Here is a 57671-nt window from a genome sequence, read left to right on the forward strand (position 1 = left end):
CCAGCGTATTTCATTCATAGAAACAAAAGGCTGTATGAATAACAAGATTGCCAGGCAAGTGGCACCCACTAACATGGCTTTGACTTCACCCCAAGATGACTGAATTTTGGGCACAAAAAAACTGCTGACGGTGATCATGGCAGCGGTCAGGAAAATCGTACAAGTGGCAATCGTTTGTGGCGTGGCATTAAATTCATCAACAAACCACACCGGGTAAAACTCATAAAAAGCATTCAAACCCAAAGTGTATAGAAAATAAAAGCCAAAAACCGGCCAAATCATGCGATTTTTCAATAAACCGAAGGCATTTTGACTTCTGATTAATTGTTTAACCGTGTGTTTTTCTGGCTCTTTCTTCTCATTGGGTTCATCTTTTTGTAAAACCAAAACAAGCAACAACAAAGACAAAAGCATACCCACAGCAGCAATTAAAAATAATTCAGCCACACCGAACACCACCAAAAAACCACCCAAGACCGGGCCAATTAACCAACCAGAATATGTCGCCGAATACATCAGTGACAATCCACGGGCTTTAGAAATCAGTGGCTCTAATTCAACTGCAATGGCACGGGCAATTGAAATATTGCCTTCACAAACACCACTGAGAAATCTGGCCAAAACAAAACCAACAAATGACTCAGACCAAATCGCCCAAGCCGTTAGCACATAGCCCAAAACGGCACCAACCAGTGTAATGGTGAGGATTTTTTTGCGACCAAACAAGTCTGACAAAGCCCCAATGTACATGCTGCCCAACAACAATCCCAAGGGATAAATGGCCAAGCAAATTGACAACAACATTTTGGGGTGAATCCCCATAAACCGGGTCAATTCATTGGCAGGGTAATCCAAAAAGTAAGGTGCCAACACGGGATAAGGCAAAGCAATCCCTGCTGTACCCAGAAAGCCCACTAACATAACCACAAACAGGGTCATGCGTGGCCGTTTACTCATTGAGGCTGAACCTGCTGTTTAAATTGTTTGAACTTAATGAATTCTGTGTATGCCTCATCTGCCCTTTGCCAATATTCATCTATCAATTGGATGGTATCTTTTATCTCTTCTGATTTACCCATTTCAAATAAAATTTCTGCCTTCAAAAAACGGAATTCAACCAACCTGGGAGATTTTTGTATCAATTCATTGATTAAATCTAACGCCTCATGATATTTCTTAGCAGCAAATATTGTTTTGGCTTTCTGATAACGAAACTCTTGAATGATCTGCCTTGATGTCAGTGCCAATACCGATTGACTTGCCTCTGAAATGGCCTTGTCATGCCAAACAATGGCATCTTCAAACTGTCCTTCAGTTCGTTTCAACACTGCTTCATAGTTGTAAATGAATTGTTGATAAACTGACATTTTGAAAGCGGCCATGACTTGCTTGGCCTTTTCCAAGTTTCGCTTAATGCCTTCACCATCATTTATGATGCTGTGGTATGCCAGCCGCATAAATACAATCGTTTGATTGATCGGTGGTTGTGTACTTTGCTCTAACTCATCAAGCATTTGCTTGGCTTTTGCATTCTCTCCTAGAGCAGATACATAAGCCACTTTTTTGCCTTGAAAATTCAATAAGTGAGCGATTGGCGGCAGCGTTGCTGTCGAGTGAGACTCAGAAAGTTCCAATACCTCTAATGCTTTCTTTAACTCTCCGGTTAAAAGATACATCTGTTCCATCTCGCCATATATGGATAAGTATTCACTGCTGTTTTTGGCTTCATCCAATAAATCTTTCAGTAAAGGGATGGCTTGATTTGGTTCACCGCCAACACCTATATTTCTGGCGTATTGAATTGCAGGTTGAAGCGAGTTGTTGGTAACCAACATGGCTTCCTCAAAGTATGACGATGCTTTTTCAAAATTACCTTCAATCTGACTGACTTTACCCAACTCAATCAAAGCGTCCACACTTTGTTTATCGTACTCCAACATTTCATTTAAGGCTTGTTTAGCCAGTACCAACTCACCTTTCAGTGTATAAATTTGACTTAATCTGTGTAAATGTTGACTCCCTTTTTCTAAAACACTGAGCTTTCGGAAAGCTTCAATCGCATCATCCAAGCGATGCCCTTTAACCACCAAATTTTGCCCCAATGAAAACAAGGCTTCAGCACTCTCTGGATACACTTTGACCCAGTTTTCTATGACTTTCAGTGCTTTATCTTCCTGCCCGCTAATACCATATAATAACGCTTTAACAGTAAACACATCCTCGCCATACAGCTTGTAATCTAAATTCAAAGCTTTTTTGGCCGCTTTTTCAGCTTCACCATAGTCACCCATGTTGATGAACAACCTCATTTGTACCACATAGGCTTCCGCTAAGTTTTTATCCAAAGCAACACCTGATAACAAAGCTTCTTTTGCTTTGGCATAATCATTATTAAACTTCATTTCATGCAGACCTTTAACCAACCACTGTATGGCTTTGATGTTGGCAGACACATGTTGATCAATTGATAAATCAGGTATTAAGCCAGCCACAGATTGTTGCGACCCGAGCACCACTGCGGATATTTCTTGAGAGATTACATCTAAAGCAGCCAACCAATTGGTGTGCTGGTGGGTAACTGTTTTAACCAATGCACCTGTCATAACATCATACAACTCTGCTTTAAAAGTGACTTGGTCATTTTCTTTAAAGACCTCTCCTTTGACCATCCATTGAGCAAAGCGTTGCTGTGCAATTTGTAAATCCAATGACAGCGGTTCCCCTGTGGCTTGAGCAAACCCTTTGTTTTGAAGCCCCCTGCGCATTGACTCAGAATCGTAAGGCGTATCTACTGAAATCAAAGGGGAGCGCTTTAAATCCTGGCTCAACAGCCAACTGGCACCTCCCGAAAGCCAATCCAATGATTCATCTTCACTGTTGTTTTCAAAAAAGAACAGGTTGATTTTTTGGTTCATTCCTTTGTTGGCCACTTCGTAACTGATTGACTCACCTGTGGTTTCATCGACCACCACTTTTTTGCTGATCAAATCATTGGCCTTTGCAGCGTTTGAATGCTCAGGCAGTGCTGGTGGCATTACTGGCTGTGAAATATTTGAGTCAACGAAATATAAACTCGCCCAACAGGCCAGTACCAGATTCAGAATCATAGAAACCGCTTGAAACTTGGTCCACTGATCTTTGCCTGGCTTACCGTGACCCCAAGCCAATATGGCAACTGAGGGCAACAAAATCAACATAAACACAAATACATGTGCTGACAACGTTTCAGGGACAGGAAATCGCTCACCCATCCAGTCCGCAATTTCCACACAAAGCCAAAGCGATGCCACATACATACCTAATATTTGTGGAATTCGACGTCTCAGCAGTTCAGAAAATAGGCCCTTTTGTTGATTCATCTATTTGGCTCTTTTATTCAAAGCATGGATTATACTATGCAAACTTTACTAACAGACTCAAACATGTCAGAAAATAGATTCATAGATTTAGAAACGCGAATTGCTTTTTTGGAAGACACTGTAAACACATTGAATGAAATGGTTTATAGACAACAGGAACAGCTGGTTAACTATAAAAGTCACATTCAAAATTTAACCAAGCACATGACACAACTTCAAAGTGATGTTAAGGACAACGCTCCTGCTGATGAATTGCCTCCACATTACTGATTAATGCTCACCATTTACGATAAATCAATGACTTACAGCCATACCTTCGATCTCAAATCTTTAATACGCATTGGTACAATAACACAGCAAACCCATAGTGGTTGCGGGTTTGCGTTTGTTATCCACACAGCCTGTGGATAACTTTGTTAATAACTATTTAATAATTGCTTAAAATGCCCATCAGCTGTAACTATTCGCCACATTGGTTAATTTTTAACCACATGATATATTCCCTTATTATTCAGTAACTTAAAAGATTGTTGTTAGCCGGAGTTGAAAATCTAAGCAATAAATGCTTGATTGTTATGTCTTGGTTACGGCTTGTGAACAACTGAAGCCAAAATCAAGCTTTTTTTACATTTTTTTTTGTGCTATACCATTCTAAGCACATCACCCTTCTTTCTTTGTAATTAAATATAGGTTTCACATAACCACACGCTTTGATTTGGTGACTATTAGGTTGATGTATTTCTTTTGGTGTCAGGCTTTCTAATTCAGGTAAATACGTTTTGATGTATTGACCTTCGGGGTCAAATTTTTTCGACTGAGACATGGGATTAAAAATTCTGAAATACGGTGCAGCATCACAACCTGTAGCTGATGACCACTGCCAGCCCCCATTGTTTGATGCAAAATCGCCATCAATTAAGTGCTGCATAAAAAACCGTTCTCCCAAACGCCAGTCTGCCAAACATAATTTCGTCAAGAATGAAGCCACCAACATACGGACCCGGTTGTGCATCCAACCCGTCGTTAACATTTGTCTGATACCAGCATCGATGATGGGAAAACCAGTTTCGCCTTTCTTCCAGGCCTCAAAAAATACCATGTTGTTTTGCCAGTCATCTACAGCCTGTTCTTTGAAGGTATACCCTTTAACCAATTTCGGATATTGATGACACAGGTTGGCGTAAAAATCTCGCCAAATCAGCTCACTGACCCATTTAGATTCAAATGCTTCAGGACCATAAAACTTCAGCCAATAGGCCAAACATTGTTTGGCACTGATGGCGCCAATGGCTAAATATGGCGACAATTGTGAAGTACCTGCCACATCAGGTCGATCCCTGAACTTTTCATAATCTGCATTTGTGGTAAACCTCTTGAGTTGGTTGAAAGCAGCAACTTCACCCACTTTCCATGAGGCTATGAGTTGCTCTTTTTGTTCAACTTTACCAGTTACTAATGAGAGCCTTGGGTGCATCTCATAGGGTTTGTCGTAACGGTTCAACAGGTGATTAAGAAACTTGTTTTTATACGGTGTAAACACATGATACATGCTGCCGTCATTTTTGCGGATGGTTTCTGGTGGTAACAAATAATTGGCATCATAATGATGTATTTCGACGCCATCCTCTTCAGCCAGCTTTGATACGGCATCATCTCTGTCTGATTCATTCACCAGATAATTGCGGTTGTAAAATAGCTTTTCTATCTTTTTAGATTGCCACAGCGCCTGTAACTGTTTGGGCACCGAAGAAAAATCATCACAATTCAGTACTTTCAATTCAATGCCCCTGCACTTCAGGCGCTCTGATAAGTCAAAGACATGGGCTTGCCTGAATTGCACTTTTAATTCAGATTCATGGTGTTGTTGATGTTGTGATTGACAGTCACAATACACCGCCAATACGGGCTTCCCTGTTTCCAACGCATGCCACAAAGCCGGATTGTCAGCTAACCTCAGGTCATTTCTAAACCAGACTAAGTTCATGAAATGGTGAGGCCAACACCAGGTATGGTTTTGATCAATTGCGTATCAAAAGGCTTATCCACTGCCTTCCTCAACAAATACAAGTGACTCCTTAAAACATCAGATTCTGGCGAGAAATCATCCCATAACAATTCAGTTAATCGCTCTTTACTGATAACCGCTGGCGTTTGATTCATCAATATCTTTAAAATTTGTAAGCCCGTAGGTGATACTTTTAAGGTTTGCCCTTGTCTGGTCACTTGCATGGTATCTAAATCAAGCACCAAATCTTGCACTTTTAATTGCTTGTTATTGAATTCTCCGCGGTACCTTTTAACCATAGAATAGAGCCTGGCCACCAATTCATCAGGGTTAAAAGGTTTCACCAAATAATCATCGGCACCAATATCAAAACCGTTCAACTTGTCGTTGATCTGGTCTCGAGCAGTGAGGAAAATTATGGGGATATCAGACTTGGCCTCCTGTCTGACTTTTTGGCAAATAGCAAAGCCATCCAAGCCTGGCAACATCACATCCAAAATCAAAGCATCATAAGACTCTGTCACTGCGAAGTGTAAGCCAGTGATGCCATCCAATGCATAATCAACTTCGAATCCAGCCTCAGTTAAATGATCACCTATGGTTTCTGATAAAACCGCATTGTCTTCTACTAACAGTACTTTATTTTTCATTTTTGCTTGCCAATATTTTGATGTTATTCATGGTTAAAATCACTTCAGTTCCAACACCTGGTTCGCTTTTAAAATCCAACAACCAGTCACATTGTTTACACAACCAATCAACAATAGACAGCCCCAGACCTACACCACGATGTTCAGAAAACTCGTCAACCCGATAAAAGGGTTGAGTGATTTTTTCTAATTGTTCAGCGTTCATACCAACACCATTGTCTTTTATAGAAATACTTTTATCCTTTATGGCTACGGTGATTACACCACCAGTGTGGCTGTAAGCAAAGGCATTCCTTAATAAATTACTGATCACAATATTAAAAGCTTGCTCTGGGATTCTTGACTCTAACAATTGATTCAATTGCCACTCTATTTTAAGGTCCTTAGATTCAAATGCCAGGATGTTCTGGCTGACCAGCTGCTTTAATGTATCATTGATGAGCATTGGATACTCTGATACCACCAAATTTTGTTCCCTAGATAGAACCAATAAAGCTTCTAGCAACTCGCTCATCTCATCGATGACTGGTTCCATCCTGTTAACTATTTTCAGCCCTTTTTCGTCCAAAGACCTTTTCTTTAAAGAAGCCAGCGACACTTTTAAAACAGTTAAAGGTGTTCTCAGTTCATGGCTGGCATAGCGAGAAAAATTTCTTTCTCTTTCTATCATACTCGCAATTTTTGCAGAAAAATCTTCAAAAGATTTCACCAGAGACAGTACTTCTGCATCACCAGTTAACCCTTCAAAATGTAACTCACTTAAACTGGCTTTGCTGATGTCTATACTTTCAATTTTTTTCACCATTTGGACCAATGGTGAAATCGCTCGTTTTGATAAAATAAAAGAAAAGAACGCAGGAACATAAATCAACAACAACACGAAAACCAAAGGTGCGATACCAAAAAACAAAGCCAACCTACCCACTTGGGCTTCTTCAAAAACCAAGTACAAAGTCCGTCCCATTTTCTCTGTTTTATATACTATGGGCAATTTTTCATTCAAGGCCACACGCTGAAAATTTTCAGTCATGTTATTCAGTTCAACGGGAAAACCCGCGGCCTTTTGATCTGCAAAGTATCCGGTTAAATTCATTGTCTTAGGTAGTGGAAATTCTGTATCTTTACTGTATGCTTCCCAAAAGAATTTAGCCTCTCCTTCAAGTGCTTCCCTGATCAGCACATTTTCAACCACTTTTGCAGCACCAAAAACACCTGCGATGGTTGCCAAGCTGATAAACAGCAATTGAAACATCAGCACTTTAATCAGTCGGCTGTTGATGTCCTTGTTTTTTATTTTTTTACCCATGGATATGAATCGTTTTTTTGCTGTTGACTCTATTGTACTTTAACGAGTGTGTTTTTGTTGTTCGAAAAAAGGTAATGACCCACCAGCCATTCACTGCCCTGGTTGTAGCCAAAAAGTTCGGCACAAGACATGAAAAACATCCGCCACCTTTGAAACCACAACTGAGCATCATCACCGTAACATGACTGGAATAAAGCCAGTATTTCGCTTTTGTTTTTGTCCGTATTCTCTAGCCAATGGTTTGCAGTCTTTTGATAATGCTTACCTGATTCAGCCCACCTTTTTTGTATGCGCAAATCATCTTGAAAATTTAAAAAAGTATCGAATGCAGGCATTTGACCACCACTAAAAAAATACTTCCCCATCCAATTATCATCTCCCTCTTCTTCAAAGGGATACATTAAAAATCGATGACAAAACACATGGATAAAAAGCATGCCTTCATGCTTTAACCAGCTCGAAATATTGGCAAATAATTGTTGGTAGTTTCTGACATGCTCAAACATTTCAACCGAAACCACGCGATCAAATTGCTGGTTTAATTCCAATTGATTGATGTCTTGCGTGATGACTGAGATGTTGTTGAGGCCACGTGATTCAGCTTGAGATAAAATATAAGCTTTTTGAGAAGCTGAGTTTGATACCGCTGTTATGTTTGCACTGGGTAAATGTTTGGCCATGAATAAAGTCAATGACCCCCAGCCGCATCCCAACTCCAATATCTGTTGGCCATCTGATAATTGCGCTCTTTCTAAATACTTTTCAAGCATCCGAGTTTCAGCCCGATCCAAATCATCACCTGTTTGATAATAACATGCTGAATATTTTTTATTCACACCCAACGCCAGATCATAAAAACGTGCATCGACTTCATAATGCTGTTCATTTGCCTTATCTGTTGCTATCGCTAAGGGTGACTTTTTCAACGTCTGCAGAAAAGATTCATAGCGTTCATGGGCTTGATGCGGATTATTCCTACACTCCGCTGTCAACCTGACTTTGAGCAGCTGCCTGATGCCATGACGCACCATCACATCTGGAACCCATCCTTTTTCAATCATATTCAATAAGGTTTTCATTTTTTTCTCCATAAAATAAATGCATTGGTTGATTCCTGGTAAGCACGATATGCCTCACCCCTGGATTTCAATGCCTGCTGTTCTGAAAAGGGAATGCCCGTCAGATTCAATAAAAAATACAGCATAATGAACACAACGATTAACGCCCAACAGAAAGAAAGGGAGGGAAATAAAACCAAAGGGTATACCCACCAATGCAGCCATTCAAAAAAATAATTGGGGTGTCTCGAATAAGCCCACAGCCCTTGATCACACACTTTACCGTTGTTATTTGGATTGGTTTTAAATTGATATAACTGCCAGTCTGCCACTGAAACGCCAATCATACACAGCAAGCCCCACAACAAAGCCACAAGCAACACGACAACAGGAATAGCGGGGGCCGTCAAAACCCAATATGCCGGTAATGAAAACAAAAAGCTTAATACCGCTTGAAATATAAAAAATAGCAGAAATTTGGCTTGCGTATTTTCTGACCAATGGGCCCTTAAATGTTGGTAGCGGTTGTCTTCATGCTTTTTGTCTATTCGGAGCCATAAATGCAAAGTAAGTCGTGCATACCATGCCACTGGAAACACCACAACTAACAGCATATTTGTTATGGCAGCTTGACTGTTTAACAGGTAGTATCCCGCAATGAGGCTGATTGAACCTGCCCAAGTTAAATCCACACTGTCAGCATTTTTATGTTTGAATTGCCACAGCCACGCCAATACTTGACAGCCCATAGCCAATAACAAAGCCATTAACCAATCTGGACTAAACACGTTTTTGTCCTGCTTGATAAGTCATCAAAACCACTGGGTGGTTGATGGTGTATCTGACCAGAAAAAAATAGGCTGACCAACCCATAAAAACTGACACATACATATATAAAAAGCTTTCGATTTTGATGACCCCAAGTTGCGCTGCAGAAAAGTATGTCATGGGTACACATGCCAACCATACAATAAGCCATTTATAGTCCTTCTCGAACAACCAGGCATTTGAATGCCTAAAAGTTAAGCCCAGACCACCCCACAATGCCAAAATCCAATGCGGAGGGAATCCATTGGTTTGTTGCCTGCCATTGAATTCAATTACATTGAATTCAATCCAGCCTAGGTGTGTACCCAACGACTCAAAACAATAACCATAAATCAACGTACTAAAAAACAACACAATATCAACCCATGTTGGCTTATTTGAAATAACCACTGTTACAAACATAGTCACCAAAATCAGCCACATGGGTAGGAATTGATTATTCGCTGCGCCAAAAACAGCCGCAGGCCAAATCAATAAAAACAAAACAAAGTTGATTGACTTATTCATGCTATTCACTGAATGGCTAATATAGGTGCCCGTCGATTCTTTGGACCAGCCATCAAAACATGCACATCACTGATGGCACGTTCTAAAAATCCGCCTTCACAATAAGCAAAATAGAACAGCCACATGCGCTGAAAGTATTCGTCATAACCCAACGCGGTTATTTTTTCTTTTTGATTTTTAAAACGCGCTGACCAGTGGTGCAGCGTGGTGGCATAACTTTCACCAAAATCTTCTAAGTTAACTAATTTTAAATCCGCAGTTTGGGCAAATGAAGAAACGATGGCAGAAACACAAGGAATGAAACTGCCAGGGAATATGTGCTTCTTAATGAAATCAACTGATTTTAAAGCCTGATGGTAACGGCTGTCCTCGATGGTGATGGCTTGAATCAATGCCAAACCATCAGGCTTGAGCAGTGCATTGATCTTCTTGGTATAGCAATCTAAAAATTGGTGTCCAACCGCTTCTATCATTTCTATTGATACCAGCTTATCAAAACGCCCTTCCAGCGCTCTATAATCCTGTTTTAACAAAGTGATTTGAGATGATAAACCCAATTGATCTATACGTGCTTTGACATAAGCATGCTGTTCATCAGAAATCGTTGTCGTGGTCACATGACAACCATAATACTGCGCTGCATATATTGCAAAACCACCCCAGCCGGTGCCTATTTCAATGACCTTGTCAGTTGATTTTAAATCCAATTTTTCGCATATAATTTTTAATTTTCTGACACTGGCTTGCTCTAAACTTTCTTCTTTTGAACAAAACACCGCCGATGAGTACATCATGTTGTTATCTAAAAACAATTTGAATAAATCGTTCCCCAGATCATAGTGATTTGCAATGTTCTTTTTACTGCCTGACAGGCTGTTTTTATTGAAAAAATGACCCAACTTTAAAAATTGATTTTTAAACCAAGCCGCACCGCCTTCCATTCCATCGGTTAAAGCACGGTTAACCACAAACATCCTGATTACATCTGTCAAACTTGAACTGTCCCAACGCCCCAAAGCATAAGACTCTGCGGCACCGACACTGCCATGCATGGCTATATCCAAATAAAAAGCAGGGTCATTGACAACAATTTCTGCCATCAATCCATCACCACCAAACACATGAACTTCATGTCCATCTGTTAACGTGAGTTGTGCACCTGAAATTTTGTGAAATTCGGCCAACACTTTCTTTTTAACCTGCGACATAAACCAACTGGTTTTTACCTTGTTATTAATCATGATTTCTGTGTCATTCATTGTATTTTCTCGGGTGGGTGGTTTCTTCATTGTTTTTAGTGTTCGGGTGATCAAAAACAGGTACCTTCTTGAACCAAAGTTTGGTGGCTTGCCAATAAATGGCAGACCACATTTTAACGGCTTGGCCGATGCCAAAATCAAACCACTTAGGTGAGGTGGCAGTTTGAATTTGAGTGTTTAGACTCACCCGCATCATCAGCACATTTTCTCGATAAAGGCGCATATCTACATCAATCGCATCCTCGTTAACCAGAAAGGTCCAAACATAATCAATATCCATGGGTACAAAAGGAGAAATATGAAACTGCTTTTTAAAGGCAAATGTCAGTTCCTTTGAATCTTTCAACGCCGAAACATCATGACAATAAAGCTGCTTTTCACCCCAAGGTGTGTTGTTAATCTCAGAAACAATGGCAACCAATTCATCTTTGCCTTGTCGATCCTTATAGCAAAAATAAAAGCTCACAGAGTTAAATGAAAAGCCGAAGTATCGAGGGTGCGTCATTAAGACAATGCGGTCATAATTGACTGTGCCTTGGTTAGTTAAATAATGCCTGATTTTTTTATTGATACTTTTCGACGAATCATCAACATAATCTTTGTCATACAAAGAATATACCGACCAGCGATTGTGTCTGTGCTTGTTACTGAGCGTTGACCACTTGGCTATGTCATTGAGCTCAATCAGGTGCCAATGCATTTTGTATGTAAACTGGTGTTTTCTTGGTTTGAGCCTACCATGAAAAATGGTGCCAACCGCTTTGCCTGTCTTCATGCGACTTGCCTTCTTGCGATTTTTTTTCCTAGACTTACTGAATCCAGCAACATCTCAGCGGCCAAAACACCACTTTTGGCGCCGTCTTCATGAAAACCCCAACCATGATAAGCTCCGCAATAGTAAGTGTGGTTCATGCCTTGAATTTGTGACAACACTTCTTGTGTACCTGATGTGTTTTCATCATAAACAGGGTGCCAATAAGTGTGGGTTTTTAAGATTTTTTCTTGATCGATCAAATCGCTTTGATTCAAACTGACAATCACCGGAGTAGTCACATCCAAACCCTGTAATAAATTCATATAGTAATTGGCTGTGCAAACTGAAGATTCACTTTGACCCACATTGACATGCCAGCTGGCCCATGCTTTTTTACTGTTGGGCATGATGCGTCCATCGGTGTGTAAGTCCACTCGATTTTTTGTGTACTTTTTGTATCCTAATGCAAAACGCTCAGCATCAGTGGGTTGCGACAACAATGACAACGCTTGATCAGAATGTGAAGCTAATATGATTTTATCAAATACTTCACTTTGTGATGCCGTTTGCACAATGACTTGGTTTGTGCTTCTGGATACTGACAAAACAGCTTCACCACACCTGACTTCACCTTTCAATCCCTTAGCCAAAGCATTCACATATTGCCTTGATCCACCGTCTATGGTTTTCCATTGAGGTCGCTCCTTTACTTGAAGCATGTTGTGATTATCCATAAAACGCAACATGTGATTTAAAGGGTATGATTTGACAGTTTCAAAATCACCAGACCACAGGGCGCTGATCATCGGCAAAATGTGGTTTTGAATAAAATATTCACTGTAATTATCCTGCTTGAAATAATCAAACACTGACAAATCAGTGCCATCTTTTAATAAAACAGGAGCTTGTTTATAAAATTTCAAGATGTCCTTTATCATTCGCCAAAACCTGGGGTTAAATAGGTTTTTTCTTTGACAAAATAAGGTGTTCAGGTTTGTGGCGTTGTACTCCAATCCCGTCACTCGATTAGCAACAGAAAAGCTCATGTCTGTGTCCTTATACTTCACACCATAGCGTTTAAGCATGTCGGTGAAGTGGGGGTAGTTAGATTCGTTAAAGACAATAAAGCCCGTGTCTACTGAGACATTCTTCCCTTCCACAACCACGTTTTCTGTGTTGGCGTGACCGCCCAAACAATCTGCTTGTTCATACAGAACATAATCGGCATGACCATTCAATCGTTCTGCTGCCATCATGCCTGAAATACCGCCACCTATGATTGCTACTTTCATGGATTCACCTTGATGAGTTTATTGTTGAGTAATTGTTGATTGGGGTATTTCACGTCCCAGATTAAACCGCACCATTCCATCAACTTTAATGCATAAAATGACAGGTCTATTTGCCAGGGTTTAAAACCTTGTTTGATTGAACCCGGTGCACAATGGTGGTTGTTGTGCCACCCTTCACCCAAGGTTAATATCGCCAAAACAAAGTTATTCCTGCTGTCGTCTTTGGTCCGGTAGTCTCTGGTTCCGATTAAATGCGCCAGTGAGTTAATCGAAAATGTCACATGCGCCAGTAAAACTGTTGAAATAAAATAACCCCAAACCAAGAACTGACCGCCGCTTGTACCGAGACTTGGAAAACTTGTTGCCACCCAACTACCGACCACATATAACAACGCACCGTACAACACAGGAAACACCATGTCGTAGCGGTCAATCCAATACAATGATTTAACTTTCGCTAAATCCTTCACTTGGCTGTGATCAGTTTGAAAATTCTGTTTACGCAAAAACCACAAAACGTGACTTTCCCAAAATCCTTTACTGGGCGTGTGCACATCTGCTTCTGTATCAGCATGACTGTGATGACGTCGGTGGTGTGCAGCCCACCACAATGGTCCCCTTTGTGTGGCAGTAGTACCAATAACAGCAAAGGTGACTTGAACCCAGCGGAAAGTTTTGAAGGCCTTGTGAGAAAAGAAACGATGAAAAAATGCGGTTATAGCAAACATCCTCAACACATAAGAAACAACCATAACGATCAACGCGGCATGCGAGTAGCCGACATAAAAAACCGCCAAACATGCCACGTGCATGGCTATAAAAGGGATGATGCGACTCAAATCTATGCGATGACCTTCATCTGTCTTTTGATGATCAGCCGCTTTTTCGTTGTCGAACCAATTGAGAATAAAATTTAACATGTGGCCTATGTTAGTCACCACCAGTGAATTTTATGTGAAAGTCAATTCCACAAAATATCGACATCCTGTACGTAGAATAAACGTTTTATACAGAAAGCTTATTCAATGAAAACACTCATTATTTTAACTTTAATCGCTGTTGTCTTAATTGCATGTACTCGATCTCCAAACTTAAAGCTCAATCGCTCTGAATCGGCTTATAAGTCTGTGATTTCCAATTACCCTGCGACAAGCACAGCTGATGCCAAAACGCGCTTTGAATCTGTGTTTAAAAACTTCCATATCGATGCCACAGAGCAAAACATTCGCGCCTTGTATGCCGACAAGTTTCACTTCAATGACACTTTTGTCATCATGAATGACATTGAAGACTTGGTGCCACACATGATCAAAACTGCTAAAAATGTTGAAATCACCACAGTTGATATCCATGAAGTCATCAAAACTGAAACCGATTATTACTTAAAATGGACCATGCACATGAAATTTACAGCCGTGGGTAAGAACATCGATTCTCTATCTATGGGCATGAGTCAATTGCGTTTCAATGAACAAGGTAAAGTCATATTCCATCAAGATTATTGGGATGGTTCCGAAAACCTTTACGAGCACTTACCTTTGATTGGGCGGTTTGTTAAAAAAATAAAGTCACAACTTTAAAATGGACCACTTTAGATCGTCACCCACAAAAAAACGCCAGTTGAATTTTCAGACTGGCGTTTTTTATTCTTCAATATGTTTCAACTGATAAAGTATTTATTTTTAAATTGAGCCTGATTGAATTGATCAAATGATTGTGGAAAGGGAGATAAATACTTTTGATTGATTAAATATTCAACATTGAATTTTTCTATATAATGTTTTAACAAAGTGAGCGGCACCAACAATTCCACATCGCCATTCTGGTACAAATCTATCAAATTCAATATGCTGTGTTTACTGGCGTGATCCAAATCATTTTTTATAAAGCCCAGCATGTGCTGCATGACATTGACATGATCACCCGGAACCGCCCTTTGAGACAGGGCAAACATAAACAAAGCAAAGTACGCACTTGACAGTTCATCAAATGGTTCGCTGCCTGCTTTAGCTACCAACTGTCCTAACTCCCTGTAGTGCTTTTCAGAGCGCACTTGTAGTAGGTATTTGTATTTGGTATGGAATGCCACCAATGATTTAGGCAAAGGCTTAGCCAAAACGTCTTCTTTCCATTCAGCATGGGCAAAAACACGTGTCAAAAAGTTTTCACGCAGCACCGCATCATTCAACCGCCCTGCTTCTTCCATAGGCATCAGCGGGTAGGCTTTTTGTATTCGCTTAGCAAATGCACCTTGGTCAGGATCAGGCCCCGGCATGCCGTTTTCGTTATAGACTTTGACACCGAACAATCCGCAGCTGGGTGATTTTTGCATAAAAATAAAACCATCTAAATCTGCAAAATCTGCAACTCTTTTGTCAGCCAGCGCCACCAAATCATCAGTAAAGTCATTGCTGTGATCAGTCACATTTTTAACCCTGATGTCATCTCCTTGTTGGACTAACCTGATGGGTTCTCGAGGAATGCCCATACCAATTTCCACTTCTGGACAAACCGGTTTGTAATCAAACCATTCAGACAATTCCTCAACACAATAAGCCGAACGTTTGTGTGATCCATTAAACCTGACACTTTTTCCTAATAGACAGGAACTGATTCCCAGTGTTATTTTTTTACTCATGATTTGCCTTTCAGTAAAATAGTTTTATAAGTCTGGCATTGTGACACAAGGGCATCAAAATTGCGTGAATGAAATTTCATCAAAATTCAGGCAAAAAAAGGACCTGATCAACAGGCCCATTTCAAATTTTATAAACTTTTATTTGCGTTTAAAATTCTTGGACTTGCCTTTACCAGCACTGCCTTTACCACCTTTGTCGAAACGCTTGCGGTTTCTATTCGGTGCTTTTTTATCAAATCGTTTTTTGCTTGGCTCTGAATGACTGCCGCCATATCCACCATCACGCTTTTCTCCTTTACCTACGGGTGCAATAAAGCTTTTTCGTCCGCAGACTCTGGCATTTTTTAGTATCTTTAAAATTTCAGCCGGCATATCTGATGGTAAATCAACTGTTGAAATGTCATCATACAATTCAATCATGCCAATGTATTCACGGTCTAAATCTGCTTCGTTGGCAATCATGCCTACGATGTTACTCGGATTCACACCGTGCTTTCTACCCACATCCAACTGATACCTTTCCATTGGAATCTCAGGATGCGCTTTTAAAGGTTGTGGCTCTTTATCTACAGCTTCTGATGAACGGCTGCGACGCTCTCCGCGCTTGTCACCAAAACGGTCACTTCCTCGGTCATTGGCATCATAATCATCCCTGCGGTTTGAATCACGGCTGTGTTTCTCACCTTTGGTTTCTGTTAATAACAAACCTTTATCACCATGTAACATGTATGCCAAAGCAGCGGCTATGTTTTTGAATTCAAACTCATTCTCATGCTGCATTTCATTGATCAGGTTTTGGTAAAAGCTGATGTCTTTGGCCACCAAGGTTTCCATGATTTGATTCTTGAAACGCTGGGTGCGATTTTGATTGATGTCATCCACAGTCGGGATATTCATCGGTTTGATGTCTTGCTTGGTGGCTTTCTCAATTTGTCTCAACATGCGTTGTTCACGGCGTGAGATAAACAAAATAGCTTCACCAGAACGGCCAGCACGACCGGTACGACCAATCCTGTGTACGTAAGACTCAGTGTCATAAGGGATGTCGTAATTGATCACGTGACTGATACGCTCTACGTCCAATCCACGTGCCACAACGTCTGTACCGATGATGATATCGATCGAACCGTTTTTCAATTTAGCAACCAAACGCTCTCTTTGTTTTTGCACAATGTCGCCGTTCAGCGCTTCTGCCGAGAATCCACGGGCTTGTAATTTTTCAGCCAACTCTTCAGTCGCCATTTTGGTGCGCACAAAGATGATAACACCATCAAATTCTTCAACTTCTAAAACACGGGTCAAAGCTTCCATCTTCTTCAAACCGCTGACCATCCAGTAGCGTTGATTGATGTTTTTCGCTGTTGCTGTTTTGTTGGCAATCTTAATATCAACAGGCTTATTTAAGTGGTTAACCGCCACTTTTTTCACTTCTTTTGGCATGGTAGCCGAGAACAAAGCGATTTGACGCGTTTTTGGCGTGTGACTCAAAATCCAATCGACATCATCGATAAAACCCATACGTAACATTTCATCGGCTTCATCCAAAACCAATGAAGTCAAACTGTCTAACTTCAACGTTTTGCGGCGCATGTGATCCATCACACGGCCGGGTGTACCAACAACCACTTGTACGCCACGTTTCAATTGTCTTAACTGGATGTCATAACTTTGACCACCGTAAATAGGCAAGACATGAAAACCATCAATGTGTTTTGCATAGCTTTGAAAAGCTTCGGCCACTTGAATCGCCAACTCACGTGTCGGTGTCAACACCATCACTTGAACACCTTTGGCACTCATGTCTAAGTTTGACAAAATGGGTAAAGCAAATGCCGCTGTTTTACCGGTACCTGTTTGTGCTTGGCCAAGTACGTCTTTACCTGACAGAATGGCTGGAATACTTTCCGCTTGAATTGGAGATGGTTGTTCGTAACCGCTTTCTTGGACTGCTTTTAAGACAGCATCAGACAGGCCCAGGTCGTTAAATGTACCTGTAGGTTGTGTTTCAGACATAAATATAGGAGTGGCGCAAGCGCAATGATAAAAATAGTGCGCGGATTATACAGGAAAACCCGCGCCCTGTCTGTAATTATCAAGCACTCGGCACTTTTTTTCTTCTTAATCGGACAAATAATAGCTGACAGTAGAAACCACTCGCACTTTCTTGATGTGCGGGTTGTTCTTGTCACGGGCTGAAATACTGAACTGTCCTTGTGATGCTTTCTTGATTTTCCCCAACAAACTACTCGAATCTTTAGCAAACTTATCAGCCACTTCACGCGCTTTGCGGGTCGCTTCTTCAATCATTTCAGGTTTGACTTCATTCAATCGGGTGAACAGGTATTCTGTTTGACTGTCATATTGGTCACCTGCCAAAACGATACCTTGCTTACCCAAGTCAGATAACGAACCCATTACCTCTCTGACAGCATCGATTTGATGTGAATAAACTGTAACAGTCAGTGTCGCAGTGAACCTAAAAGGTGCTTGCTGGTTGCCACCATATTGTTGTGCTGACTTGTCTGTTATCGTCGGTGTTGAAGTACTGATTTCTTCCGCATTCACACCATGCTCAGTCAAAAACGATTTAATTTGAGCCGTTTGTGAATCGATGGCACCATATAATTCTGTCAGGTCATTGCTGGCCACATTGAATTTAATTGGCCAAATAACAACATCAGCTTTGAATTCACGTTCAGACAATCCTTTAACAGTGACACTGCGATCTAATTGTTTGTAACTTAATGCCGATTGTCCTAACAAATACCCCAATCCCACCAATCCTAAGCAAATGAATACGCCCAAGATAAAAGCACCACCTTTACTGTTTTTCTGATTCATCATCATTCAATTCTTTTCTGTTGTTTCCATTGACTGATATCTTACATGGAAATTCAATATTATTTTAGTTTCACATTATGTTTTGACTGCTATTTCAATTCATAACCACATCTAACTTTGACCATTTCGATAACCAGCCTTTTGATTGAATGCGGTTTTTAAACACGCCCTTTGAACGCTTAGGGTTGTGTGTCAATTTCAGATCGAACAGGGAGTCAAAGCCAAATGCTGAAACACATTCCAGTTGGCCATTATTCAATAAACGTATTGCAATGGCCGTCTCTTTCTCAGGCCAATAACACATGGCATCAACAACGTCTTTATAAGGCCGGTCACCATTCCTGAGGTGCATTAAAGCTTGGTTACGAACCTGCCAATTTACACCCGGCATCAGTATCTTCAAGTCATGTTCGCATTTCAGGTAACGCCGTTCTTCCACCTCGTGAGGGTCAAAATAAATCACATCGACATCATTCAGCGGCGTTGGCACTGATTTGTTGTGCAAATGATCCCAAACCATATTACGAACAAATCCAGCTGCCACATAAGCTTGTGGCATGTCCATTTGACAGACAGAAGTCAATACCCTCATCCTCATCACATCATTCACAACCCACTCTTTAACACGTTGTGACAAGCTTTCTTCCAGACTCAACAAGATGCCAAAGATAAAGACGAACCGACAGCTTCTGCTATCGCATTGATGATGCTAGTAGTGACACTTCCTGCATTAAATACAATGTCCATCAATACTGCGAATATGATGCCCAAATAAGCCAGATAGGCAAAGCCCATGTAATCATTGTAAATGATGGTGTAAAACCAATCTTGGCCAAAAATGTAGATAGAAGAAGATATCACTGTAGCTAACAGCAACAACATACCAGGTAAAAACAAATGGGCAACGGCTCTGGGTTTAAAGAATGAAACCATCAATAATATCAAAAACATGATGGCGTTTGAAGCCAAGAAAATCCGCAAATCAAATTTTAGATTACCAACAATTTCAACGTACTTTCCTTTGATGATCTGGGCCAAGGTGCCTTGAGCAATACCAATACCTTTCAAGCGATCCATGTACCCAGCAGCGATGGATTGAGAAACCGCCTTTTTCTTTTCACAATCATAACCACACATGGCAGCAATAACGCTGGCAATTTTATCAGGCAAATTATTTTCCAAGTCTGTTTGTATTTTGTCTGCATCCAATCCCAGTTTATTTGCCATACTGCGAGCCTTTTCCGCCATTGATGACGCTGTGATGGCTTGTTGCTTTGCCTTGATTTCTTTCTCAATTTGAAACTTCACAAAACTCTTGGCTGATGACTCAATGGTTTCTTTAGATGTGTAAGTCACTGAAAATAAAGCCCCAAACAGGACCAGTCCAATCAAACCTATTGTTTTTAATGTGGCATTCATTTTTATTAAATTGAGAGGAAATGAAATTAATATACCATATGACTGTGTTTTTATAACACTCAATTCATGGACTGACTTAAAACAATGCCGTTAAGCTGGGCAGTGTTGCCAGTGACTGGCTTTAGCAACACAACCCAACACAGAATCATGTGTCTCAGGACAATCCCTTGACCACGTCCAAGGTCGCCTTAGAACGATTCAAGGTATAAAAATGGATTCCTGGCACACCTTGGTCAAGCAGCTGTTGACAAAGCTTAATGGTAAATTCTGTACCAAATTGCTGCATGGAGCGCCGGTCATCACCGTAGCTTTGCAACTTGTATTTCAACCAACGCGGCATATCAGTACCACAGAAGCCACAAAACCTATTGATGTTGGCAAAATTAGTGATTGGCATGATGCCCGGTGTGATGGGTGTTTCTATGCCTGCTTTTTCACAATGTTCGACAAAATTAAAATAAGCATCTGGATTAAAGAAAAACTGGGTAATGGCACGATCGACACCGGCATCGACTTTTTGTTTGAAATACTTGATTTCAGTTTCAAAAGTCAATGTTTCAGGATGCACTTCAGGATAACACCCTACTGTAATTTTAAATACACCAGGATACGTTTTGTGAATGAATTCAATCAATTCGTTGGCATAGCGAAAATAACCTACCGAGCCCATGCCTGAAGGCACATCGCCACGCAGGGCCAGAATTTCAGTAATGCCATTATCTATGTACTGTTGCAACAGGGCCTTGATTTCGTCCGGTGTTCCGCCCATGCATGACAAGTGTGGAATCACTTTAGGCGTATCATGTGTATTTAATTCCAACACAGTTTCTGCCGTGGCACCTATGGTTGAACCACCCGCTCCAAAAGTCACCGAAAAGAATTCAGGGCTTAGTGCCCGAAGTTTGGTCTGAGTGGCCAATAAGGCTGCTTTTTGCTCTGCTGTTTTTGGCGGAAAGAATTCAAAGCTGAGTCCAAAATTTGGCTTATTCATTTTTGTTACCTCTTATGCTTTTTGATTATATTTTTAATCTCTAAAACGAACAAAGCCAACCCTAAGGGCTGGCTTTGTTGAATAACGATGTTATTGATTTGATACATTAATATCTGTAATGCTCTGGCTTATAAGGGCCTTCAACTTTGACACCGATGTATTTGGCTTGCTGTTCTGTCAATGTGGTCAGCTTAGCACCAACTCGACCTAAATGCAGTTTGGCCACTTTTTCATCCAAATGCTTAGGCAATACAAATACATTGTTGTCATATTTGTCACCGTCTTGGTACAACTCAATTTGAGCCAATACTTGGTTGGTGAAAGAATTAGACATCACAAAGCTTGGGTGACCTGTACCACAGCCCAAGTTGACCAAGCGGCCACGTGCCAACAAGATGATTTTTTTACCGTCTTCAAATTCAACATGATCTACTTGATCTTTGATTGAATCCCACTTGCAGTGTTTTTCCAAAGAAGCGACATCGATCTCATTGTCAAAATGACCAATATTACAAACGATGGCTTGGTCTTTCATTGCTTTCATGTGTTCGAAGTTGATGATTTGGTAGTTACCTGTAGTGGTAACGAAGATATCCGCATCAGCAACGGCATCTTCTAATGTCACTACTTGGTAACCTTCCATTGAAGCTTGCAAAGCACAAATGGGGTCAATTTCAGTGACAGAAACAATGGCACCTAAAGCACGCAACGAAGCCGCCGAACCTTTGCCCACATCACCAAATCCACAAACCACGGCTTTTTTACCCGCAACCATGACGTCTGTTGCACGTTTGATGGCGTCTACCAAAGACTCACGACAACCGTACAAGTTGTCAAATTTAGATTTGGTCACTGAATCATTCACATTAATGGCAGGGAATGGTAAGTCACCTGTTTTTGCCATTTCATATAAGCGTTTAACACCTGTTGTTGTTTCTTCAGTTACACCTTGGATTGAAGCCAAAGTTTTTGTGTACCAACCTGGCTTGCTTGCCAAACGTTTTTTGATAGAAGCAAACAAAAAAGTTTCTTCTTCAGAACCTGGGTTATCCAACACGCTGGCATCTTTTTCAGCTTTGCTGCCTAAAATCAAAAGCATGGTTGCATCACCACCATCATCCAAAATCATATTGGGTGCGCCACCGTCAGACCATTCCATGATGCGATGTGTGTATTCCCAATACTCTTCCAAAGTTTCACCTTTAACAGCAAAAACTGGAATACCTTGGTCAGCCATGGCTGCCGCTGCGTGGTCTTGTGTTGAATAAATGTTACAAGAAGCCCAACGCACGTCAGCGCCTAAGGCGCGCAATGACTCAATCAAAACAGCTGTTTGTATCGTCATGTGTAAAGAACCTGCGATGCGAGCACCTTTTAGTGGCTGTGAATCGTTGTATTCTTCGCGAATTTGTACCAAACCTGGCATTTCAGTTTCGGCGATGCGGATTTCCTTGTGGCCAAAAGCGGCCAAACCGATGTCAGCAATGACGTAGTCGGCTTTGATTTGTTCTGCAGTATTAATAGTCATAATATTCTCTGTATTGTATTTATTTGAGACCTGCTGCATCACGCAATAAGTCTGCTTTGTCTGTTTTTTCCCAAGTGAAATCAGCATCTTCTCGACCCATGTGACCGTAAGCTGCTGTTTTTTGGTAAATTGGGCGTACCAAATCTAATGAGGTAATGATGCCATATGGCGTTAAGTCGAAGTGATCACGAACCAACTTTTCAATCAGGCTTTCAGCCACTTTATTGGTACCAAATGTGGTCACTGAAATAGATGTGGGTTTCGCTACACCAATGGCGTAAGAAACTTGAATCTCACAACGGTCTGCAAGACCAGCAGCGACAATGTTTTTTGCCACATAACGACAAGCATAAGCCGCTGAACGGTCAACTTTCGAAGGGTCCTTACCAGAAAATGCACCACCGCCATGACGGGCCATACCACCATAAGTATCAACAATAATCTTACGCCCTGTTAAGCCACAATCACCCACTGGTCCACCGATAACGAAGTTACCTGTTGGGTTGATGTGGTATTGAGTCTTATCATCCAACCATGCCTCAGGCAAAACTGGCTTGATGATTTCTTCGCGCACAGCTTCACGCAAGTCATCTAAGCTGATGTCTTCATCATGCTGTGTAGATAAAACAACTGCGTCGACAGCCACAGGCTTGTTGTTCTCATAACGGAAGGTCAATTGTGATTTCGCATCAGGGCGCAACCATGACAGTTGGCCAGACTTACGAACTTCAGCTTGCTTTTGAACCAATAAATGTGAGTAGGTGATTGGCGCAGGCATCAGTACATCAGTTTCATTCGATGCATAACCAAACATCAATCCTTGGTCACCAGCACCTTGTTCTTCTGGACTTGTTCGGTCGACGCCCATGTTGATGTCATGTGACTGTTTTCCAATCAAACTCATCACAGCACAAGCATTGCCGTCAAAACCCACTGCTGAATTGTCATACCCAATGTCAATAATGACTTTACGAACCAAGTCATCCAAGTCAATCCAAGTGTTGGTTGTGATTTCACCTGACACAATCGCAGCACCTGTTTTAACCATGGTTTCACAGGCCACACGTGCGTTAGGGTCATCTTTGATGATGGCATCTAAAACCGCGTCAGAAATCTGATCGGCCACTTTATCTGGGTGGCCTTCTGATACAGATTCTGAAGTAAATAAAAAGTCGCTCATAATCAATATATCTCTTTATGCGTATAAAGCGATATATTGTAATTATTTTTGACCCAGTGTCAAAAATAATTTAATGATATATGCTTATTTACATCACCTTTTGTCTATATTTTTTACCCTTTAACATAATTTTAAGAGTAAATACCTTATAACCTTTTTTCCATTGTGGTATAAATATAAAAAAGAAATTTCAATTGTATGCAAGAGCAAACTTTCAAAGTCACCTTTAAAGGTAAAACTGTCCGTGGATGTGAGCAATCACAAGCCATTGCCAATTTTGCCAAATTATTCAAGCTGCCTGCCTCTAAAGCCGAGCAAATGTTTGACGGCAAAGAACGCACCATCAAAAAGTCGTTATCGATGGAAAAAGCAGGCCAGCTGCGCGGCGTTTTGAAAAAAGCAGGCATTAAAGTGTCTTTAATTAAAAATGAATCTGAACTTCCTGCACTGGGAAGCGGCGACTGGGAACTTAATGAACCCGGCACTGTGATTCTAAGACCTGTTACTGCACCCGAAGTGCACATAGAAACATCCCACATGAAAGTGTCCTTGGATGAAAGTGCATTAGAAAATGCAGAAGATAAGGAACCGCCAGAGGTTGACATCAATCACATCACAATCGATGACAGTGAAGAACCTATCATTGAAGAGAGCGAAGTAGAAGTACCAGAGTTTAATTTTGAAGATGTCGAAGTGGATGAACCTGGAACAGTCATTGTCAATGCCAAAAAAGTAGAAATCCCTGACATTCCAGTTGATGCTTTGTCATTAGACGATGTAGGAGCTCAACTGGTTAAAAAAGACAAAATTGAAGAACCAGAGATTGATATTTCTTCTATATCACTGAATAAAGATTAACAAGATTCCAAAACCAAAAAAAGCAGCTTAAACGCTGCTTTTTTTGGTTTGCTTTACCTTGCTTAAAAGGGCAGTTCAAGGCCGTCATCAATGGCCCATAACTTGGTTTTAAAATCTTGTTGAATACGTTCCAGTGCCGCTTGATTGTCTGCATCAAACCGTATCACCAAACACGGTGTTGTATTTGAACAACGCACCAAACCCCATCCATCATTATAATCAGCCCTGATGCCGTCAATCGTGGTCACTTTGGCATCTGGGAAAGTCGTATTTTCTACAAACTTTTCAATGAATTCGTAATGCTCACCTTCTTTCATATGCACTTTCAATTCTGGCGTACTGATACCTTTAGGCAAAGTATCAAAAACTGCTTGGGGCTCATCAGATTCTTGGTCAAGTATTTCAAGCAAACGAGCAGCAGCATAAATACCATCATCAAAGCCAAACCAACGCTCGTTGAAAAAGAAGTGTCCACTCATTTCACCTGCCATGGCTGCATTGGTTTCCTTAAGTTTGGCTTTCATAAAGGAATGTCCCGTTTTCCACATGATGGGCATACCACCGCTCTTGACAATAAACTTGGGCAGGTGTCCAGTACATTTGACGTCAAAAATAATTGAAGAACCTGGCTGCCTTGTCAATACATCTTTAGCAAACAGCATCATCAAGCGATCAGGGTAAATAATTTCACCTGATTTGGTCACAACCCCTAAACGGTCACCGTCTCCATCGAAAGCAATACCTAAATCTGCATCTGTTTGTTTCATTGTGGCAATCAAATCTTCTAAATTTTCAGGCACACTGGGATCTGGGTGGTGATTAGGGAAGTTTCCATCTACTTCACAATGCAAGGGAATCACTTCACAGCCAATCTCTTCTAATAACTCAGGCGCAATACCACCGGGAATACCATTGCCACAATCGACAACAACAGTCGGTTGATTTTCTAGTTGAATATCTGAACTGATGTGATCAATATAATCATCTTCAATATCCATTTCTTGGTAGGTACCTTCACCCTCTTTCAAATCACCAGCAACAATTGCCTTATACAAATCTTGAATCAATTTGCCTGCCAATGTTTCACCATTCAACATGATTTTCAATCCATTATAATCAGCTGGATTGTGGCTGCCTGTCAACATCACGCCAGATCCCGTTTCTAAATGATGAGTTGCAAAATAAAGCACACCTGTTGGTACTGCACCAATATTGATGACATCACAACCTGATTTTTTCAATCCTGCAATCAATGCATCTAATAATATGGGTCCAGATAACCTGCCATCCCTAGCCACCACTATTTTATGACAACCTCGATTGATGTTTTCCGTGCCTATGGCTTGACCAATTTGCTCAACTGTACATTCAGTCAATGTCTTATCAACGATACCCCTAATGTCATACGCTTTGAATATGCTTTGATCAGGTAATGCCGCTTTTTTCTCTAATTCTTTTTCCATTAAAATATTTTTTGTGTCTTGTGGTAATGATTTGGATGCCGCTGCCTGAACAGACTTAGGCACATAATGTTGCTTGCCTTTTTCTTTGGCCACTTGAGCTTTTCCTGCATCAAATGCAATTTTTCTTTTTTGATACACCATCAGTGTCAATAATATGCCGGCTATAAATGACACAATGGCACTGATTAAGCCCAGCTGCATAAAACCCAGTTGCGGTTGTTTTACACCATAAGATATATAAAAGTGAGAGCCAGGTACATTGACTTCCTTCCTGGTATAAGATACACCATCGTCCTTTTGGCCCCAGTGCTGTAATGTGATGTTACTCCAATCTCCAGATTTTTGTAATAATGACAAAGTGCCATTGCCTGCGCTTAACTGTTTCGTTTTATCAATAATAGCACTCACAGGATAGCTAATGACTACATACGACTCATTTGGTTTTTGTATATAAACATAATTTAAATATTGATTCTTTTGGCCATACAAGTGTATTTCAGGCAATTGCTCCTTTTGATTTTTACTGGTGGTTTTAATCATGTCCAAAGTCGCAAAATTGATACCAGGAAACTCAGTATCAGGCTCAATTGCCGTGACAGGTTCTACCACACGCACAACACGTAAATTATCAGGAATGGCCTTTTCTAATAAATTGACAATTTGATCAGAATCTGGGTTGTGGTTGATCACATTCCTTGCCACATCATCAATTTGTTTTAATTGACTGCTGACATAGTCGAATATCTCTTCACTTTCAGAAGCTAAAAATGACAAGGTGGCTTTTTCTTTGACGTTACTGTATATGATGTAAGCAAAAGTTGCCGTTATAATCAAAGCCAAAGCCAAAGCCGTATTCCAAAGTGACCCAACGGTAAAATCCACACCCTCAGGAATCACTTCCAAATTTAATTTAATTTTGGGTGTGAGGCCTTTCTTTTTGCCACTGTCTTTTGAGGCATCTCCTTCTTGTGATACTGACTCAAAAACTTCATTGTCATCTACCAGCTCTTCCACCATTTCTTCAGGCTTTTCTTTGTCTTTTTTCCCAAACATCAATTCACCCCTGTATGACCAAAGCCTCCTTCGCCTCGATCAGATTGATTGAAATCGTCCACCACATTCAGGTTTGCCTGTACCACAGGTAAAATAACCAATTGAGCTATTCGGTCACCTGCAGACACCTTAAAATCTTTCTTGGATCGATTCCAACAAGAAACAAACAATTGACCTTGATAATCAGAGTCAATCAAACCCACCAAGTTACCCAATACAATACCATGTTTATGTCCCAAGCCAGAACGAGGTAGAATAACAGCAGCCAACTGAGGATCTTTGACATGAATCGCCATCCCTGTGGGAATCAATACCGTATCACCCGCAGTGACCGTTAATTCTCCGTCAACACATGCAATTAAGTCCAGACCAGCCGAGCCCTCAGTTCCATATTGAGGCAAGCCAAATTCATTTTTTAAGCGGTCATCCATTATTTTGACATCTATGGTTTTCATGATTCCAGTATATTTGTGCAATTTGGCCAATGATTTTAAAGCAATTTCTATGATAACGCCAATGTTATAATTTCCTACACGCCAGTAGGAATTCATTGACAGAGAAATCAGTAATATTTTGGCACAATGTGGCAATTAATTCATTTTGGGTGCCCCATGTTGTCACAACACAATACACTGATGCCAAGAGAAAAACTTTTAAAGTATGGTGCTGCCACACTTTCTGATGCTGAGTTATTGGCTATTTTTTTGCGAACTGGCACCAAAGAAATGCCGGTATTAATCCTTGCCAACCACCTCATTTCTTACTTTGGCAGCTTACATGCCATCATAAAAGCCAGTCCAAAACAATTCATTAACATCAAGGGTTTGGGGCCGGCCAAATATGTTCAAATTCAAGCCGTTAATGAATTGGCCACACGAAGCTTAAAAACAGAGGTTTCTGAAAAGCCGAGTTTCACAGACCCCGATTTGGTACGACGCTATTTGCTTAATCATTTTGAACAAACAGCATTTGAGCGATTTGCCTGCTTGTTTTTAAACAGCAAAAACCGGCTAATCACATTTGAATATTTATTCACAGGAAGCATCAGTCAGGCGCAGGTTTATCCTAGAACAGTAGCACAACAGTGTTTGAAATTTAACGCCGCATCGGTTATATTCGCCCACAACCATCCCTCAGGTGATGTGTCTCCCAGTGAATCAGACAAGCAGTTAACTCAACGACTGATAGAAACTTTGCGCTTAATTGATGTCAAAGTGCTTGATCATTTTGTCATAGGCAGTGACAAATGTTTTTCAATGGCTGAACATCAGATGTTATAATCTTGAGGATACATATTTCAATCAAAATTGAGACCGCAAGTGTTTTTTGGATCAAGACTAAACCCCGTAGCAAGAGCAGAAAAGTTCATCGAAAAAGGCAAGTACCTTAAAGCCATGAAATTGCTGCACAAAACCTTTCAAAAATACCCCAACAGTTTGGATTTGGCTCGATTACGTTTTGAGTATGGTAAATATATTCCTTTTGATGATTCGCATCATGAAGCAGCCATTGATTATTTTAACTTAGAAATGCAATTCGATGTCTCTGGCGACAAAATACATGCCGATTTTGTCAAATACATGACGACCACACAAGGTCGCATTAAAATAGATGATGAAACATTAATAAAACTTTCTATCGTTTTTGCTTCTCATGGTTTTGAAAATAATGCCATATACATCATCAACCAAATGATGAGAAAAGAATGCACCAACCCTAACATGGTGGACGCATTGGTTGCGATGATTAACTATTTAGATGAAAAACAAGATTCTAAGAAAGCTGAAAACTACGTCAATTACTTAAAATGGCATTTCAAAGACCATGAAATGACGGAATACATTGACTCCAAGCGATAGGTTTCACTGAGTGAACAGCAATAATTGACATCCAGATACTGGTGTTAATTGTAACCTACATTCATTTTGAGTTTAAAGCCACCACATTATCTACTTGGCACTTTAAAAACGCATTAATCTGTCTGCGCATACCTGGCACATCCAATCCGGCTTCTTGTAACAACTCTTCTCTCGAGCCATGGTCTTGAAACAGGTCAGGCAAACCCAAATTTAAAACCCGAACATTCAGCTGTAACCTTTGCACCACTTCATTAACAGCGCTTCCTGCACCACCCATGATGACATTGTCTTCAACCGTAACCAGACAGTCGTGTTTGGCTGCCATTTTAACGATCATGTCTTCGTCTAAAGGCTTGATAAATCGCATATTCACTAAACTGGCATCCAATTTTTGAGCCACAGTTTCTGCCACATCCAGCAATGCGCCAAATGACAATATGGCCACTTCATTGGCACCTTTGCGAATGCGTTGTGCTTGGCCAATTGTTAATGCCTGCATTTCATGATGAACGGCTGCACCGGGACCTGTGCCACGCGGGTACCGAACCGCAGCCGGTCCTTTACTCTGGTGACCGGTATACAACATTTGACGGCATTCGTTTTCGTTACTTGGCGCCATGACAACCATATTGGGCACACAACGCAAGAAACTCAAATCTAAATTACCTGCATGCGTCGCACCATCAGGTCCAACCACCCCACCACGGTCAATGGCAAAAAGCACATCTAAATTTTGTATCGCCACATCATGAATTAATTGATCGTATGCACGCTGTAAGAAACTCGAATAAATCGCAACCACTGGCTTAACGCCTTCACAAGCCATGCCAGCTGCTAAAGTCACAGCATGTTGCTCTGCAATGCCCACATCGAAATAACGCCTTGGGAATAATTTGGAAAACTCTACCAAGCCAGATCCTTCTCGCATGGCAGGCGTAATCGCAACCAATTGATTGTCCAAACGAGCCATATCACAAATCCAATTACTGAATATGCTGGTATAACTTGGCTTGGAAGGCTTGTTACTGGGCACTATACCCACTTCCGGATCAAACGTTCCAACAGCGTGGTATTTGATGGGGTCTTCCTCTGCCGGCTTATACCCTTTACCCTTTTTGGTAATGATGTGTAACAACTTAGGACCTTGAATTTCTTTTGCAGTTTCCAAGGTTCTGGTCAACAGTTCCACATCATGACCATCAATCGGCCCCAAATGATGAAACCCCAACTCTTCAAATAAAGTGTTGGGTACAAACATGCCTTTGGTGTGCTCTTCCCAGCGTGACATGAATTTCCACAACCAAGAACCACGCCGCATGATGCGTTTTGACTTTTCTCGCATGCGGTTATAAGTCCGACCAGAGACAATCTTAATCAACATTTTGGTCAACGCGCCCACATTAGGTGAAATTGACATTTCGTTTTCGTTCAAAACCACCAACATGTTGGTATCAAGCTCACCACCGTGGTTCAGTGCTTCATACGCCATACCTGCTGTCATGGCACCATCGCCAATAACAGCCACCACATCACGTGTTTCACCCATCACTTGACTGCCCAAAGACATGCCCAGTGCAGCTCCGATTGAAGTCGAAGAGTGGCCTACACCAAAAGTGTCATACTCGCTTTCACAACGTTTTGGAAAAGGTGACAAACCACCTTTTTTCTTGATACTTTGTAAGCGATTTTTTCGTGCTGTCAAAATTTTGTGCGGATAAGCTTGGTGGCCCACATCCCAAACAATGCGATCATGCGGCGTGTCAAACACATAATGCAATGCCACAGTCAACTCAACAGTACCCAAACCCGAACCAAAATGACCGCCACATTGTGATATATTGTCTATTAAAAACTCGCGCACTTCATCCGCCGCTTGAGGCAATTGTTCAACCGTCAGCTCACGTAAATCCGCAGGTTTGTCGATTTGGTCTAACAGTGGGTATTGCTTATCCATAATGATTGCTTGCTCTGCCTTTCCTTATTTTGATTTTCCTTGGTTCGCCACAGCTGCCATGGCTTTTTCAACCGCAGCTTGGTCGCCCAAATAGTAACTTTTGATCGGCTTCAAATCATCATCCAACTCATAAACCAAAGGCATGCCAGTGGGAATATTGAGTTTTAAAATGTCAGTTTCTGAAACATCATCTAAATACTTCACCAAGGCGCGTAAAGAATTTCCGTGCGCCGCAATGATCAATTGTTTTCCCGCTTTCAAATCCGGAACAATTTGCTCATGCCAATAAGGCATCACACGCTCAACACAATCTTCCAAGCATTCGCCCAATGGCACCTGTTCTTTGGTTAAATTTTTGTATCGGATGTCATCGGCAGCGTTGCGTTCATCTTCCCAGTCTAATTTGGGCGGTGGTGTACTGTAGCTTCTTCGCCAAATCAACACCTGATCATCACCGTATTTCTTAGCAGTTTCAGCTTTATCCAAGCCTTGCAGTGCACCATAGTGACGTTCATTCAAACGCCAAGAACGCTCAACAGGCAACCACAAACGTTCCATTTCATCTAAAGTAATCCACAAAGTCCTCATGGCACGCTTCAGCACAGAGGTATAGGCTTTATCAAATTCAAAGCCAGCTTCTTTCAGCACCACACCTGCTTGTTTTGCCTGTGCACGACCTGTATCAGTCAATTCCACATCCTTCCAACCGGTGAATTTATTGGCTAAATTCCACTCACTTTCACCGTGTCTTAACAGCACCAATTTAATCATGAATTCATTCGAACGTTTAAAAGGGGCATTATATCATGCAGGCGGACTTGAACCAAAGCACCAACAGTATTTCCCATACGCTATTTTTATTAGCACGTCAAAAGCAACATACAACCTATCAATCTAAACGGTTCAATCCTATCAACTTCAATTCAGCATCCCTTAAGGACTTCAACAGTGCTTTACCACTTGACTCCACCACAAATTCACCATACTGCGCGGCATCATACTGCTTGCGCTGACCCTCTTGAAAAAAGAAAGTCTGGGCACCAATTTGATATTGGTTGTGCTTGAACTTATATGCCAGCTTGACTTGATTGTGGCCTAAATCTTGCCCTTGATAAAAACTGTTGAATGTGGCGACTTGATTGTCCCCTACATCCAAAACCAACAACCCCGAATAATCTTGTTGTTCTTTATTTTCTCTGGCCAAAACTTGTGAGATGGCAAAGCGCAGCCGCATATAATCACCTTGCATTAATGACCTGGGGTCAACCGGTGCCAGGGCCAAATAGATTGACTGGCCATTTTTCAACAAGCGCTCTTTTTGCCACACGGCATGATTAACAGCAACAAAGCTCAAAAGCACGCTGGCCAACACCACTTTACGACTCATGGAGACAAACAGTTGCTGTTTTTCATGTTGTTCATCAGCTTGCTTTGATGGTTTTATTATCCAGTAAATAAACAATAACAAAGCCCCCAAAACCACCAAAGACAGTGATTTGATGAGTAAGGTTGCACTTAAGTCATAATAAAACCAAGAAATAAATCCTAACGCAGCTGATACACCTAAAACTTGAAGCCAACGGTTTTGTCTTGCCACACCTACCATCAACATCAGCAATGCTATTGCTAAACCAGATACAAAAACAGCTACCACCAAAACCAAAATGACCGCTGATATTTTTTGAACTGCTGTGGTCTGCCATTGTGACCTGTTCTCCTTGGCAATCAGGAACAAGACATACAAAAGCAGCGCTCCAGTGAGCACTTGGCTGAGCAGTTGTATCTGATTCAAGTAATCCGCATGAATTGGACTTTTACCAAATAAGCCATACCAATGCACATTTGAAATTTGAGTTCCACTCATTAATAACAGCACCACAGTCAAAGCAACAGCAAAAGGGCTTGCCATGGCATGCCAATCACGCCAACTTTCTCGGTTCATCCACAACCAAACAAAGACACCGGCCAACACAACCGTAACCAAAGGTAAATAGGTAAAAATAAACAGACCATAAAAAGCCGCAGCCATGGCAAAAAGCGCACTTAACAAACGGTGTAAATAATCAGACATCAGGAAAAACAACAGCACTTGATACATGGCCAACCAGATCAAAGGTGCTCGGTGACTGAAGCCCAAACCATCAAACAAAGCCACAGCAACAGCCAGTTGTCCAGCCAATGAAAACACCAAAACCATTTGAGATATAAAATCAGATGCTTGTGCTTTGCGATAGACCAAAAATGCGGGCAAGCTCAATAACACACCGACCACACCTGCAGCCATTGCATTGTCAAACAGTTCAAACAGCCCCAAGGCCAAAAAACCCAAGATAAACCAAGAAGCCAACCAACCTGAAAAACCATGTAACAATCTGATATACCAAGGCTTGCCTTCTTCAACACTGTTAACAGGAGTTTGTGTCGTGGTGGTCATACCTGCATTTGTTAATTGCTGCCATAAACCATCACTCATGATACCTCTCCGCTGCGTGGCCCTTGACCTTTCAGCAACATCAACCATTTTCCTGCGAATACTGACATACCAATCACGGCCAAACCGATCACCAACAGCACGCCAAAATCGTCGAAACTGTCAAGCAAAACTTTTGATAAGAATGCGGTGATCACGACAACCATCATCAGGCTCCACAACGCCAGCAAAGCGACATCCAATAACAACCAGCGATAATACGCGAAGAACCCACCACTGGTGATTAAGAACACCAACACGCTCAATGACGTATTCATACCCTTATCAAACAAAGCGGCCATCCCCACCGCCAGTACCAACCACAAAAAGCCAAATGCAAGCAATTGTGCTGCCCAGCGGTGCGATAACTTTAACCATTGAGTTGATAGTTGTGATCCAGTTAATGACTCCAGCAACATCAATAAACCTGCATTCAAAGCGATGAAACTGAACAACCAGGCTTGTTGATTAAAAACCAGTCCAAAGACTGATGAATTGACCTCTTGATACAAAGACAAAGACAAATTGAGCAACAAGCTCAACAGCACCCACATCACCTCAAAACGGCTGACCACAACCAACGGCATGATTAATAACGACCAAATCGCAAACAACTGCCAAGGGTCGGCACCCGTTTGGTAAGTTTGTCCCACCAATGCCAACCATGCACCTATCAACAAGGCCATCATCAACAGCAATGCTTGTCGTAACAATGAACGCCCAGCCAACCTCAAATACACGATTGTTGATACCAGCAAAGCACCTTGAATCAAAGCAAACTTAGTGAACCTCGACATGCCATCCCAATTGAAGGCAAAGAAAAAAATCACGCCGCTGGCCAAAGCTATCACACCCGCAAATAACAAAAAGTATTGGGTGAATTGTCGCCAATCAGCAAGACCTGCCTGAACGCCTGCCAACACCTTTGCCTCATCCTGACGTTCTACATCAATCAATCCTTTCGCTATCCACTGATAAACAACTTCATTTCGCATGGTAGTTTATTTTCTTTAAAAACAACATCATACCGATACTGCAAAGATTATTACAGCGAAAAATAAAATCAATCTATTCAGATAAAATTCATCAAATTTTTTTATAATGCGCTGCACTGTGCAGATGAGAAAGCTGCCGCAGTGATTCAAAACTTTTAAAACAAAAGGAAAAAAACATGATAAAAAAAATCGTCACCATCGGCCTATTGGCCAGCTCATTAAGCGCATTCGCACAAGAAGCACCCAGTCGCTCATATTTTGAAATAGGGTATGGCGTTTTAGACTCAAGCAGCAGTCCGAATCTTTGGCATATTGACGCCAATCATGCCTTCAGTGAGCACTGGACTTTTGGTGGAGAGTTCTTTAATTTAAGCAACAATGGCTTTGATCTCAACCACTTTGAGCTTAATTTTGGCTACGTCAATGACATCAGTGCAAACACCGACTTCTTCACTCGTATTCACGTCGGCCAAGAAGACAGAAAATTCCTAGATTCGGCTGTTTATGGATTGGCACTTGGTACAAGGTCATCATTGGGTGAACGATTCGAATTACATACAGAATTAAAATACAATGAAATTGAAAAAGCCAGCAACGGATATTTTTTTGCTGAACTAAAAGGTGTTTACAAGTTTAATGAACAATCAGGCTTGGCCTTGGCTGTTCAAAGCTGGGATGGCGATGATGCCGGTTTTGAATTGTCATACAGACATTCATTCTGATCAGTCAAACACAGCAAAAAAGCCAGGCTTGATGCTTGGCTTTTTTATTGCTTGTGATTTTATTTTTTCTTGGCGTTTTTAAAGGCATCAGCCAAAGCACCGCCGAAAGCGCTGTTTTGGGCTTGATTCTGACTGTGATTTGAACGGTTATTTCTTTGTGGTTTGCGACCATGTGTTTGGCCTTTTGAATCCGACTTCTTAGCAGGCGCACTTTGATTGCCCGATTTGGCTGTCAATGAAATGCGCTTTCTGGCCACATCGACCTCTAAAACACGCACCGCCAGCACTTGACCTGTTTTCACCACATCCGCAGGGTCTTTAACGTACTGATCGGCCAATTGTGAAATATGAACCAAACCATCTTGGTGTACACCAATATCAACGAAAGCACCAAAAGCAGTCACATTGGTCACCACACCTTCTAAGCGCATACCTTCTTCTAAGTCACTGACCTTGTGAACTTCATCATTGAACGTCGCTGTTTTAAATTCACCACGCGGATCACGACCCGGCTTTTTCAATTCATCTATCACGTCTTTGATAGTAGCAGTACCAAACTGATCAGTAGCAAACTCAGCAGTATTCAAACCCACCAAAGCAGCCGACTGGCCAATCACTTCAGTGATGCTTTTGCCCACATGGCTTAATATTTTTTGTACCAAAGGGTATGCCTCAGGGTGCACGGCAGATTGATCCAAAGGTTCGTCACCGCCACGGATTCGCAAGAAACCAGCACATTGTTCAAACATCTTCGCACCCAAGCGTTTCACTTTGAGCAATTGCTTGCGGTTTTTGAAGCTACCGTTTTCATCACGGAAATTAACAATTTCATTGGCCACAGAATCTGAAATACCTGCCACATACTTCAACAAAGCAGCAGAGGCCGTATTGACATCGACACCGACGGCATTCACACAGTCTTCAACCGTGTTGTCCAAAGCTTTTGATAACTGCACTTGGTTGACATCATGCTGGTATTGACCGACACCAATTGCCTTGGGATCAATCTTCACCAACTCCGCCAAGGGGTCTTGTAAACGACGTGCAATCGAAACCGCACCACGGTAAGACACATCCAAGTCAGGAAATTCTTTGGCAGCCATTTCTGAAGCCGAATACACCGAAGCACCGGCCTCAGATATCATGATTTTCTGCGCTTTTATTGCAGATGCGCCGTCTTTGTTTTGCTTTAACAACTCCGCCGCCATCTGGTCGGTTTCACGCGAAGCCGTACCGTTGCCAATGGCAATCAAATTCACGCCATGTTTGATGCACAACTTCGAGACAATTTGTTTGGCTTGTTCCCATTGATTTTGTGGTGCATGAGGATAAATCACAGCCGTATCTAACAGCTTACCATTGGCATCAATCACCACCGTTTTCACACCGGTTCTGAAACCTGGATCTAAGCCCAAAGTCACCTTGTCACCCGCAGGTGCCGCCAATAACAAGTCTTTTAAGTTGCGATTGAATACCTCAATCGCAGCTTCATCTGATTGCTCACGTAAATGGGCCGTCAGTTGCAAATTCAATTTCAACAACAACTTGGCACGCCAAGCCAGTTCCAAAGTGCGCTTCAACCAAGCCGAAGATTCAATGTCCCAACCGGTATGCACCACCAAACGCCCAATGGCAGGGTGCACCACTTGGTTCTCGTCCAGTATCGAATGGTGATCAATATTCAAAGACAAAACGCCTTCATTGCGTCCACGCAACAAAGCCAATAAACGGTGTGATGGAATTTTATTGACTGCCTCTGAGAATTCGAAATAATCTTTGAATTTTTCCGCATCCTTACTCTTTTCTTTACCCGTCATCACTTTGGAAACTATCACGCCATCGGTCCACAACCAATCACGCAAATCCTGAATCAAGTCCGCCTCCTCACCCAAATTTTCCAAAGCAATCTGACGCGCACCATCCAAAGCCGCAGCAGCATCATTCACATCATGCTCAGGATTCAAATATTTTTCGGCCAACGTTTCAGGTGTGATTGAAGGCTCTGCCACCAATGCTTCAAGCAAAGGCTCTAAACCAGCCAGTCGTGCTTTTTGAGCCTTGGTCTGACGTTTTTTCTTATATGGTAAATACAAATCTTCCAAACGCGTCTTGCTGTCCGCAGACATGATGGCAGTCTTTAAAGCATCGGTTAATTTACCTTGTTCCTCGATCGCTTTAAGGATGGTGTCACGGCGGTCATCCATATCACGCAAGTAACCCAGTCGTTCTTCTAAATTACGCAACTGCGTGTCATCCAAACCACCCGTCACTTCTTTACGGTAACGCGCAATAAACGGCACCGTGTCTCCGGCATTCAACAATTCAATGGCAGCCTGAACCTGCGCTTCCTTGGCAGCAATTTCAGGGGCAATAAGGGCTATATGTTGGCGATTAATTTCCACAAAAAAACGTCCGATTTTTTAAAACGGCACATTCTATCACAGGAATATTTCACCTCATGACAGCTTTTTAACAGCTGACTTGTACACCGGCTTTTCAAGCTTGGTGTATAAAAACAATGACATAAGGACAGTAAGCACCACCACAGTTATATAAAAGACCAGTGCCAAGCCCTGGTCTTTAAACCACTGGCTCATGCCAGTGGCCATTACTGCATTGATGACAATCATGTGTAGTAAATACAAGGTATATGAAGCATCACCAAACTTTTGTAACCACACAGGTAGAATCAATTGACGTGTTTCAAGCAACAACAAATGCAGTAAACAAGCTGAAAACAAGCCAGCAGTGAGAACACGCGTTACACCCACAGCCAAAATACCCCAAAGCACAAAAGCCGCCATTGAAAGTGACACCAATACCAAAGCACTTTTAATATCAATGTAGTTTTTCAACCGATTCGCAAAGCCATAAACAAAATAACCCAAAGCAAATTCCATCAAAAAGTATGAAATAAAGAAGTGGTCTTGATCGGATAACAACGTGCTGACCGCAGATACCAGAAACATCACAACAACGACCCAAAGCCTGTACTTAGGTAACAAGAACAAACTCAATGCGATGATCAAATAAAAGTACAGCTCATAAGTCAATGACCAAGCCGGCGGGATGATCAACTGTTCTTGAACTGGGTTAAGCAAAAGAAAAGATAAAACCAAATTACCAGTACTTAGAAATTCAGGCTGATAAACCACAAACAAAAGCAACATCAACAAAAACATCGGCCAAAACCCAAGATAAACCCGTAACAATCGTTTAATTGCAAATGATTTCACTGAATCCAAGCCCACTGATAATCCCCCAGAAGATTGTGCCATCACATATCCACTGATGACAAAAAACACATCTACACCAATATAACCAATCGAACAGACGGCTTCATACCAAGTGCTTTCTAAGCCTAAGAAGTTAAATACTGGAAGCAGGTGAAAAAGAAAAACAGCCAAAGCTGCCCCCCCGCAAAGCTTGTAAGTTGTGGATTTTGTGCATATATTTTCTTGATTAATGTATCGACAGTTTAACAGAAAGAAGCCTGTTTAAGACAATCAGCTTTTTTCTAATAGATTGAATTTGCATCAAGTTTTAAGCCACCTGAATTGGTATTAAACGAATTCATAAGTTATACTCGATTGCTTTTTTCCACACCTCAACATGAAACAACTGCTCACTCTGATTTCGCTGCTGATTTCACCACTAATCCTTGCTGCTGAACTTTCAATAACAAAGCCAGATGCCTGGGTTAAACCCAACGCCATTCCAACAGAATCATTCCAGCCATTTGGCACGGAATTCAGGGCCTCTACCCTTTTAATAGACAGACAAATCTTCAGTCATCAAGGTGACGACGCGACTTATGTCAGGTACATTAATGGAGTGAACAATGAAAATGGATTGAAAGACATAGGGAAAATTGAACTTGATTTTCAACCAGAGTATGAAAAACTAAAAATCCATGCAGTGGTTATTCACCGTGATAACAAACAGATTGATGTACTCAAAGACCATGAATTTGAAATCATCAGACAAGAAAGAGAGCTTCAAAACCAGCTCTACTCAGGAACAAAAACTGCATTATTGGTGATAAAAGACCTGCGCGTGGGAGACTTCTTAGAGCTGGCTTATACACGTACTGGGAAAAATCCAATTTTCAGTGACCATTTTTTTGGCCAGTACCAAATGAGCTGGTCGATTCCAATCAAGCACAATTATTTAAGGGTTAATGTTGAGCCTAGCAGAAATCTTCAAATCAAGAACCACCGACATGACTACACTTACAAAACAAGCACAGAAAATGGCATCAAATCTTATGTGTGGGAACAAAACAATGTGCCAGCTGAAGACATACAAGACCAAACACCATTGTGGTACCTTCCATATGGAATGATAGAGCTTTCAGAATTCTCATCATGGAAAGGGGTTTCTGAGTGGGCAAGCCAGGTGTTTAAAGTCGACCCAGAATTCAACTCTGAATTAACCGACTTGGTTCATACTTGGTCAAAGCTGCCAACAAAAATGGAACAAGCCAGTGCTGCCACACAGTTTGTTCAAAACCAAATCAGGTATTTTGGTATTGAAATTGGCATCAATTCACACCAACCAAGAACACCACTTGATACCTTCGAAAGTAAATTCGGTGACTGCAAAGATAAAACCATTTTACTTCACTCCATTTTAAATAAATTAAACATAGCTTCAGTGCCTGTTCTTGTTTCAACAGAAAGACAAGAAGGGCTCTTGAAATTACTGCCCAGTCCAGGTGTTTTCAATCATGTGATTTTAAAAATCAATCATCAAGGCACTACATATTGGGTTGACCCAACCATCAATAACCAAGGCAGTTTATTGACCCATATTGGCGAAGCCAATTATGGCGTTGGGTTAGCTACCGCTACCGGCGCTGAATTAGAGACCATGGATTTTGTTCACCCTGAAACTGAACAGAAACAAATCAAAGAAACATTCACTGTAGTAGACAAAGACATCACAACATTGTCGGTAAACAGTGAGCACCAAGGTTTCAACGCTGAAGACATGAGAAGGGTGTTGAACGACATTTCACATGCCGAGCTCAAAAAGAATTTTGAATCCTTTGTCAGTAAATTGTATGGCTTTGCCAAAATTCATAACGACTTAAATTTCCAAGACAATCAAGAGCTCAACTTGATAACTCAAAATGAAAACTATGACATCAAAGACATGTGGCAAGAAAGCGGCAAACATGTTTTTGCGGATTTTGTCGCATGGGCAATTTCAAACATCATAGACACTCCCACTCGTGTTATAAGAGACACCCCACTGGCACTGGCTTATCCAGTTAACATAAAACACGAGATCAACATTCGAGCAAACACGGCTGTGCCTAAAGTGGAAGTAAAAGACCTAGAAGTCACCTCAAAATACTTACATTTCAAAAGATCAATATTCAGAAATAAAGGCAACATTCAAATTTCTTTCGAACTCAAAACCAGAGAAAAACACGTCCCAGTTGAAGACGTCAACCAACACATCAAAAACATCAAGAAGATTAAAGATGCCTTGTATTTCCGGGCTTTTCTGGCACTGGCATACGAAGAAAAAATGTTAGAGAAAGAAGATGAATTAAAAAACATGCTACAAAACATGATAAAAAATAAAAGCGGAGAGAAAGGGTGAACTTTAAAACCATAATTCAAATCATTTTGTGCTGCCCATTTATAGCTGCGGCGAACTTGACTACCACTGTCACAGATGCAAGCTGGGAAAGTTTCAAACAAAGAGAAGAAGTTAACTTAATGGGCTTTATGGTGAATAACAAAGTCACCATCAATAAAGATTTTATCAACATAGACAGCTGCAAAGAACAAACCCCGCAAATTACTGCCAAAATCAATGAAGGCTATCATTCTTTGGCACTGCACAGGGCTGCCATGTTGTGCCACATTGCCCTAGGCGAAGAAGCCCTTGCCAATCAACATCAACAACAGCTATTGAATTTGGCCCAATTAATTTGGGATGAACAAAATAAACACAACGCTGAACACCCCATGTGGATCAGTGATGTTTATTCTTCATATACCCTGTTAGAGCTGTTGGGCTATGATGTTGTTGATGGCGCCATTGCAATCAACAAGAACAAAGCCATTCTGTCTGTCTACGCACTGAAAGATGAAAATTTTCAACAACCCTTCTACTTTGACGTGTCACACTTTGTAAAGAAATACGACACTTATCAATCCCAAAGACCAGATGTAGACTCAATTAACCAGCAGGTATTCTCAGAACAGTTAGCACACTTCCCGGCCATCATACCCATGGCAATGGATGGCATGAGCGAAGCCATGATTACAGTTGGTAATCTGATGATTCAACACCTCAACAAATTCCCAGGATATTATCCTGACGCCATGTCAATGTTTGAACAGGCTGCCACTGATGGCAGTCCCATTGCTCAATATGCTTACGCCAACAGGGTGTTTACAGATTTAAACGAAAAAGAGTACCCTAAGGCCCATGACTTTCTGAATGAAGCGATGCAAGCAAAGTTAATCAACGCTTTTGTGCTCGCGATTATTGTCCGTGAAAACGAAAGGGGCATTTCTAAAGACCAAGATACCATTGATGCTTTATTAAGTGTGACTCAAATCAAGGGAAAGAAAAACGGCCTTTTGGAACACCAAATATTCACAATATTCGCTAACAAAAATGGCAGCTGGTACGATGAAGAAAAAGCCAATCATTACCTCAAATTGGCTGTAAAACAAGACTATGTTCCCGCACTTATTTCACATGGAGTAAGAGAAGGCAAACATTCAAAGTCTGTAAACCCCCATTACGAAAAAGCTGTAGAACTGGCAGAAGAACCATTGGATTACTTGAGGTTAGGGCTGGTCTATTTGATGGGTTCAAACACATTACAAGACTCGGATAAAGGCATGGAACTGCTTTTAAAGGCTGGGGATTCCGGATCAGCTGCCTCGAACAATTTCCTTGGCTTGGTTTATGAAGACAAAAAAATGGGTTTTTTTGATTTAAACAAAGCATTTGAAGCCCATAAAAAGGCGGGTAATTTAGGCGATAAAGAATCAGAATACACAGCAGCTAATTACCTGATCAAAGGCATTGGTACAGATAAAGACACTGAAAAAGGCCTGTCAATGATGGAAAAATTGGCTAAAGAGGGTTCTGACGAAGCCGCACTCTATTTAGGCGCTTTATATCAACAAGGCATTTATGTGGAACAAGACCATGAATTGGCAAAAAAATATTACAACAGAAACACCAAGTTTTGGCACAAAACGCAGTTAAACCAATTGTTTTTTGATACCCCTGGTTATAAACCAGCCACAGAAAGTGATGACTATACTGAGTGGCTGTTATCCCATGTTGAAAACAATAAATACGCCAGATTTCAATACATATACCTGTTACTCCATGAACAACCTATTTTAGAAAATGCTTACCATAAAAAATGGTTAAAAAAGCAAGGTAAGGAGGGAATGCACCAAGCTTATTATTTCTTGGCTGAACTACAAAAAAATAAGAAATCCGACAGAACGGTAATGTCCCTGTACAAAAAGGCTCATGACAAAGGGAATTTAGATGCCACTTTCGAATTAGCCAAGTTAATGAAAAAAAACAAAAAGGATGGCTGGCTTCAACTGTTAAATAAAGCCGCCCAAGACAATCATATCGGTGCCATTATTCAACTGGGAAAACACCACAATGACAAATCCAGCCCAGAGTTCAATCAAGCCAAAGCCATAGCCTACTATCAAAAAGCTTATGATTTAGGTGCTCACACCGTTGCTTTGGATTTAACAAACCTGTATTTGGATGATGCCAAAACTGAATCGGTAGAAGCCGCAGTTAAAACCTTAGAAACAATGGCCAAAGACACCAATTATTCTAGGCCAATAAGAAACTTAGGTGAAATTTTTTCCAACAATAACTTTGCAGGCTTCGACATCCAATCTTCTATCAAATATTTTATACAAGCCGCTTCACAAGGAGATGACTATTCTCAAATTCAATTAGGAAAAATTTTCCTTTGGGGTAAAGACATGCCACAAAACTTTGATTTGGCCAGGTTCTTCTTTTCAAATGCAGCCGAGCACAATGAGCAAGAAGCCTTGTTTTGGTTGGGTCTGATGCATGAGCATGGTTGGGGGTTCGATCAAAGTGCTGAACTGGCAATCACTTTCTATGATGAAGCAGAAGGTATTTATCAATCCACCGCCATTAAGAACAACCGTTCATTGTTAATTTGCCAAAACAGCAGTGACAAAAAGTTAATAAAATCTGCACTCAAGGAAATGAAAACACTGTCAAAATCTTCGCAAACCGCTGCTTTTAATTTGGGTTGGATGTATCAGCACGGCTTATGTACCAAAGCCAGTATTCAAAAGGCACAAAAACAATACCAAATTGCTGCTGAAATGGGTTCACCTTATGCCCAACAATGGTTAGCTGATTGGATCAAAAGCAATCCCGAAGCCAAAACATCGCTGAACCATGAAACGTTACTTCAACAAGCGAAAAATGGCTTCAAAAAGTTAAAATCGAATGCTGTTCTGACCGTTTTAATGCCTGTTCCTAACAGCTAAGTTTTTGGTGCTTATGAAGATAAAAAGATTAGCTCCGGCATACTTGGAAAGTCTATTCTGTCTCAAGTACAATAACGACTTTGAAAACACAGATAAATCCCATGGCTGAATACATTTATACCATGATGGGCGTGAGCAAGACCGTGCCGCCCAATCGCGAAATCATCAAAGACATTTCCTTGTCGTTTTTTCCGGGTGCCAAGATTGGTGTTTTGGGTCTGAATGGCGCGGGTAAATCAACCGTGCTGCGCATCATGGCAGGTCTTGATACAGAATACCAAGGTGAGGCCAGGCCACAACCGGGCATCAAGATTGGTTATTTGTCTCAAGAACCCGAGTTAGATGAGAGCAAAACCGTTCGTGGCAATGTCGAAGACGGCATGGGCGATGTGAAAGATTTGTTGACCGCTTTCGATGACATCAACAATAAATTCGCTGAGCCCATGAGCGATGATGAGATGAATGACCTGTTGGCCAAACAAGCCGAATTACAAGAACAAATCGATGCCGCCAACGGTTGGGATTTAGACCGCACCATGAACATGGCCGCAGAAGCTTTGCGCTTACCGCCTTGGGATGCCGAAGTGAAAAACCTGTCTGGTGGTGAGAAAAGGCGTGTGGCCTTGTGTCGTTTGTTATTGTCTTCGCCTGACATGTTGTTACTCGATGAGCCGACCAATCATCTGGATGCCGAAACCGTCGCTTGGTTAGAACGCTATTTACATGATTTCACCGGAACGATTGTAGCGGTGACGCATGATCGTTACTTCTTGGACAACGCCGCTGAGTGGATTCTCGAATTAGACCGTGGTCACGGTATCCCATGGAAAGGTAACTACACCTCATGGTTGGAACAAAAAGAACAACGCTTGATCCAAGAGTCAAAACAAGAACAAGCGCACATGAAAACCATTAAGCAGGAATTGGAATGGGTTCGCTCGAATGCCAAAGGCAAACGCACCAAGTCCAAAGCCCGTTTGAAACAATTCGAAGAACTGCAATCTAAAGAGTTCCAAAAGCGCAATGAAACCAGCCAAATTTACATCCCACCGGGGCAGCGTTTGGGCGAGTCCGTTATTGAATTCAAAAACGTTTCCAAAGCTTTTGGTGACAAATACCTGATTGATGACCTCAGCTTCAAAGTGCCACAAGGTGCCATCGTTGGTATCATCGGCCCTAATGGCGCAGGCAAATCAACTTTATTCAATATGATTGGCGGCTCTGAGCAGCCTGACGAAGGCAGCATCGACATCGGATCAACTGTGGATCTGGCTTATGTGTCACAAAGCCGCGAAGATTTGGGTCACGACCGACCTTTATTCGAAGAGGTCGCTGACGGTGAAGAAATCATCAAGATTGGCAACTACACGGTCCCCGCGCGTGCGTGGCTCAGTCGTTTCAACTTCAAAGGCGCAGACCAACAAAAACTGGTCAAGCACTTATCTGGTGGTGAACGCAACCGCTTGCAATTGGCCAAAGTATTGAAAAAAGGCGGCAACGTACTGTTACTCGATGAACCGACCAATGATTTGGACGTGGAAACTTTGCGTGCATTAGAAGATGCCTTGTTGAACTATGCAGGTTCTGTCATGGTGATATCGCATGACCGTTGGTTCTTAGACCGCATCGCGACGCACATCTTGGCCTATGAGAACAATTCACATGTAGAGTTCTTCGAAGGCAACTACACCGAATACGAACAGGATTACAAAAACCGCCACGGTAAACAACTGCAACCTGAACGCATCAAGTACCGTCCTTTGAAAAAATAAAGCCTATACAAAGCACACACTTGATAGGAATATATTGAAGTGTGTGCTTTGGCTAAAATACATCACCACACCATCTTAGCTGTGCATTGTCGCTTTCATTTTGCTACAATCATTGACATCCTCACAAGATACCTGCCCCTGATATGTAAATTTAATCAGTCTGGCGGTTTTAATTATTTAAATGTGAGGATTGCTGATGTCAAAATTTCTGACTTTTGTTTTAACCCTATTTACACTTCCAACTCTGGCTTTTGAAGAAATTGAAGTCACACCCAGAGATTTTAAAGGCTGGGCGCCTGCCAATGTTCGCGATGATGCGATTGTTGAAATCAATAAAAACCAACCATTATTTGGTGATGGTTCATTGATGTTTGCTACAGACACTGTGACCAATGGACAGGACAAAGCAGATTTTGAGTTAATCTGGCAACAATCTGGTAACAACATAGACTTTCCCAACCGAACCTTAGGCAATATTGAAAATCTTTTGTTTGCTTGGTACCGTGATTCAATGAGCACAACAGCACCACACTTGGTTCCCGCATTTAAATTGCAGTTCTATGATGATGGAGGCACAATGGGCAATGCAGCAGATGATATTTTGGGGCTACTGATATGGGAACCTATTTATAACGGCATCAATCCCGCACCATCAGATTCATGGCAAATCAGTACATTGACCGAAGGTATTTTCTGGGTGTATGTTTCTCAAAGTGCAGGAGGTTCTGGAGTCATCCAAAATTACAGTTCAACACTTGATGATTGGATAAATAATAACCCTATGGGCCAAGGAGGAGACCCAAACGTCGATTTAAGTGCTGATACCTATGTCTTTGGCGTTCAGATTGGCGTCGGTTCTGGTTGGAACAATTCATTTACAGGATACGTAGATGCGGTGCAAATTTCATTTGGCTCAGGTGATGACAAGCTATACAATTTCGAAGCATGCGCCACCTATGTCGCCAACAACAATCCTGACGTTATTTTTAATAACGACTTTGAGTGCTATAAACTGATACCTTAGCAACAAATTAAATACTGACCAAAGGCACATTTAATTTTGTGCCTTTTTGATACAATCATTGGCTTTTTAACCCAAGAGAGACCCAATGAGAATATTGCTTTTCTTTTCTTTGATGCTTGGTGGCCCACTGGCCATGACTGGCGCATCAGCCCAAGAAGCCCTGACTTATCAGAAACCACCACAAGAAATTTTAGACTTGGTAGACGTTGAACGTGCACCGGCCGTTCGCATCAATTCAGCAGCTGATACCATGTTACTGCTTTACCGCGACAGTTACAAAACTTTGGCTGAATTGTCTGAAAAAGAAATGCGATTGGCCGGTTTGCGCATCAATCCCAAGACCAACATTGGCAGCCGTGTGACCTATTACAACAACATCAAGTTGATGGACATGGACAGTAAAAACGTCAAAGCCATCAAAGGCCTACCTGAAAATTTGCGTTTGGCGAATTTAAGGTGGTCACCTGATGAAACAAAAGTGGCATTCACCCACACCACTGAAACTGCCGACTCAGCAGGCGTAGAAGCCTGGGTCATTGACATAAAAAAAGCCAAAGCACAAAAGCTCACTGACGCCACATTAAATGCCAATACCGGTAACCCGATCAGCTGGTTCAAAGACAACAAAGCTTTACTGGTTAAAAAGTTACCCGCCAATCGCAAAGCATTGATTGATGGTGATGCTGCGGTTCCAGCTGGCCCCACCATTTCTGTCAGTGACGGTGCCAAAGCGCAAAACCGCACCTACCAGGACTTATTAAAGAACAGCAACGACGAACATAACTTTGAGCAATTGACCTTGTCAGAATTACACAAAGTCAATTTAAAGGGCAAAAGCACTTTATGGAAAGAAGCTGCCATGTACCGTGGCATTTCATTTTCACCTGATGGCCAATATGTTTCTGTCAGCACCATCACCAGACCTTTTTCTTACATTGTGACATTAAGGCGGTTCCCCACCCAAACAAACGTTTATAAAAACAGTGGCGAATTGGTCAAATTGGTCAATAACGTGCCTTTAACTGAAGTGATTCCAAAAGGGTTTATGTCAGTTCGTAAAGGCAAAAGAAGCATGCAGTGGCGTGCTGACAAACCAGCAACACTGGTGTTTGCAGAAGCCTTGGATGAAGGCGATCCAGCCAAAGAAGTCACCTATCGAGACGTGGTCAAACAATGGGCAGCACCATTTAACAAGCCAGCTAGAGAATTATTGAAAACCAAAGACCGTTTTTATCAAATCATCTGGGGTGATGACAGTCGCGCATTGGTTTACGATTATTGGTGGAATACTCGTATGCTCCGCACCGCGTTGTTCAACCCATCTAATGCCAGCGAAGAAGCCATTTTGGTTAATGAAAGGGATTATCAAAATGCTTATGCCGACCCAGGCCAATTTGTCACCAAACGAAATGATTATGGTCGCCAGGTATTAGACATTCAAAATAACAATGTGTTTTTGTTGGGTGAAGGCCACAGTGAAAAAGGCCAGTTCCCTTTTGTTGATACCCTGAACCTTGAGTCTTTGGTCACCAACCGCCTGTATCAATCTGACTACACCGACAAACTAGAATCCTTGTCATATGCCACTGACATGTTAAAGGGAAATGTATTGGTGCGTATTGAATCGGCTACTGATTATCCTAATTATTACATCAGAAACATCATCAACGGTGATTTGAAACAGGTGACAGACTTTGCCAATCCTTTTGCCAGCTTACAAGGTGTGCACAAGGAAGTGATTAAATACCCGCGTGAAGATGGCTTGCCTTTGTCTGGTACTTTGTACTTACCTCCCGGTTATGATATCGAGCCGGACAATGGCAAGAAAGAAAAATTGCCTTTGATCATGTGGGCCTACCCAACAGAATTTAAAGACAAAGATGCAGCCGGTCAAAACACCAACAACCCCAATGCCTTCACCTACCCTTATTATGGCTCAATGATTTATTGGGTCACCCGTGGCTATGCCGTTTTGGACGATGCATCATTCCCAATTGTTGGAGAAGGTGATGAAGAACCGAATGACACCTTCATCAAACAATTGGTAGCCAATGGTAAAGCTGCGATTGATGCTGTTGATGAATTGGGCTATATCGACCGCAACCGCGTGGCGGTGGGTGGTCACTCATACGGTGCATTCATGACCGCAAATTTATTGTCACATTCAGACTTGTTTGCCGCTGGTATCGCCAGAAGTGGCGCCTACAACCGCACCTTAACACCTTTTGGTTTTCAATCTGAGGAACGCAGTTACTGGGAAGCGCCGCAAGTTTACAACACCATGTCACCGTTTATGAATGCTGAAAAAATGAAGCACCCCTTGTTGTTGATTCACGGTGAAGCAGACAACAACTCAGGCACTTACCCATTACAGTCTGAGCGTTATTTCAATGCATTGAAAGGCTTGGGTGCTACTGCACGGCTGGTGATGTTGCCGAAAGAAAGTCACGGATACCGTGCCATTGAATCGATCTTGCACCTGTTGTGGGAACAAGACCAGTGGCTGGAAAAATATGTTAAGAACAAAAGTACAGAGGAATAAGTACTTATATACGTAAATCAAAAAGCCGCTCATCATTAGAGCGGCTTTATTTTAAATAATTTATACTTTTTTAATCGCCTCACATGGTAACTAAAATACGAATTGAATCTAGCTGTGGCAAAGTCTCTTCAATCACTTTCAAGGAATGTGCTAAGCCTTGTTTCAAGTGGGTTATTTCTTCTGGACGAACCTGTGCATTATTGGCACTCAAATTTTCTAAACGCTTGATCTCTTCGTTCAATTTATCTTTCACTTTGTTGCCTGATGTCGCAATCAAATCAGGCAATGCTTGCTGCATCAAATCATCGGCACGTTTCATCAGTTGCTTGATAATAGGCAATTTCACTTTCAATACGTCTACCGCTGCATGTTTTGGCACAGAATGACGAAACTTTTTAACCAATTTATCGGTTAATTTAGCCCCCACATCCATTCCCGCTTCAGCAAGTAAAAATCGCTGACTGACGGCAGGCAAAAAGCGCGACAGCTGCATATTTGATTTACCACTGGCTTGGATCAAATAACGGCACTCTAAAAACATTTGGCCAGGTTTCAATCCAGAGTTTTTCAATACAGAAAAGCTGGTATTCCCTTTTTCTTGGCTTACAATCATATCCAACACTTCCGTCACCATGGGGTGCTCCCAAGTGATAAAATGCATGTTTTCATTGGCCAAAGCAATGTCTCGATCATAGGTAATCGTCATGCCCTCTTCCATCAAAAATGGAAAGAATTCGTGCATTTCATCTGTCGGTTTGATGATTTCACTGCCGAGTCTGTGCTCTTCATAATTGACACCAAAGGCGTCAAACACACGGTGCATGAAATGTTCTAGAGTCACAGCATCTTCAAAATCTTCAGCTGCCTCATACAGCGCTTCGGCTTGCTCAGGACGACAAGAATTGTATTCCAGCAAGCGATCTCGACCACGGGTCATTTGAGATAACAATTCAGCACTACTGGCCTGGCTTTGCGCAATCATTTGTGCCAAGGGCTCTTCATCCAATAACTCAGACAAGGTTTCACACTGCTGGGCATAAACATGGTGCGCCGCTGGGTTGGTTTTTTCAAACAAACCCAAGCCTTGGTTATACCATTTGAACCACTGCTCTTGTGCTGTTCCTATCAAATAAGGCACATGAATATGAATGGTGTCACTTTGCCCGATGCGATCTAATCGACCGATGCGTTGTTCCAGCAAGTCAGGGTGCGCCGGTAAATCAAAAAACAACAGGTGTTGTGCAAACTGAAAATTGCGCCCCTCAGAGCCAATCTCAGAACAAAGCAATATCTGTGTACCATTGTCAAAGTCAGCAAACCAGGCAGCCGCTTGGTCACGTTCAATCAAACTCATTCCTTCGTGGAATACCGCCACATGAATGCCATATTGCTCCCGAAAATGTTGTTCCAGTTGTAAAACGGTCTGTGCAGAAGAAGCAATCACCAATAATTTTTCAGGCGCTAAGCTTTTGCATTCATTGACCAACCATTCGATTCTGGGGTCAAAGTCTTGCCAAGGCACTTCAGCATCTGGATCCACCAGTTGATGGATCAATTCAGGCGTCAAACTGCTGATTGTCTCTGCATCATGTTCCATGTATTCGTCTGGACAGTCTAACGCGTGGCTGTGTAATTCACGTGATGGAAAGCCTGTAACCGATTGACGCGTGTTTCTGAACAACACACGGCCCGTGCCATGTTGGTCTAACAATTGATTGATCAAAGATTGTGCTTTCTCAGGCGCATCAATGATTGCATCAAGTTCAATCAAAAAATCATCTGAAACATGTCCTTTCAGTTGTGACTTGATGTTCTTTAAATCTACTTTTTCATTGTGTGTGACTGCTTGTATCAGCCCATCGATCGCATCAGCCACTGGTTCAAACTGCTGCTCTTCTTGCAAAAATGTTTCAAAATCATGGTACCTGTTGGCATCAAGTAAACGCAATCTGGCAAAGTGACTCTTTCTGCCCAGCTGTTCTGGTGTCGCAGTCAACAACAACACACCTGGGATTTTATTCGCTAAATGCTCAACCATTCGGTATGCGCGCACACTTTCTGGCTCCTCTTCTTCAAGGTCATCTTCAGTTATAGAATGGGCATCATCAAACCATTCCAAGTGGTGCGCTTCATCGACAACCATTAAGTCCCAGTCTGCAGCAGCAATTTGTTCTTCCCGTGCCGGATTGGCCAACACCATTTCCAATGGCAAAAGTACCAACTGAGCTGACTCAAAAGGATTTCCAAATCCAGAACTTTCCTCTATCTCCTTGCATTTTTCTTCATCAAAAACCGAAACAGGCAAATTGAATCGACGCAACAATTCGACCATCCACTGATGCGTCAAACTTTCTGGCACGACGATAACGACCCTTTGGGCCCTGTTGGTCAACAGTTGCTGATGAATCACTAAACAGGCTTCAATCGTTTTTCCCAGCCCCACTTCGTCTGCCAACAAAACCCTCGGCGCATACCGCTTGCCTACCGAATGCGCAATAAACAACTGATGCGGAAGCAAAGTGGTGCGGCAACCCACCAACCCATACAGTTCGGATTGTTGTAAACGTTGTTGGTGCGCCCTGGCTTTTTGGCGTAAATCAAACCAATTATTCTTGTCCAATTGGGCATTCATCAACCGTTCAAAAGGGCGATCTAAAGAAATCGTATTGGCGATTTCAGTTTCAGGAATCACATCTTCTTCACCGTTTTCTTTGATTCCAAAATAAATGAACAAACCATTCATGTCTTTCACATCATTGATGGTAATAGACCAGCCATCTTTGTGCAGTAAAACATCTTCTATTTGCGGTTCATAACGGGTCAATGGTGCAGAATCTTTGGCGTAGACACGCTCCTCTTCAACGGCATCAAAAGCCACTTTAACCATCCTGACGTTGTCACTGATGACGCGACCTAAGCCCAATTGTAAATCGGCATTGTTGATGAATCTTTGTCCTGATATGAATTGCATGTAAAACTGTTGCGCTGAAAAATGGGTCGCTATTTTATCAAGAATACAGATAAAATACGTTCAATGTTTAAATTATTAATCGTTTTCAATCGCAATGCGGGCAGTGGCAAAGCACAACAATTCCTACCACTAATCAAACAACACCTTGATAACAAAGGGGTTGCATGTGATTGGCTGTTCACAGAATCGCAAGGCCACGCCAAAACTTTAATTGCTCAAGCTGATTTAAGCACTTATTCAGGTGTCATCGCCGCAGGCGGTGATGGTACTTTGTTTGAGACAGTAAACGGTTTAATGACGCATGATGACCATGACCGGAAACCCTTTGGTGTTGTACCAGTGGGCACAGGCAATGCATTTTCTCGTGAATTGGGCTTACTTCCTTCAGATTGGGAAAAGGGTTTGGACATCATTTTGTCGCGCCAAACCCAGTCGATTGATTTAGGGCACGTTGAATGTGTTGACCAATCGTTTTATTTTTTGAACATCATTGGTATGGGCTTTGTGGTTGAAGCTGGTAAAACCACGTTGAAAATCAAAAAACTGGGTAAAATTTCATACACTTTAGCGACCTTATGGGAAACCATCAAACTGAAAAAGCACAGAATCAAAGTGACCATTGATGATGTGGTGATTGATGACGACTTGGTTTTTATCGAAGTGGCCAACAGCCGCTACACCGGCACTTCGTTTTTGATTGCACCAGATGCCAAGATAGATGATGGACTTTTGGATGTCATCATCTTAGAAAAAATATCAAGACCTAAAATCCTCAGACTTTTTCCAACCATTTACTCAGGAAAACACGTCAATTACAAAGAAATTCAAACCCACCAAGCCAAGAAAATCACCATTGAGACGCAAGCACCCATGCCCTTAATGCCAGATGGCGAATTCAAAGGCACAACGCCAGTTACCATCACTTGTGTGCCTTCGTCTTTGCAGCTATTTAGTTAATGGTTTGCTCTATTTCAAATCCATCTTCAAAAATTAAATCTACAAAGGGCTCAGGTCTTTGATAAATGACCGCAACGGAACCGTTGATTGCGTTGACATTTGATAAATTCCCATAGGTGCCTACCGCTAAATCATCTTTACCATTGACATCGAAATCACCAACGGCGAGCGCATATCCAAATCGTGTGCTTTGCGCTAACATGGCAGGATAGGCCAAATCTAATTGGGAAAAGAATATGTCGTTATTTACGCCATTAAGACGACCTCCATCAACACCGAAAAATAAAGCCACAGCACCGGCATCTGTCACTTCAAACACATCCTCATATGGAATGCCTACTGCCAAATCATCAACACCGTCATTATTGAAGTCACCAGTTGCCAAAGTGTGACCAAATAAATCGTTTGGCTCAAGGGAACCATTAACACCAGATATTCCTTGATGAATAGAGTGATTACCATTGGCCCTTAACCCACTACTGCTTCCATACATGATGACCACAGCACCAGCGTTGTTGATATTATTGACCCGCTCATAAGGTACCCCGATAGCCAAATCATCATAATTATCACCATTAAAATTACCTGAAGCCAATGCAAAACCGAATCGATCTCCATCTTCAGACAAGCCAATGATGCCGTCACTGTCCTGATGAAAATTTTCATTCCCAGATAAAGACAAGCCACCCAAGTTCAATGAAGTTTGTTGCTTGCCATAGATCACATTGATACCGCCGCCAGTTCTGTTCGCTCCATCAGTTTGAACATCACCTGGCACACCCACTGCCAAATCATCTACGCCATCACCATCAAAGTCACCGGCGGCTAAGGAATAAGCAAAGTTTTCATCGTCTCTGGCGCCACCATCTAACGAAGACTGGCTAAAAAACTCATCCGCCCCGCTCCTTAATCCATAATACGGTCGCCCCAGAATGACATTAACGCCACCTGCTTGTGTGGCTAAATTGCTATTAACTGCTTCACCCGGCACCCCGACTGCCAAATCCTCAGCCCCATCATTATTAAAATCACCTACGGCCAATGAAAAGCCAAAAACATCTCCTTCTTCAGCCGTACCGACCAAATCATTGTCTTGATGCAACTGTGTTAATGCACCGCATGCATCCGATTCATCACAACCCAAAGATCCAGGTTCAACAATATTCGCCATCCCGCCATTGTCTTCACCGTTCAAGCGTTCATAGGGAACGCCGGCAATAACGTCTTGATACCCAAGACACAAATCTAAACCATCATAATTGCACTCCAAGTCGCTATAAAACCCAAAATTACCAATAGCCACACTGAAGCCAAACTGGTCACCTGCTTCTGCATCCCCTGGAATGCCACTTGAGTTTTGAGAAAATTTCCTGACAAGGTTCGAGTGAGTAAATATACCCTGCAAACCTGCACTTCTGATATAAACAGCGCCGGCCTTCTCGCCATTAACCAGAGCTTTCGGCGCACCAATCACCAATTTATTTCCACGAGCTGCCAATGCCGAACCAAACAAAGCATCTAACTGCCGTGGTTCATTAAAGGTCGCTGAATCTTGCATGATGGTGTCATTGTCAGAGAACAGTAATTGTGATTGAACCTCGCCAAACGGCAACCCAAGCAGAATAATAAAAGTCACTCCATGTTTGTTAATCATTTTGACCCCCTTTCACCAAATTGATAAATATTTTAGATTCAGTTACAAAATAAAATCAATGAAAAGCGGTTTTAACTAGTGAAAAAACCTATGTTTTATTTAGACACTTGCGACACACCAGCCGTTAAGGAAAATCGCATGGCTTCTTCAAATGACCAATCCACTGATTTGGTTCTGGATTTTGGTATAAACGCCGTATAACCGCCGACGTTATATGACATGGGAAAATAAACCGCCACATGAGGTTCATCAAAACATGCCTGCAAAGTCGAAGGTGGCTGGTCATTGGTGATAAAACCCACCGCCAAACCCAGTTGGCCAAGTTGAACCAATACAGTTTGCTGGCTTTGGCCTTTTTTGTTATCAAACATCCCTGCCAGATCTTTGATACCGCCATATAAAGTTTTGACCAAGGGAAAACGCAACATGGCCTGTTCAATACGTGCATACAACCAATTGACTATGCTGATGCGGGCTAGTAAGCCCATCAAAAATAGCAGGACCAACATGATGACCAAACCACTGCCAGGAAAGATCAAAAAATCCAGCTTAATCGCAGCCAATGCTTTCAGTCCCAAATTATTCAACCATTTAAATGACGACCACAACAACCACAATGTCGCCGCTATCGGCACCACAATCAACGCACCTTTCAACAAGGGTTTAAGCAATATTTTTTTTAACATATTACGCTCCTTAAACGAATGAACTTAATTTGTTATTCAGTTCAGTTTTTCTTGCATCATCTGCAAAACTGGCAGCAATGGCATCTGCCGTCATTTGTACCAATTCAGATTCACTGACACCACACTCATCATGAACGGCTTGCATGTTTTCCTGTAAATAAGCGCCAAAATGCGCCGGATCGTCAGAATTTATGGTGACATTCAAACCCAAATCCAACATTTGTCTGATCGGGTGGTCTTTCATCTCTTTCACCACATGTAAACTGGTGTTTGAACAAGGGCAAACCGTCAATGGCGTTTGGTGCTTTTGTAGGTATTCGACCAGATCTGGATCGTCCAAGCAGCTGATACCATGATCAATGCGATCAACCTTCAAATCTTTAATGGCCGACCATATGTAACTGGCATCACCTTCTTCTCCTGCATGTGCCAAAATTTTCAAACCCTCATCTCGCACCTCTTTGAATAAATCAGAAAACATGGAGGGCGGGAAAGGCACTTCAACAGCTGCCAAACCAATACCTAAAATGTCATTCTTGAATCGCTTGAGTAACGCCCAATCTTCTTTCGCTGCATCCAGTCCAAGGTGCCTGATAAAACAAGGAATCATGCCGCCTGTGATACCGAGCTCTTCATAACCCGTTTTGAAACCCGACGCTATGCCTTCTATGACCATATCAGGCGCAAACCCTCGGTCAGTATAGGTTCTGATGTCGCAAAACACTTCAGCATGCTGGACATTTTGTTGTTGGCACTTTTTCAAATAGGCCACAGTTAAGGTGTGAAAATCTTCAGCTGATCGGATCACCTCTGTGCCTTGTAGATACAAATTAACAAAATCAGTCAGGTCTTTGAATTGATATGCGGCTTTGATTTCATCTAAATTTTTATAAGGCAATGCTACACCATTTTTCTCCGCCAAAGTCATCATCAACTCGGGTTCTAATGAACCTTCTATGTGCATATGAAGTTCTACTTTAGGTAATTTTTCAATGAATGAAGTCATCTTGAGCTCCCTGATGTGTGGTAAAAAAACAAAAAAGCATTCTATCACGACTGGCACAATCCTGTTACACAACGTAAAATAGCCGATTGCTTTGAATATATTCAAAAAAATGAACACAGATTATTTAGACTTTGAACAGCCTTTGGCCGAATTAGAAGCCAAGATCAATGAACTGCAAAATGTCAGTGATGACAATGCCATGAACATTGATGAAGAAATAGAAAGATTAAAGGCCAAACTCAAATCAAAAACCAAAAGTATTTTCTCAAACTTGAGTGATTGGCAAATCACACAATTGGCACGCCACCCTAAGCGTCCATACACTTTAGATTACATAGCACTGATGTGTACAGATTTCCAAGAACTTCATGGCGACCGCGCTTTTGCTGATGATGCTGCCATCGTCGGTGGACCCGCTAAAATCGGTGACCAGCCCGTTATGGTTATAGGCCACCAAAAAGGCCGCAAAACCAAAATGAAAATCAAGCGCAACTTCGGCATGCCAAGACCAGAAGGTTATAGAAAAGCATTGAGGTTAATGCGCACAGCCGAACAATTTAACATGCCTATCGTGACGTTTATTGACACACCTGGCGCTTATCCAGGTATTGGTGCAGAAGAACGTGGTCAGTCAGAAGCGATAGCCAAAAATTTAGAAGTCATGTCAAACTTGAAAGTACCGATCATCTGTACTGTTATTGGTGAAGGTGGTTCAGGCGGTGCATTGGCGATTGGTGTGGGCGACATCACCATGATGTTACAGTACAGTACCTATTCAGTAATTTCACCTGAGGGTTGTGCTTCAATTTTGTGGCGCAGTGCAGACAAAGCCCAAGATGCGGCTGAAGCTTTGTGCATCACCTCGAATAAATTGAAAGAACTCAAACTGATAGACCATGTGATTGAAGAGCCGCTGGGGAGCGCGTATCGTGACCCAGAAATGGTGGCTAACAGCATGCAAGCGAAGATTTTAGGTGAAATTAAACGCTTGCAAGACATGTCTGATGCAGAGTTGCTGGAACAGCGTTACCAGCGCTTGATGTCTTATGGCGCATTCAGCGAATAATATAGAATTATTTGATCCACAATTATTCTCAGATGAGCAACATTTTTTGATTGCATACAGCGGTGGTGCAGATTCCACCGCTTTGCTTCATTTTTGCGCCCACCATCCTTCACTAAAAAACCGCGTTCGTGCCATTCACATCAACCATCAATTACAAAAGCCGTCATCTGAATGGCAATCACATTGTGAAAAGCAATGCCGTCTATGGCAGATACCGATTGTTGTTGAATGCCTCACCTTGAGCGATGACTCAGAAAATACCGCACGCGAAGGCAGAAGAGCCGCTTTCGAACAACACATCAAGCACTCTGAAGTGTTACTCACAGGCCATCACCTTCAAGACCAAGTTGAGACCGTATTGTTTCGTTTGTTTCGGGGTACTGGGCTGAAAGGATTAGGCGGCATGCAATCCTACAGCAAGCTACCCAGTGGTCATACCATCCATCGACCCTTGTTGCTGA

Annotated in this window: 46 protein-coding genes (2 of these 46 only partly in view); 14 read left to right on the forward strand and 32 right to left on the reverse strand. The window is 41.8% G+C overall.

Going from position 1 to position 57671, the window contains the following annotated elements; genetic code table 11:
* Nucleotides 1-957, reverse strand: the 5' portion of a protein-coding gene (locus FET73_RS02545; RefSeq protein WP_154222338.1) for an MFS transporter. Its footprint begins 279 nt before the window's first position; only the first 957 of its 1236 coding nucleotides appear in the window; it begins with the start codon at nt 955-957; the stop codon falls past the left edge of the window.
* Nucleotides 954-3359 carry a tetratricopeptide repeat protein gene (locus tag FET73_RS02550; protein WP_154222339.1) on the reverse strand — a complete coding sequence of 802 codons (2406 nt, stop codon included), beginning with the start codon at nt 3357-3359 and terminating at the stop codon, nt 954-956. The genes FET73_RS02545 and FET73_RS02550 overlap by 4 nt, the downstream gene beginning before the upstream one ends.
* A 36-nt stretch (nt 3360-3395) precedes the next feature.
* On the opposite strand from FET73_RS02550, the gene FET73_RS02555 reads away from it, so the two are divergent.
* Nucleotides 3396-3629 (forward strand): SlyX family protein, encoded by a 234-nt coding sequence (locus tag FET73_RS02555; protein WP_218944250.1) that lies wholly within the window; start codon nt 3396-3398, stop codon nt 3627-3629.
* Between the two features lie 343 nt (nt 3630-3972).
* On the opposite strand, the gene FET73_RS02560 is transcribed toward FET73_RS02555, so the two are convergent.
* Genes FET73_RS02560 through FET73_RS02605 form a run of 10 tightly spaced genes read right to left on the reverse strand, consistent with a single transcriptional unit; the run spans nt 3973 to nt 13938 of the window.
* Nucleotides 3973-5343, reverse strand: a complete 1371-nt coding sequence (locus FET73_RS02560; protein WP_154222341.1) for a cryptochrome/photolyase family protein — start codon at nt 5341-5343, stop codon at nt 3973-3975.
* Nucleotides 5340-6014, reverse strand: coding sequence for a response regulator transcription factor (locus FET73_RS02565; RefSeq protein WP_154222342.1), 675 nt, complete (start codon nt 6012-6014; stop codon nt 5340-5342). The genes FET73_RS02560 and FET73_RS02565 overlap by 4 nt, the downstream gene beginning before the upstream one ends.
* Nucleotides 6004-7320: a sensor histidine kinase gene (locus tag FET73_RS02570; RefSeq protein ID WP_154222343.1), complete on the reverse strand. Its 1317-nt coding sequence runs from the start codon at nt 7318-7320 to the stop codon at nt 6004-6006. Before FET73_RS02570 ends, FET73_RS02565 begins: the two co-directional genes overlap by 11 nt.
* Nucleotides 7321-7349: 29 nt before the next feature.
* Entirely contained in the window at nt 7350-8399 is a 1050-nt protein-coding gene (locus FET73_RS02575) for an SAM-dependent methyltransferase (RefSeq protein WP_218944251.1), read from the reverse strand.
* Complete coding sequence (locus tag FET73_RS02580; protein ID WP_154222345.1) at nt 8396-9166, reverse strand: DUF1295 domain-containing protein; 771 nt, start codon at nt 9164-9166, stop codon at nt 8396-8398. The genes FET73_RS02575 and FET73_RS02580 overlap by 4 nt, the downstream gene beginning before the upstream one ends.
* The gene (locus tag FET73_RS02585) at nt 9159-9713 is read right to left on the reverse strand and encodes a DUF2878 domain-containing protein (protein ID WP_154222346.1); all 555 of its coding nucleotides are present in this window, start codon (nt 9711-9713) and stop codon (nt 9159-9161) included. The genes FET73_RS02580 and FET73_RS02585 overlap by 8 nt, the downstream gene beginning before the upstream one ends.
* A gap of 5 nt (nt 9714-9718) precedes the next feature.
* Nucleotides 9719-10972 (reverse strand): SAM-dependent methyltransferase, encoded by a 1254-nt coding sequence (locus tag FET73_RS02590; RefSeq protein WP_246172633.1) that lies wholly within the window; start codon nt 10970-10972, stop codon nt 9719-9721.
* Nucleotides 10965-11747 carry a DUF1365 domain-containing protein gene (locus FET73_RS02595; RefSeq protein WP_154222348.1) on the reverse strand — a complete coding sequence of 261 codons (783 nt, stop codon included), beginning with the start codon at nt 11745-11747 and terminating at the stop codon, nt 10965-10967. Before FET73_RS02595 ends, FET73_RS02590 begins: the two co-directional genes overlap by 8 nt.
* Nucleotides 11744-13018, reverse strand: a complete 1275-nt coding sequence (locus tag FET73_RS02600) for an NAD(P)/FAD-dependent oxidoreductase (RefSeq protein ID WP_154222349.1) — start codon at nt 13016-13018, stop codon at nt 11744-11746. Before FET73_RS02600 ends, FET73_RS02595 begins: the two co-directional genes overlap by 4 nt.
* Nucleotides 13015-13938: an acyl-CoA desaturase gene (locus tag FET73_RS02605; protein WP_154222350.1), complete on the reverse strand. Its 924-nt coding sequence runs from the start codon at nt 13936-13938 to the stop codon at nt 13015-13017. Before FET73_RS02605 ends, FET73_RS02600 begins: the two co-directional genes overlap by 4 nt.
* A gap of 105 nt (nt 13939-14043) precedes the next feature.
* Here FET73_RS02605 and FET73_RS02610 point away from each other — a divergent pair, with 105 nt between their 5' ends.
* The gene (locus FET73_RS02610; protein ID WP_218944252.1) at nt 14044-14598 is read left to right on the forward strand and encodes a nuclear transport factor 2-like protein; all 555 of its coding nucleotides are present in this window, start codon (nt 14044-14046) and stop codon (nt 14596-14598) included.
* Nucleotides 14599-14678: 80 nt separating this feature from the next.
* Here the strand turns inward: FET73_RS02610 and FET73_RS02615 are convergent, their stop codons facing one another.
* The 8 genes from FET73_RS02615 to metK form a co-directional block, all read right to left on the reverse strand.
* Nucleotides 14679-15656, reverse strand: a complete 978-nt coding sequence (locus tag FET73_RS02615) for a DUF523 and DUF1722 domain-containing protein (protein ID WP_154222351.1) — start codon at nt 15654-15656, stop codon at nt 14679-14681.
* A 138-nt stretch (nt 15657-15794) separates the two neighbouring features.
* The gene (locus FET73_RS02620) at nt 15795-17669 is read right to left on the reverse strand and encodes a DEAD/DEAH box helicase (protein ID WP_154222352.1); all 1875 of its coding nucleotides are present in this window, start codon (nt 17667-17669) and stop codon (nt 15795-15797) included.
* 105 nt (nt 17670-17774) lie between these two features.
* Nucleotides 17775-18500: an SIMPL domain-containing protein gene (locus FET73_RS02625; RefSeq protein WP_154222353.1), complete on the reverse strand. Its 726-nt coding sequence runs from the start codon at nt 18498-18500 to the stop codon at nt 17775-17777.
* A gap of 91 nt (nt 18501-18591) precedes the next feature.
* The gene (locus tag FET73_RS02630; protein WP_246172634.1) at nt 18592-19134 is read right to left on the reverse strand and encodes a nucleotidyltransferase family protein; all 543 of its coding nucleotides are present in this window, start codon (nt 19132-19134) and stop codon (nt 18592-18594) included.
* Between the two features lie 14 nt (nt 19135-19148).
* Nucleotides 19149-19916, reverse strand: a complete 768-nt coding sequence (locus FET73_RS02635; protein WP_154222354.1) for a hypothetical protein — start codon at nt 19914-19916, stop codon at nt 19149-19151.
* Between the two features lie 154 nt (nt 19917-20070).
* Entirely contained in the window at nt 20071-20907 is an 837-nt protein-coding gene (gene metF, locus FET73_RS02640; protein ID WP_154222355.1) for a methylenetetrahydrofolate reductase [NAD(P)H], read from the reverse strand.
* A gap of 106 nt (nt 20908-21013) precedes the next feature.
* The gene (gene ahcY / locus FET73_RS02645) at nt 21014-22435 is read right to left on the reverse strand and encodes an adenosylhomocysteinase (protein ID WP_154222356.1); all 1422 of its coding nucleotides are present in this window, start codon (nt 22433-22435) and stop codon (nt 21014-21016) included.
* A gap of 19 nt (nt 22436-22454) precedes the next feature.
* The gene (gene metK, locus FET73_RS02650; RefSeq protein WP_154222357.1) at nt 22455-23615 is read right to left on the reverse strand and encodes a methionine adenosyltransferase; all 1161 of its coding nucleotides are present in this window, start codon (nt 23613-23615) and stop codon (nt 22455-22457) included.
* Between the two features lie 198 nt (nt 23616-23813).
* Here metK and FET73_RS02655 point away from each other — a divergent pair, with 198 nt between their 5' ends.
* Nucleotides 23814-24473 carry a hypothetical protein gene (locus FET73_RS02655; protein ID WP_154222358.1) on the forward strand — a complete coding sequence of 220 codons (660 nt, stop codon included), beginning with the start codon at nt 23814-23816 and terminating at the stop codon, nt 24471-24473.
* Between the two features lie 62 nt (nt 24474-24535).
* Here the strand turns inward: FET73_RS02655 and FET73_RS15470 are convergent, their stop codons facing one another.
* Both FET73_RS15470 and dut read right to left on the reverse strand, forming a co-directional pair.
* Entirely contained in the window at nt 24536-26989 is a 2454-nt protein-coding gene (locus tag FET73_RS15470; RefSeq protein ID WP_343032263.1) for a phosphomannomutase/phosphoglucomutase, read from the reverse strand.
* Nucleotides 26989-27444: a dUTP diphosphatase gene (dut, locus tag FET73_RS02665; protein WP_154223068.1), complete on the reverse strand. Its 456-nt coding sequence runs from the start codon at nt 27442-27444 to the stop codon at nt 26989-26991. The genes FET73_RS15470 and dut overlap by 1 nt, the downstream gene beginning before the upstream one ends.
* Before the next feature lie 180 nt (nt 27445-27624).
* On the opposite strand from dut, the gene radC reads away from it, so the two are divergent.
* Together radC and FET73_RS02675 are read left to right on the forward strand one after the other, a co-directional pair.
* A complete protein-coding gene (gene radC / locus FET73_RS02670) occupies nt 27625-28269 on the forward strand; it encodes a RadC family protein (RefSeq protein ID WP_246172635.1) in 645 nt (214 codons plus the stop codon).
* A gap of 114 nt (nt 28270-28383) precedes the next feature.
* Complete coding sequence (locus FET73_RS02675) at nt 28384-28848, forward strand: hypothetical protein (protein ID WP_154222360.1); 465 nt, start codon at nt 28384-28386, stop codon at nt 28846-28848.
* 61 nt (nt 28849-28909) lie between these two features.
* Here the strand turns inward: FET73_RS02675 and dxs are convergent, their stop codons facing one another.
* From dxs to FET73_RS02695, 4 genes are all read right to left on the reverse strand, one after another.
* Complete coding sequence (dxs, locus tag FET73_RS02680; RefSeq protein ID WP_154222361.1) at nt 28910-30802, reverse strand: 1-deoxy-D-xylulose-5-phosphate synthase; 1893 nt, start codon at nt 30800-30802, stop codon at nt 28910-28912.
* Between the two features lie 24 nt (nt 30803-30826).
* Nucleotides 30827-31573: a 2,3-diphosphoglycerate-dependent phosphoglycerate mutase gene (gene gpmA, locus FET73_RS02685; protein ID WP_154222362.1), complete on the reverse strand. Its 747-nt coding sequence runs from the start codon at nt 31571-31573 to the stop codon at nt 30827-30829.
* A gap of 118 nt (nt 31574-31691) precedes the next feature.
* Nucleotides 31692-33275 (reverse strand): GDYXXLXY domain-containing protein, encoded by a 1584-nt coding sequence (locus FET73_RS02690; RefSeq protein ID WP_179952066.1) that lies wholly within the window; start codon nt 33273-33275, stop codon nt 31692-31694.
* A complete protein-coding gene (locus FET73_RS02695; RefSeq protein WP_154222364.1) occupies nt 33272-34267 on the reverse strand; it encodes a DUF2157 domain-containing protein in 996 nt (331 codons plus the stop codon). The genes FET73_RS02690 and FET73_RS02695 overlap by 4 nt, the downstream gene beginning before the upstream one ends.
* Before the next feature lie 176 nt (nt 34268-34443).
* Between FET73_RS02695 and FET73_RS02700 the strand changes: the two genes are divergently transcribed.
* Nucleotides 34444-34989 carry a hypothetical protein gene (locus FET73_RS02700; RefSeq protein WP_154222365.1) on the forward strand — a complete coding sequence of 182 codons (546 nt, stop codon included), beginning with the start codon at nt 34444-34446 and terminating at the stop codon, nt 34987-34989.
* Between the two features lie 59 nt (nt 34990-35048).
* On the opposite strand, the gene FET73_RS02705 is transcribed toward FET73_RS02700, so the two are convergent.
* Nucleotides 35049-37391 (reverse strand): helix-hairpin-helix domain-containing protein, encoded by a 2343-nt coding sequence (locus FET73_RS02705; protein ID WP_179952067.1) that lies wholly within the window; start codon nt 37389-37391, stop codon nt 35049-35051.
* 54 nt (nt 37392-37445) lie between these two features.
* Entirely contained in the window at nt 37446-38396 is a 951-nt protein-coding gene (locus FET73_RS02710) for an acyltransferase family protein (protein ID WP_179952068.1), read from the reverse strand.
* Nucleotides 38397-38601: 205 nt separating this feature from the next.
* On the opposite strand from FET73_RS02710, the gene FET73_RS02715 reads away from it, so the two are divergent.
* From FET73_RS02715 to FET73_RS02735, 5 genes are all read left to right on the forward strand, one after another.
* Entirely contained in the window at nt 38602-40602 is a 2001-nt protein-coding gene (locus FET73_RS02715; protein ID WP_154222367.1) for a DUF3857 domain-containing protein, read from the forward strand.
* Nucleotides 40599-43532 (forward strand): SEL1-like repeat protein, encoded by a 2934-nt coding sequence (locus FET73_RS15475; protein ID WP_154222368.1) that lies wholly within the window; start codon nt 40599-40601, stop codon nt 43530-43532. The genes FET73_RS02715 and FET73_RS15475 overlap by 4 nt, the downstream gene beginning before the upstream one ends.
* Nucleotides 43533-43633: 101 nt before the next feature.
* Nucleotides 43634-45304: an energy-dependent translational throttle protein EttA gene (gene ettA, locus FET73_RS02725; protein ID WP_154222369.1), complete on the forward strand. Its 1671-nt coding sequence runs from the start codon at nt 43634-43636 to the stop codon at nt 45302-45304.
* A gap of 196 nt (nt 45305-45500) precedes the next feature.
* Entirely contained in the window at nt 45501-46328 is an 828-nt protein-coding gene (locus FET73_RS02730) for a hypothetical protein (protein WP_154222370.1), read from the forward strand.
* An 85-nt stretch (nt 46329-46413) separates the two neighbouring features.
* Nucleotides 46414-48870 (forward strand): S9 family peptidase, encoded by a 2457-nt coding sequence (locus FET73_RS02735; protein ID WP_154222371.1) that lies wholly within the window; start codon nt 46414-46416, stop codon nt 48868-48870.
* A gap of 79 nt (nt 48871-48949) precedes the next feature.
* On the opposite strand, the gene rapA is transcribed toward FET73_RS02735, so the two are convergent.
* On the reverse strand, nt 48950-51841 hold the full coding sequence (gene rapA, locus FET73_RS02740; RefSeq protein WP_154222372.1) for an RNA polymerase-associated protein RapA: 2892 nt from the start codon (nt 51839-51841) through the stop codon (nt 48950-48952).
* Between the two features lie 63 nt (nt 51842-51904).
* On the opposite strand from rapA, the gene FET73_RS02745 reads away from it, so the two are divergent.
* Complete coding sequence (locus FET73_RS02745) at nt 51905-52798, forward strand: diacylglycerol/lipid kinase family protein (RefSeq protein WP_179952069.1); 894 nt, start codon at nt 51905-51907, stop codon at nt 52796-52798.
* Here FET73_RS02745 and FET73_RS02750 read toward each other — a convergent pair.
* The 3 genes from FET73_RS02750 to add all read right to left on the reverse strand — a co-directional run bounded on the left by FET73_RS02750 (nt 52791) and on the right by add (nt 56144).
* A complete protein-coding gene (locus FET73_RS02750) occupies nt 52791-54452 on the reverse strand; it encodes an FG-GAP repeat protein (protein ID WP_154222374.1) in 1662 nt (553 codons plus the stop codon). The two genes, FET73_RS02745 and FET73_RS02750, sit on opposite strands and share 8 nt — an antisense overlap.
* A 95-nt stretch (nt 54453-54547) precedes the next feature.
* Nucleotides 54548-55138: a DUF502 domain-containing protein gene (locus tag FET73_RS02755; protein WP_154222375.1), complete on the reverse strand. Its 591-nt coding sequence runs from the start codon at nt 55136-55138 to the stop codon at nt 54548-54550.
* A 10-nt stretch (nt 55139-55148) separates the two neighbouring features.
* On the reverse strand, nt 55149-56144 hold the full coding sequence (gene add / locus FET73_RS02760; protein ID WP_154222376.1) for an adenosine deaminase: 996 nt from the start codon (nt 56142-56144) through the stop codon (nt 55149-55151).
* A 109-nt stretch (nt 56145-56253) separates the two neighbouring features.
* Between add and accA the strand changes: the two genes are divergently transcribed.
* Entirely contained in the window at nt 56254-57210 is a 957-nt protein-coding gene (gene accA / locus FET73_RS02765) for an acetyl-CoA carboxylase carboxyl transferase subunit alpha (RefSeq protein ID WP_154222377.1), read from the forward strand.
* Nucleotides 57191-57671, forward strand: partial view of a tRNA lysidine(34) synthetase TilS gene (gene tilS / locus FET73_RS02770; RefSeq protein ID WP_154222378.1) — the start only. Its footprint extends 764 nt past the window's final position; 481 of the gene's 1245 nt are visible here — the first part of the coding sequence; it begins with the start codon at nt 57191-57193; its stop codon lies off the right edge, out of view. Before accA ends, tilS begins: the two co-directional genes overlap by 20 nt.

The organism is Marinicella rhabdoformis (assembly GCF_009671245.1).
GTDB lineage: Bacteria > Pseudomonadota > Gammaproteobacteria > Xanthomonadales > Marinicellaceae > Marinicella > Marinicella rhabdoformis.

What these genes read in the sequence shown, in the direction of transcription:
- FET73_RS15470 (WP_343032263.1), bottom strand. Translation starts at nt 26,989, where the DNA reads ATGTTTGGGAAAAAAGACAAAGAAAAGCCTGAAGAAATGGTGGAAGAG.
- FET73_RS02555 (WP_218944250.1), top strand. Translation starts at nt 3,396, where the DNA reads ATGCAAACTTTACTAACAGACTCAAACATGTCAGAAAATAGATTCATA.
- FET73_RS02615 (WP_154222351.1), bottom strand. Translation starts at nt 15,656, where the DNA reads ATGAGTAAAAAAATAACACTGGGAATCAGTTCCTGTCTATTAGGAAAA.
- FET73_RS02730 (WP_154222370.1), top strand. Translation starts at nt 45,501, where the DNA reads ATGTCAAAATTTCTGACTTTTGTTTTAACCCTATTTACACTTCCAACT.
- accA (WP_154222377.1), top strand. Translation starts at nt 56,254, where the DNA reads ATGAACACAGATTATTTAGACTTTGAACAGCCTTTGGCCGAATTAGAA.
- FET73_RS02590 (WP_246172633.1), bottom strand. Translation starts at nt 10,972, where the DNA reads ATGAATGACACAGAAATCATGATTAATAACAAGGTAAAAACCAGTTGG.
- FET73_RS02560 (WP_154222341.1), bottom strand. Translation starts at nt 5,343, where the DNA reads ATGAACTTAGTCTGGTTTAGAAATGACCTGAGGTTAGCTGACAATCCG.
- radC (WP_246172635.1), top strand. Translation starts at nt 27,625, where the DNA reads ATGCCAAGAGAAAAACTTTTAAAGTATGGTGCTGCCACACTTTCTGAT.
- FET73_RS02620 (WP_154222352.1), bottom strand. Translation starts at nt 17,669, where the DNA reads ATGTCTGAAACACAACCTACAGGTACATTTAACGACCTGGGCCTGTCT.
- FET73_RS02565 (WP_154222342.1), bottom strand. Translation starts at nt 6,014, where the DNA reads ATGAAAAATAAAGTACTGTTAGTAGAAGACAATGCGGTTTTATCAGAA.
- FET73_RS02700 (WP_154222365.1), top strand. Translation starts at nt 34,444, where the DNA reads ATGATAAAAAAAATCGTCACCATCGGCCTATTGGCCAGCTCATTAAGC.
- FET73_RS02600 (WP_154222349.1), bottom strand. Translation starts at nt 13,018, where the DNA reads ATGAAAGTAGCAATCATAGGTGGCGGTATTTCAGGCATGATGGCAGCA.
- ettA (WP_154222369.1), top strand. Translation starts at nt 43,634, where the DNA reads ATGGCTGAATACATTTATACCATGATGGGCGTGAGCAAGACCGTGCCG.
- gpmA (WP_154222362.1), bottom strand. Translation starts at nt 31,573, where the DNA reads ATGATTAAATTGGTGCTGTTAAGACACGGTGAAAGTGAGTGGAATTTA.
- FET73_RS02610 (WP_218944252.1), top strand. Translation starts at nt 14,044, where the DNA reads ATGAAAACACTCATTATTTTAACTTTAATCGCTGTTGTCTTAATTGCA.
- FET73_RS02625 (WP_154222353.1), bottom strand. Translation starts at nt 18,500, where the DNA reads ATGATGAATCAGAAAAACAGTAAAGGTGGTGCTTTTATCTTGGGCGTA.
- FET73_RS02605 (WP_154222350.1), bottom strand. Translation starts at nt 13,938, where the DNA reads ATGTTAAATTTTATTCTCAATTGGTTCGACAACGAAAAAGCGGCTGAT.
- metF (WP_154222355.1), bottom strand. Translation starts at nt 20,907, where the DNA reads ATGAATAAGCCAAATTTTGGACTCAGCTTTGAATTCTTTCCGCCAAAA.
- FET73_RS02570 (WP_154222343.1), bottom strand. Translation starts at nt 7,320, where the DNA reads ATGGGTAAAAAAATAAAAAACAAGGACATCAACAGCCGACTGATTAAA.
- dxs (WP_154222361.1), bottom strand. Translation starts at nt 30,802, where the DNA reads ATGGATAAGCAATACCCACTGTTAGACCAAATCGACAAACCTGCGGAT.
- FET73_RS02745 (WP_179952069.1), top strand. Translation starts at nt 51,905, where the DNA reads ATGTTTAAATTATTAATCGTTTTCAATCGCAATGCGGGCAGTGGCAAA.
- FET73_RS02595 (WP_154222348.1), bottom strand. Translation starts at nt 11,747, where the DNA reads ATGAAGACAGGCAAAGCGGTTGGCACCATTTTTCATGGTAGGCTCAAA.
- ahcY (WP_154222356.1), bottom strand. Translation starts at nt 22,435, where the DNA reads ATGACTATTAATACTGCAGAACAAATCAAAGCCGACTACGTCATTGCT.
- FET73_RS02755 (WP_154222375.1), bottom strand. Translation starts at nt 55,138, where the DNA reads ATGTTAAAAAAAATATTGCTTAAACCCTTGTTGAAAGGTGCGTTGATT.
- add (WP_154222376.1), bottom strand. Translation starts at nt 56,144, where the DNA reads ATGACTTCATTCATTGAAAAATTACCTAAAGTAGAACTTCATATGCAC.
- FET73_RS02655 (WP_154222358.1), top strand. Translation starts at nt 23,814, where the DNA reads ATGCAAGAGCAAACTTTCAAAGTCACCTTTAAAGGTAAAACTGTCCGT.
- FET73_RS02675 (WP_154222360.1), top strand. Translation starts at nt 28,384, where the DNA reads ATGAAATTGCTGCACAAAACCTTTCAAAAATACCCCAACAGTTTGGAT.
- FET73_RS02750 (WP_154222374.1), bottom strand. Translation starts at nt 54,452, where the DNA reads ATGATTAACAAACATGGAGTGACTTTTATTATTCTGCTTGGGTTGCCG.
- rapA (WP_154222372.1), bottom strand. Translation starts at nt 51,841, where the DNA reads ATGCAATTCATATCAGGACAAAGATTCATCAACAATGCCGATTTACAA.
- FET73_RS02585 (WP_154222346.1), bottom strand. Translation starts at nt 9,713, where the DNA reads ATGAATAAGTCAATCAACTTTGTTTTGTTTTTATTGATTTGGCCTGCG.
- FET73_RS02635 (WP_154222354.1), bottom strand. Translation starts at nt 19,916, where the DNA reads ATGAATGCCACATTAAAAACAATAGGTTTGATTGGACTGGTCCTGTTT.
- FET73_RS02575 (WP_218944251.1), bottom strand. Translation starts at nt 8,399, where the DNA reads ATGAAAACCTTATTGAATATGATTGAAAAAGGATGGGTTCCAGATGTG.
- FET73_RS02695 (WP_154222364.1), bottom strand. Translation starts at nt 34,267, where the DNA reads ATGCGAAATGAAGTTGTTTATCAGTGGATAGCGAAAGGATTGATTGAT.
- dut (WP_154223068.1), bottom strand. Translation starts at nt 27,444, where the DNA reads ATGAAAACCATAGATGTCAAAATAATGGATGACCGCTTAAAAAATGAA.
- FET73_RS02550 (WP_154222339.1), bottom strand. Translation starts at nt 3,359, where the DNA reads ATGAATCAACAAAAGGGCCTATTTTCTGAACTGCTGAGACGTCGAATT.
- metK (WP_154222357.1), bottom strand. Translation starts at nt 23,615, where the DNA reads ATGAGCGACTTTTTATTTACTTCAGAATCTGTATCAGAAGGCCACCCA.
- FET73_RS02715 (WP_154222367.1), top strand. Translation starts at nt 38,602, where the DNA reads ATGAAACAACTGCTCACTCTGATTTCGCTGCTGATTTCACCACTAATC.
- FET73_RS02690 (WP_179952066.1), bottom strand. Translation starts at nt 33,275, where the DNA reads ATGAGTGATGGTTTATGGCAGCAATTAACAAATGCAGGTATGACCACC.
- FET73_RS02735 (WP_154222371.1), top strand. Translation starts at nt 46,414, where the DNA reads ATGAGAATATTGCTTTTCTTTTCTTTGATGCTTGGTGGCCCACTGGCC.